Source organism: Vibrio fluvialis, from assembly GCF_900460245.1.
Taxonomy (GTDB): domain Bacteria; phylum Pseudomonadota; class Gammaproteobacteria; order Enterobacterales; family Vibrionaceae; genus Vibrio; species Vibrio fluvialis.
Genome location: NZ_UHIP01000002.1, coordinates 1,554,840 through 1,606,761, shown reverse-complemented (window position 1 = coordinate 1,606,761; position 51,922 = coordinate 1,554,840). Strand labels below are relative to the sequence as shown.

78 protein-coding genes (2 of these 78 only partly in view) are annotated in these 51,922 nt (G+C 48.3%); 62 read left to right on the top strand and 16 right to left on the bottom strand.

Annotation, left to right across the window (positions count from 1 at the left end; genetic code table 11):
* On the bottom strand, window positions 1-1,950 hold the 5' portion of the coding sequence (rnb, locus tag DYA43_RS22510) for an exoribonuclease II (RefSeq protein ID WP_061055748.1). The gene continues 57 nt to the left of window position 1, outside the view; 1,950 of the gene's 2,007 nt are visible here — the first part of the coding sequence; it begins with the start codon at window positions 1,948-1,950; the stop codon falls past the left edge of the window.
* Between the two features lie 376 nt (window positions 1,951-2,326).
* On the opposite strand from rnb, the gene DYA43_RS22505 reads away from it, so the two are divergent.
* From DYA43_RS22505 to rplT, 5 genes are all read left to right on the top strand, one after another.
* A complete protein-coding gene (locus DYA43_RS22505; RefSeq protein ID WP_061055747.1) occupies window positions 2,327-4,243 on the top strand; it encodes a DEAD/DEAH box helicase in 1,917 nt (638 codons plus the stop codon).
* Between the two features lie 216 nt (window positions 4,244-4,459).
* A complete protein-coding gene (gene thrS / locus DYA43_RS22500; RefSeq protein ID WP_024375595.1) occupies window positions 4,460-6,388 on the top strand; it encodes a threonine--tRNA ligase in 1,929 nt (642 codons plus the stop codon).
* 3 nt (window positions 6,389-6,391) lie between these two features.
* Window positions 6,392-6,943, top strand: a complete 552-nt coding sequence (gene infC / locus DYA43_RS22495; RefSeq protein ID WP_075989580.1) for a translation initiation factor IF-3 — start codon at window positions 6,392-6,394, stop codon at window positions 6,941-6,943.
* 112 nt (window positions 6,944-7,055) lie between these two features.
* A complete protein-coding gene (gene rpmI / locus DYA43_RS22490) occupies window positions 7,056-7,250 on the top strand; it encodes a 50S ribosomal protein L35 (RefSeq protein WP_004727973.1) in 195 nt (64 codons plus the stop codon).
* A gap of 42 nt (window positions 7,251-7,292) precedes the next feature.
* Window positions 7,293-7,646, top strand: a complete 354-nt coding sequence (gene rplT, locus DYA43_RS22485; protein ID WP_004727974.1) for a 50S ribosomal protein L20 — start codon at window positions 7,293-7,295, stop codon at window positions 7,644-7,646.
* Between the two features lie 263 nt (window positions 7,647-7,909).
* Here rplT and DYA43_RS22480 read toward each other — a convergent pair whose 3' ends face one another.
* Both DYA43_RS22480 and DYA43_RS22475 read right to left on the bottom strand, forming a co-directional pair.
* Window positions 7,910-8,737: an FTR1 family iron permease gene (locus DYA43_RS22480; protein ID WP_061055746.1), complete on the bottom strand. Its 828-nt coding sequence runs from the start codon at window positions 8,735-8,737 to the stop codon at window positions 7,910-7,912.
* Window positions 8,738-8,750: 13 nt separating this feature from the next.
* Window positions 8,751-9,074 carry a cupredoxin domain-containing protein gene (locus DYA43_RS22475; protein WP_020328377.1) on the bottom strand — a complete coding sequence of 108 codons (324 nt, stop codon included), beginning with the start codon at window positions 9,072-9,074 and terminating at the stop codon, window positions 8,751-8,753.
* 228 nt (window positions 9,075-9,302) lie between these two features.
* Between DYA43_RS22475 and DYA43_RS22470 the strand changes: the two genes are divergently transcribed.
* The 13 genes from DYA43_RS22470 (at window position 9,303) to DYA43_RS22415 (ending at window position 15,843) form a co-directional block, all read left to right on the top strand.
* Window positions 9,303-9,869 carry a pyridoxamine 5'-phosphate oxidase family protein gene (locus DYA43_RS22470; protein ID WP_061055745.1) on the top strand — a complete coding sequence of 189 codons (567 nt, stop codon included), beginning with the start codon at window positions 9,303-9,305 and terminating at the stop codon, window positions 9,867-9,869.
* 200 nt (window positions 9,870-10,069) lie between these two features.
* The gene (locus DYA43_RS22465; RefSeq protein WP_061055744.1) at window positions 10,070-10,306 is read left to right on the top strand and encodes a hypothetical protein; all 237 of its coding nucleotides are present in this window, start codon (window positions 10,070-10,072) and stop codon (window positions 10,304-10,306) included.
* Between the two features lie 173 nt (window positions 10,307-10,479).
* Window positions 10,480-10,698 (top strand): VF530 family protein, encoded by a 219-nt coding sequence (locus DYA43_RS22460; RefSeq protein WP_081094705.1) that lies wholly within the window; start codon window positions 10,480-10,482, stop codon window positions 10,696-10,698.
* A 151-nt stretch (window positions 10,699-10,849) separates the two neighbouring features.
* Window positions 10,850-11,242 carry a DUF4260 domain-containing protein gene (locus DYA43_RS22455; RefSeq protein WP_061055743.1) on the top strand — a complete coding sequence of 131 codons (393 nt, stop codon included), beginning with the start codon at window positions 10,850-10,852 and terminating at the stop codon, window positions 11,240-11,242.
* Between the two features lie 38 nt (window positions 11,243-11,280).
* On the top strand, window positions 11,281-12,018 hold the full coding sequence (locus DYA43_RS22450; RefSeq protein WP_061055742.1) for an SDR family NAD(P)-dependent oxidoreductase: 738 nt from the start codon (window positions 11,281-11,283) through the stop codon (window positions 12,016-12,018).
* Between the two features lie 58 nt (window positions 12,019-12,076).
* A complete protein-coding gene (locus DYA43_RS22445; protein ID WP_061056085.1) occupies window positions 12,077-12,787 on the top strand; it encodes a 2'-5' RNA ligase family protein in 711 nt (236 codons plus the stop codon).
* A gap of 84 nt (window positions 12,788-12,871) precedes the next feature.
* Entirely contained in the window at window positions 12,872-13,348 is a 477-nt protein-coding gene (locus tag DYA43_RS22440; protein WP_061055741.1) for a pyrimidine dimer DNA glycosylase/endonuclease V, read from the top strand.
* A gap of 87 nt (window positions 13,349-13,435) precedes the next feature.
* A complete protein-coding gene (locus tag DYA43_RS22435; RefSeq protein WP_061055740.1) occupies window positions 13,436-13,906 on the top strand; it encodes an ASCH domain-containing protein in 471 nt (156 codons plus the stop codon).
* A 40-nt stretch (window positions 13,907-13,946) separates the two neighbouring features.
* Window positions 13,947-14,483, top strand: coding sequence for a P-loop NTPase family protein (locus DYA43_RS22430; RefSeq protein WP_020328386.1), 537 nt, complete (start codon window positions 13,947-13,949; stop codon window positions 14,481-14,483).
* 76 nt (window positions 14,484-14,559) lie between these two features.
* On the top strand, window positions 14,560-14,733 hold the full coding sequence (locus DYA43_RS23015) for a hypothetical protein (RefSeq protein ID WP_020328387.1): 174 nt from the start codon (window positions 14,560-14,562) through the stop codon (window positions 14,731-14,733).
* 114 nt (window positions 14,734-14,847) lie between these two features.
* Entirely contained in the window at window positions 14,848-15,264 is a 417-nt protein-coding gene (locus tag DYA43_RS22425) for a GNAT family N-acetyltransferase (RefSeq protein ID WP_024374542.1), read from the top strand.
* 5 nt (window positions 15,265-15,269) lie between these two features.
* Window positions 15,270-15,467 carry a DUF1289 domain-containing protein gene (locus DYA43_RS22420; protein WP_020328389.1) on the top strand — a complete coding sequence of 66 codons (198 nt, stop codon included), beginning with the start codon at window positions 15,270-15,272 and terminating at the stop codon, window positions 15,465-15,467.
* A gap of 100 nt (window positions 15,468-15,567) precedes the next feature.
* Window positions 15,568-15,843: a DUF4242 domain-containing protein gene (locus DYA43_RS22415; RefSeq protein WP_020328390.1), complete on the top strand. Its 276-nt coding sequence runs from the start codon at window positions 15,568-15,570 to the stop codon at window positions 15,841-15,843.
* Window positions 15,844-16,042: 199 nt separating this feature from the next.
* On the opposite strand, the gene DYA43_RS22410 is transcribed toward DYA43_RS22415, so the two are convergent.
* Entirely contained in the window at window positions 16,043-16,225 is a 183-nt protein-coding gene (locus DYA43_RS22410; protein WP_020328392.1) for a hypothetical protein, read from the bottom strand.
* 216 nt (window positions 16,226-16,441) lie between these two features.
* Between DYA43_RS22410 and DYA43_RS22405 the strand changes: the two genes are divergently transcribed.
* The 6 genes from DYA43_RS22405 to DYA43_RS22380 are packed head-to-tail and all read left to right on the top strand — an operon-like array spanning window position 16,442 to window position 19,664.
* Window positions 16,442-16,855: a GFA family protein gene (locus tag DYA43_RS22405; RefSeq protein ID WP_024374543.1), complete on the top strand. Its 414-nt coding sequence runs from the start codon at window positions 16,442-16,444 to the stop codon at window positions 16,853-16,855.
* Between the two features lie 3 nt (window positions 16,856-16,858).
* Window positions 16,859-17,455 carry a GNAT family N-acetyltransferase gene (locus tag DYA43_RS22400; protein ID WP_061055739.1) on the top strand — a complete coding sequence of 199 codons (597 nt, stop codon included), beginning with the start codon at window positions 16,859-16,861 and terminating at the stop codon, window positions 17,453-17,455.
* Window positions 17,456-17,475: 20 nt separating this feature from the next.
* Window positions 17,476-17,832, top strand: a complete 357-nt coding sequence (locus DYA43_RS22395) for a MerR family transcriptional regulator (protein WP_020328396.1) — start codon at window positions 17,476-17,478, stop codon at window positions 17,830-17,832.
* A gap of 56 nt (window positions 17,833-17,888) precedes the next feature.
* Entirely contained in the window at window positions 17,889-18,260 is a 372-nt protein-coding gene (locus DYA43_RS22390; RefSeq protein WP_024374545.1) for a carboxymuconolactone decarboxylase family protein, read from the top strand.
* 46 nt (window positions 18,261-18,306) lie between these two features.
* Window positions 18,307-18,702 carry a GFA family protein gene (locus DYA43_RS22385; protein ID WP_020328398.1) on the top strand — a complete coding sequence of 132 codons (396 nt, stop codon included), beginning with the start codon at window positions 18,307-18,309 and terminating at the stop codon, window positions 18,700-18,702.
* 56 nt (window positions 18,703-18,758) lie between these two features.
* Complete coding sequence (locus DYA43_RS22380) at window positions 18,759-19,664, top strand: EamA family transporter (protein ID WP_061055738.1); 906 nt, start codon at window positions 18,759-18,761, stop codon at window positions 19,662-19,664.
* Window positions 19,665-19,716: 52 nt separating this feature from the next.
* On the opposite strand, the gene DYA43_RS22375 is transcribed toward DYA43_RS22380, so the two are convergent.
* The gene (locus tag DYA43_RS22375) at window positions 19,717-20,190 is read right to left on the bottom strand and encodes a peroxiredoxin (protein WP_020328400.1); all 474 of its coding nucleotides are present in this window, start codon (window positions 20,188-20,190) and stop codon (window positions 19,717-19,719) included.
* A 192-nt stretch (window positions 20,191-20,382) separates the two neighbouring features.
* On the opposite strand from DYA43_RS22375, the gene DYA43_RS22370 reads away from it, so the two are divergent.
* The 11 genes from DYA43_RS22370 (at window position 20,383) to DYA43_RS22320 (ending at window position 26,729) form a co-directional block, all read left to right on the top strand.
* Window positions 20,383-20,796: a GNAT family N-acetyltransferase gene (locus tag DYA43_RS22370; protein WP_061055737.1), complete on the top strand. Its 414-nt coding sequence runs from the start codon at window positions 20,383-20,385 to the stop codon at window positions 20,794-20,796.
* Window positions 20,797-20,808: 12 nt separating this feature from the next.
* Window positions 20,809-21,423 (top strand): class I SAM-dependent methyltransferase, encoded by a 615-nt coding sequence (locus DYA43_RS22365; RefSeq protein ID WP_061055736.1) that lies wholly within the window; start codon window positions 20,809-20,811, stop codon window positions 21,421-21,423.
* Window positions 21,424-21,581: 158 nt separating this feature from the next.
* Window positions 21,582-21,956, top strand: a complete 375-nt coding sequence (locus DYA43_RS22360) for a hypothetical protein (protein ID WP_020328403.1) — start codon at window positions 21,582-21,584, stop codon at window positions 21,954-21,956.
* Window positions 21,957-22,064: 108 nt separating this feature from the next.
* Window positions 22,065-22,535 (top strand): GNAT family N-acetyltransferase, encoded by a 471-nt coding sequence (locus DYA43_RS22355; RefSeq protein WP_024374548.1) that lies wholly within the window; start codon window positions 22,065-22,067, stop codon window positions 22,533-22,535.
* Window positions 22,536-22,617: 82 nt separating this feature from the next.
* On the top strand, window positions 22,618-23,154 hold the full coding sequence (locus tag DYA43_RS22350; RefSeq protein ID WP_024374549.1) for a DUF924 family protein: 537 nt from the start codon (window positions 22,618-22,620) through the stop codon (window positions 23,152-23,154).
* 48 nt (window positions 23,155-23,202) lie between these two features.
* Complete coding sequence (locus DYA43_RS22345) at window positions 23,203-23,652, top strand: hypothetical protein (RefSeq protein WP_038127497.1); 450 nt, start codon at window positions 23,203-23,205, stop codon at window positions 23,650-23,652.
* A 42-nt stretch (window positions 23,653-23,694) separates the two neighbouring features.
* The gene (locus DYA43_RS22340; protein WP_020328407.1) at window positions 23,695-24,171 is read left to right on the top strand and encodes an HAD family hydrolase; all 477 of its coding nucleotides are present in this window, start codon (window positions 23,695-23,697) and stop codon (window positions 24,169-24,171) included.
* Between the two features lie 9 nt (window positions 24,172-24,180).
* Window positions 24,181-24,723, top strand: a complete 543-nt coding sequence (locus DYA43_RS22335) for an isochorismatase family protein (protein WP_061055735.1) — start codon at window positions 24,181-24,183, stop codon at window positions 24,721-24,723.
* A gap of 80 nt (window positions 24,724-24,803) precedes the next feature.
* Window positions 24,804-25,268: a GNAT family N-acetyltransferase gene (locus tag DYA43_RS22330; protein WP_061055734.1), complete on the top strand. Its 465-nt coding sequence runs from the start codon at window positions 24,804-24,806 to the stop codon at window positions 25,266-25,268.
* Window positions 25,269-25,400: 132 nt separating this feature from the next.
* Complete coding sequence (cyaB, locus tag DYA43_RS22325; protein WP_061055733.1) at window positions 25,401-25,964, top strand: class IV adenylate cyclase; 564 nt, start codon at window positions 25,401-25,403, stop codon at window positions 25,962-25,964.
* Window positions 25,965-25,997: 33 nt separating this feature from the next.
* Window positions 25,998-26,729: a glucose 1-dehydrogenase gene (locus tag DYA43_RS22320; RefSeq protein ID WP_061055732.1), complete on the top strand. Its 732-nt coding sequence runs from the start codon at window positions 25,998-26,000 to the stop codon at window positions 26,727-26,729.
* Here the strand turns inward: DYA43_RS22320 and DYA43_RS22315 are convergent.
* Entirely contained in the window at window positions 26,726-27,412 is a 687-nt protein-coding gene (locus DYA43_RS22315) for a tRNA (adenine(22)-N(1))-methyltransferase (RefSeq protein ID WP_061055731.1), read from the bottom strand. The genes DYA43_RS22320 and DYA43_RS22315 overlap by 4 nt on opposite strands.
* A 126-nt stretch (window positions 27,413-27,538) precedes the next feature.
* Here DYA43_RS22315 and DYA43_RS22310 point away from each other — a divergent pair, with 126 nt between their 5' ends.
* The 22 genes from DYA43_RS22310 to DYA43_RS22205 all read left to right on the top strand — a co-directional run bounded on the left by DYA43_RS22310 (window position 27,539) and on the right by DYA43_RS22205 (window position 40,089).
* On the top strand, window positions 27,539-28,018 hold the full coding sequence (locus DYA43_RS22310) for a GNAT family N-acetyltransferase (protein WP_061055730.1): 480 nt from the start codon (window positions 27,539-27,541) through the stop codon (window positions 28,016-28,018).
* A gap of 29 nt (window positions 28,019-28,047) precedes the next feature.
* A complete protein-coding gene (locus DYA43_RS22305; RefSeq protein WP_020328415.1) occupies window positions 28,048-28,452 on the top strand; it encodes a VOC family protein in 405 nt (134 codons plus the stop codon).
* Between the two features lie 36 nt (window positions 28,453-28,488).
* Window positions 28,489-29,142, top strand: a complete 654-nt coding sequence (locus DYA43_RS22300; RefSeq protein WP_061055729.1) for an HAD family hydrolase — start codon at window positions 28,489-28,491, stop codon at window positions 29,140-29,142.
* Between the two features lie 83 nt (window positions 29,143-29,225).
* A complete protein-coding gene (locus tag DYA43_RS22295) occupies window positions 29,226-29,708 on the top strand; it encodes a YbaK/EbsC family protein (protein WP_061055728.1) in 483 nt (160 codons plus the stop codon).
* 26 nt (window positions 29,709-29,734) lie between these two features.
* Entirely contained in the window at window positions 29,735-30,112 is a 378-nt protein-coding gene (locus DYA43_RS22290) for a SpoIIAA family protein (RefSeq protein WP_020328418.1), read from the top strand.
* 3 nt (window positions 30,113-30,115) lie between these two features.
* Window positions 30,116-30,511 carry a VOC family protein gene (locus DYA43_RS22285; RefSeq protein ID WP_061055727.1) on the top strand — a complete coding sequence of 132 codons (396 nt, stop codon included), beginning with the start codon at window positions 30,116-30,118 and terminating at the stop codon, window positions 30,509-30,511.
* A 7-nt stretch (window positions 30,512-30,518) separates the two neighbouring features.
* Window positions 30,519-30,875 (top strand): hypothetical protein, encoded by a 357-nt coding sequence (locus tag DYA43_RS22280; protein WP_061056084.1) that lies wholly within the window; start codon window positions 30,519-30,521, stop codon window positions 30,873-30,875.
* Entirely contained in the window at window positions 30,863-31,282 is a 420-nt protein-coding gene (locus DYA43_RS22275) for a MazG nucleotide pyrophosphohydrolase domain-containing protein (protein WP_061055726.1), read from the top strand. Before DYA43_RS22280 ends, DYA43_RS22275 begins: the two co-directional genes overlap by 13 nt.
* A gap of 36 nt (window positions 31,283-31,318) precedes the next feature.
* Window positions 31,319-31,957: an alanine--tRNA ligase-related protein gene (locus DYA43_RS22270; protein WP_061055725.1), complete on the top strand. Its 639-nt coding sequence runs from the start codon at window positions 31,319-31,321 to the stop codon at window positions 31,955-31,957.
* Between the two features lie 175 nt (window positions 31,958-32,132).
* Complete coding sequence (locus DYA43_RS22265; RefSeq protein WP_020432717.1) at window positions 32,133-32,483, top strand: GlpM family protein; 351 nt, start codon at window positions 32,133-32,135, stop codon at window positions 32,481-32,483.
* A 35-nt stretch (window positions 32,484-32,518) separates the two neighbouring features.
* Window positions 32,519-32,920 carry an NUDIX hydrolase gene (locus tag DYA43_RS22260; RefSeq protein WP_020432716.1) on the top strand — a complete coding sequence of 134 codons (402 nt, stop codon included), beginning with the start codon at window positions 32,519-32,521 and terminating at the stop codon, window positions 32,918-32,920.
* Window positions 32,921-33,082: 162 nt separating this feature from the next.
* Complete coding sequence (locus tag DYA43_RS22255) at window positions 33,083-33,712, top strand: LysE family translocator (RefSeq protein WP_061055724.1); 630 nt, start codon at window positions 33,083-33,085, stop codon at window positions 33,710-33,712.
* Window positions 33,713-33,728: 16 nt separating this feature from the next.
* Window positions 33,729-34,196 (top strand): OsmC family protein, encoded by a 468-nt coding sequence (locus tag DYA43_RS22250; protein WP_024375194.1) that lies wholly within the window; start codon window positions 33,729-33,731, stop codon window positions 34,194-34,196.
* Window positions 34,197-34,212: 16 nt separating this feature from the next.
* Complete coding sequence (locus DYA43_RS22245; RefSeq protein ID WP_024375193.1) at window positions 34,213-34,656, top strand: GNAT family N-acetyltransferase; 444 nt, start codon at window positions 34,213-34,215, stop codon at window positions 34,654-34,656.
* A gap of 21 nt (window positions 34,657-34,677) precedes the next feature.
* Window positions 34,678-35,259 (top strand): DJ-1/PfpI family protein, encoded by a 582-nt coding sequence (locus tag DYA43_RS22240; protein WP_061055723.1) that lies wholly within the window; start codon window positions 34,678-34,680, stop codon window positions 35,257-35,259.
* 95 nt (window positions 35,260-35,354) lie between these two features.
* Window positions 35,355-35,903: a cysteine hydrolase family protein gene (locus tag DYA43_RS22235; protein WP_020328431.1), complete on the top strand. Its 549-nt coding sequence runs from the start codon at window positions 35,355-35,357 to the stop codon at window positions 35,901-35,903.
* Window positions 35,904-36,058: 155 nt separating this feature from the next.
* Window positions 36,059-36,493 carry a hypothetical protein gene (locus DYA43_RS22230; protein WP_061055722.1) on the top strand — a complete coding sequence of 145 codons (435 nt, stop codon included), beginning with the start codon at window positions 36,059-36,061 and terminating at the stop codon, window positions 36,491-36,493.
* 61 nt (window positions 36,494-36,554) lie between these two features.
* Window positions 36,555-37,085 carry a GNAT family N-acetyltransferase gene (locus tag DYA43_RS22225; RefSeq protein WP_061055721.1) on the top strand — a complete coding sequence of 177 codons (531 nt, stop codon included), beginning with the start codon at window positions 36,555-36,557 and terminating at the stop codon, window positions 37,083-37,085.
* 24 nt (window positions 37,086-37,109) lie between these two features.
* The gene (locus DYA43_RS22220; protein WP_020328434.1) at window positions 37,110-37,724 is read left to right on the top strand and encodes a LysE family translocator; all 615 of its coding nucleotides are present in this window, start codon (window positions 37,110-37,112) and stop codon (window positions 37,722-37,724) included.
* A 22-nt stretch (window positions 37,725-37,746) separates the two neighbouring features.
* Window positions 37,747-38,433 carry a DUF4336 domain-containing protein gene (locus DYA43_RS22215; protein ID WP_061055720.1) on the top strand — a complete coding sequence of 229 codons (687 nt, stop codon included), beginning with the start codon at window positions 37,747-37,749 and terminating at the stop codon, window positions 38,431-38,433.
* A gap of 33 nt (window positions 38,434-38,466) precedes the next feature.
* The gene (locus tag DYA43_RS22210; protein WP_061055719.1) at window positions 38,467-39,060 is read left to right on the top strand and encodes an O-methyltransferase; all 594 of its coding nucleotides are present in this window, start codon (window positions 38,467-38,469) and stop codon (window positions 39,058-39,060) included.
* 60 nt (window positions 39,061-39,120) lie between these two features.
* Window positions 39,121-40,089, top strand: a complete 969-nt coding sequence (locus tag DYA43_RS22205; protein ID WP_061055718.1) for a D-2-hydroxyacid dehydrogenase family protein — start codon at window positions 39,121-39,123, stop codon at window positions 40,087-40,089.
* Here DYA43_RS22205 and DYA43_RS22200 read toward each other — a convergent pair whose 3' ends face one another.
* Window positions 40,090-40,647: a TetR/AcrR family transcriptional regulator gene (locus DYA43_RS22200; RefSeq protein WP_061055717.1), complete on the bottom strand. Its 558-nt coding sequence runs from the start codon at window positions 40,645-40,647 to the stop codon at window positions 40,090-40,092. It lies immediately after the preceding gene.
* 100 nt (window positions 40,648-40,747) lie between these two features.
* On the opposite strand from DYA43_RS22200, the gene DYA43_RS22195 reads away from it, so the two are divergent.
* A complete protein-coding gene (locus DYA43_RS22195; protein WP_061055716.1) occupies window positions 40,748-41,215 on the top strand; it encodes an HPP family protein in 468 nt (155 codons plus the stop codon).
* Between the two features lie 47 nt (window positions 41,216-41,262).
* Here the strand turns inward: DYA43_RS22195 and DYA43_RS22190 are convergent, their stop codons facing one another.
* Window positions 41,263-41,766: a lactoylglutathione lyase family protein gene (locus tag DYA43_RS22190; protein ID WP_020328440.1), complete on the bottom strand. Its 504-nt coding sequence runs from the start codon at window positions 41,764-41,766 to the stop codon at window positions 41,263-41,265.
* Between the two features lie 116 nt (window positions 41,767-41,882).
* Here DYA43_RS22190 and DYA43_RS22185 point away from each other — a divergent pair, with 116 nt between their 5' ends.
* Together DYA43_RS22185 and DYA43_RS22180 are read left to right on the top strand one after the other, a co-directional pair.
* Window positions 41,883-42,791 carry a LysR family transcriptional regulator gene (locus DYA43_RS22185; protein ID WP_061055715.1) on the top strand — a complete coding sequence of 303 codons (909 nt, stop codon included), beginning with the start codon at window positions 41,883-41,885 and terminating at the stop codon, window positions 42,789-42,791.
* A 225-nt stretch (window positions 42,792-43,016) separates the two neighbouring features.
* Entirely contained in the window at window positions 43,017-44,063 is a 1,047-nt protein-coding gene (locus DYA43_RS22180; protein WP_024375183.1) for an AbrB family transcriptional regulator, read from the top strand.
* 60 nt (window positions 44,064-44,123) lie between these two features.
* On the opposite strand, the gene glpD is transcribed toward DYA43_RS22180, so the two are convergent.
* Window positions 44,124-45,674 carry a glycerol-3-phosphate dehydrogenase gene (glpD, locus tag DYA43_RS22175; protein ID WP_020432708.1) on the bottom strand — a complete coding sequence of 517 codons (1,551 nt, stop codon included), beginning with the start codon at window positions 45,672-45,674 and terminating at the stop codon, window positions 44,124-44,126.
* Window positions 45,675-45,977: 303 nt separating this feature from the next.
* Window positions 45,978-46,415, bottom strand: a complete 438-nt coding sequence (locus DYA43_RS22170) for a DUF3069 domain-containing protein (RefSeq protein WP_020328445.1) — start codon at window positions 46,413-46,415, stop codon at window positions 45,978-45,980.
* A 138-nt stretch (window positions 46,416-46,553) separates the two neighbouring features.
* Here DYA43_RS22170 and DYA43_RS22165 point away from each other — a divergent pair, with 138 nt between their 5' ends.
* Window positions 46,554-47,522, top strand: coding sequence for a GGDEF domain-containing response regulator (locus DYA43_RS22165; RefSeq protein WP_020328447.1), 969 nt, complete (start codon window positions 46,554-46,556; stop codon window positions 47,520-47,522).
* Window positions 47,523-47,526: 4 nt separating this feature from the next.
* On the opposite strand, the gene DYA43_RS22160 is transcribed toward DYA43_RS22165, so the two are convergent.
* Window positions 47,527-48,138 carry a LysE family translocator gene (locus tag DYA43_RS22160; protein WP_020432704.1) on the bottom strand — a complete coding sequence of 204 codons (612 nt, stop codon included), beginning with the start codon at window positions 48,136-48,138 and terminating at the stop codon, window positions 47,527-47,529.
* A 101-nt stretch (window positions 48,139-48,239) separates the two neighbouring features.
* On the opposite strand from DYA43_RS22160, the gene DYA43_RS22155 reads away from it, so the two are divergent.
* Window positions 48,240-49,109: a LysR family transcriptional regulator gene (locus DYA43_RS22155; protein WP_061055714.1), complete on the top strand. Its 870-nt coding sequence runs from the start codon at window positions 48,240-48,242 to the stop codon at window positions 49,107-49,109.
* A gap of 51 nt (window positions 49,110-49,160) precedes the next feature.
* On the opposite strand, the gene DYA43_RS22150 is transcribed toward DYA43_RS22155, so the two are convergent.
* From DYA43_RS22150 to DYA43_RS22135, 5 genes are all read right to left on the bottom strand, one after another.
* The gene (locus DYA43_RS22150; RefSeq protein WP_225869371.1) at window positions 49,161-49,388 is read right to left on the bottom strand and encodes a DHCW motif cupin fold protein; all 228 of its coding nucleotides are present in this window, start codon (window positions 49,386-49,388) and stop codon (window positions 49,161-49,163) included.
* A complete protein-coding gene (locus tag DYA43_RS23200; protein WP_225869370.1) occupies window positions 49,348-49,491 on the bottom strand; it encodes a hypothetical protein in 144 nt (47 codons plus the stop codon). Before DYA43_RS23200 ends, DYA43_RS22150 begins: the two co-directional genes overlap by 41 nt.
* 1 nt (window position 49,492) lies before the next feature.
* Window positions 49,493-49,996: a GNAT family N-acetyltransferase gene (locus DYA43_RS22145; protein WP_081094704.1), complete on the bottom strand. Its 504-nt coding sequence runs from the start codon at window positions 49,994-49,996 to the stop codon at window positions 49,493-49,495.
* 101 nt (window positions 49,997-50,097) lie between these two features.
* Window positions 50,098-50,451 carry a hypothetical protein gene (locus DYA43_RS22140; protein WP_061055713.1) on the bottom strand — a complete coding sequence of 118 codons (354 nt, stop codon included), beginning with the start codon at window positions 50,449-50,451 and terminating at the stop codon, window positions 50,098-50,100.
* Between the two features lie 576 nt (window positions 50,452-51,027).
* On the bottom strand, window positions 51,028-51,922 hold the 3' portion of the coding sequence (locus DYA43_RS22135; RefSeq protein WP_061055712.1) for an FAD-dependent oxidoreductase. Its footprint extends 809 nt past the window's final position; only the last 895 of its 1,704 coding nucleotides appear in the window; the start codon falls outside the window, past its right edge; its stop codon occupies window positions 51,028-51,030.

Here is a 51,922-nt window from a genome sequence, read left to right as displayed (position 1 = left end):
CTGAGTTGGCTTAGCCACTACGCTGCGGTTTTCTTGATTTACTTCAGTCAGAACCACTTCCAGCGTATCGCCCAGTTTGTACACGACTTCTTTATCGATGGATACTGTACCTTCTTCGCCGTTACACTCGATACGCTCTTTATTATCAACAATCAGCGCACCAGGGATGAAAGCCATTGCGCCGTTTTCTAGTAAGCGAACACGCATGCCAGGACGGTTGATATCGAAGATTTCAGCGGTGAAGCGAGTCTCTTTTGCTGGTTCTTCTGCCAGAGTGCGGGCATACAACCAGTCAGCCACGTTGCGTTCTGCAATCTTATGGTGTTTGCGGTGCAGAGCCAGTTCTTCGCCAACTGTTTCATCCGGCTTTTGCACAGATTCTTTACCTAGAATATGTGCTTTCAGCATGCGATGGTTGATCATGTCGCCGTACTTACGAATCGGTGATGTCCAGGTCGCATAAACGTCCAGGCCCATCGCAAAATGAGGCAGTGGTTGGTTACCAATTTCACTGTAGCTCTGGCTCTTACGGATACGGTTATCCAGATAAGAAGTCTCTTGGGTAGACAGCCAGCGACGCAAAGCGGCAAAACCTTCAACCGTGTTTACGCTCTCTTCGCTGCATTGTGCACCGTGCGAGTTCATCAGCTCAACGATATCCGCGACTTTCTCCGGCTTAAAGCCAGCGTGTGTGTTGAACACACCAGTACCAAATGCGGCCTGTAGTGTTTTACCTGCACAGATATTCGCGGTAATCATCGATTCTTCAACCAGACGGTTTGCCGTGCGACGAGAATCGGCGTGAATGGCGACGACATCGTTGTCTTCACTCAGTTCGAAACGATAGTCAGGGCGATCAGGGAAAACAACCGCGTGTGTCTCACGCCAGTTTGCACGTGCCTGAGAAAACTCGTAAAGGTCACGGACAACCTGAGCAATCTCTTCACTTGGTTGCCAGGCGTCGCTTGAGCCTGTTTCGAGCCAGTCTGAAACGTGATCGTAGACCAGACGGGCATGCGACTTAATGTTGGCTGCAAAGAAGCGAATGTCATCACCAATCACACCATCTTTATCGACGGTTACCGTGCAGCACAGGGCAGGGCGCACTTCATTTTCGATCAATGAACACAATTCATCTGCCAGATCGCGTGGCAACATTGGAATGTTGCGGCCTGGTAGATAGATAGTGAAGCCACGTTCGCGCGCCACTTTATCCATATCATCTTCAGGTGTGATGTAGGCGGTCGGATCGGCGATAGCAATAGTCAGGGCGAAACTACCGTTTTCCAGTTTCTTCGCATACAGCGCATCGTCCATATCTTTGGTTGACTCACCATCAATGGTGACGAATGGAATAGTCGTCAGATCCGTACGCTCAAGATCGGCGTCGTCCTTAAGTTCCCAGTTTTCGATACCCGCAGGTTCGCAGTTTGGCAGATCGTTTTCGGCCAACGTCACCCACCAAGGTGCAATCTTGTCATCGGCGTCAGTGATTTTTTCTGAAATCTCGGCAAAGAAACCATTGTCGTCTTTCAGCGGATGTCGAGTCAGATGGGCGACAACCCAATCGCCCTCTTTAAAATCTTCAGGGTTCAGACCTTTCTTGGTCTTTGCCTTGAGCGGCATTTTTTTCAGTTGCGGGTGATCCGGAGCAACGTTCAGTTTGCCTTTGTGGAGTTTAACCCGGCCGATAAAGCGGTTCAGCGATTGTTCGATCAGTTCTTGCGGCTCAGCGAATTCGCGCTCTTTCTCCGTACGGATGATGGCCACCACTTTGTCGCCATGCATACATTTCTTCATGTATGGTGGCGGAATAAAGAAGCTGGTTTTACTGTCGACTTCGAGAAAACCAAAACCTTTGTCGGTCGCTTTAATTTGACCTTCTTTTTTTGGCAGGTTTTCTTGAATCTGTTGCTTTAATTGGGCAAGTAGCGGGTTATCTTGAAACATCTTTTTTATTTCTGACTCGGTTAATTGGGCACACTATAATCATTGACTATGATTATTACTACCGAAAACGTGATTTTCAGCGCTGGTTGAACCTAGTTTAATTGCTGAAATTATCAGCTAATTTCTTGGAATTAAGGCTGTTAGCACGTTACTGAGGCTGCATTTTATCACTACTGAGAAAAAATTGTGATGAATTTCAATTTTTTCTAGCTTTTTTTATGCGTTTAGGGAATAATCCGCCTCCCTTAGATGTCCCTAGTGGCTTGATGCTTTTTGATACTCGTCCGCATCTGAACGGATTCAGCAACTTTCTTGGATTAGTTGGAATGGTAAAGCACGTGGGACCTTGGTTATTCATTATTTTAGTGGGATCCCCATGCAAGAATCTGTCATTCAATTCAGTGACTTAGCACTAAACAGTGCAATCCTTTCTGCCCTTAACGAAATGGGCTTCGTTTCTCCAACTCCAATTCAGGCTGCTGCAATTCCTCTTCTTCTGGAAGGCCGCGACGCACTAGGTAAAGCACAAACAGGTACAGGCAAAACCGCAGCATTCTCGCTGCCACTACTGAACAAATTGGATTTGTCTCAGTACAAGCCACAAGCAATCGTAATGGCTCCAACCCGCGAACTGGCTATCCAGGTAGCGGCAGAAATTAAAAATCTGGGCCAGAACATCAAGGGTTTGAAAGTTCTAGAAATCTACGGTGGTGCTTCTATCGTAGATCAAATGCGCGCTCTTAAATCTGGCGCACATATCGTTGTCGGTACTCCAGGCCGCGTTAAAGACCTGATCAGCCGTGAACGTCTGCACCTGGACGAATGTCATACATTCGTTCTGGATGAAGCGGATGAAATGCTGAAAATGGGCTTCGTTGACGACGTAACTTGGATCATGGAACAAGCACCAGAAACAGCACAGCGTGTTCTGTTCTCTGCAACCATGCCTCCAATGGTAAAAGACATCGTTGATCGCTTCCTACGTGAACCTGCTCGTGTTGACGTTGCCGGTTCTAACCAAACTGTTGCTAAAGTAGAGCAGCAATTCTGGGTTGTAAAAGGCGTAGAGAAAGATGAAGCGATGGCTCGTCTTCTTGAAACTGAAGAAACTGACGCGTCTATCGTATTCGTACGTACTCGCCAAGACACTGAGCGTCTGGCTGATTGGCTATGTGCACGTGGCTTCAAAGCTGCGGCACTGCACGGTGACATTCCTCAGTCTCTGCGTGAGCGTACTGTTGATCACATCAAACAAGGCGTGATCGATATTCTGGTAGCAACTGACGTTGTTGCTCGTGGTCTTGATGTGCCACGTATCACTCACGTATTTAACTACGACATTCCGTTCGATGTGGAATCATACATCCACCGTATCGGCCGTACTGGTCGTGCTGGACGTAAAGGTAAAGCGATCCTGCTGGTTCGTACTAACCAAATCCGCATGCTACGTACTATCGAACGTGTTACTCGTTCTTCTATGGAAGAGATCCAACTTCCACACCGCGATAAAGTGGCTGAAGCACGTCTGAGCCAACTGGCTGTTGAGCTGGAAGCAGAGAAAGAGCACACTTCTCTGGAGAAATTCTCTGAGCTGGTTGAGAAACTGCAAGCTTCTCTGGAACTGGATGCAACGACTCTGGCTGCAATCCTGCTGAAACGTCAGCAAGGTAAACGTCCTCTGTTCTACGTTGGTGAAGACCCAATGCTAGAAGCAATGGAACGTGACAAAGCACGTCGCCGCGAGCGTCGTGAAGGTGGTGACCGTCGTGAAGGTCGTCGTGAGTTTGGTGGCCGTGGTGAGTTCGCTACAAACACTGACTGGGAAACATACCAGCTGCAAGTGGGCCGCGATCAAGGCGTTCAAGTAAAAGACATCGTTGGTGCACTGGCTAACGAACTGGGTCTGACTAAAGGCTCTATCGGTGCCATCAAACTGGCTCAAGGTCACACATTTGTTCAGCTGCCGAAAGAAATGTCTGCTGATGTAACGGGTAAACTGCGTAAGCTGCGTATTCGTCAGAAAGAAGTTGGCGCTGTTGTATGTGACTTCGATGACTTCCGTGAGTCTCGTGGTCGTCGCGAAGGCGGTAACAGCCGTCGTGAAGGTGGTTTCCGTGGTAACCGTGAAGGTGGCAGCCGCGAAGGTGCTCGTCGTGAAGGTGGCTTCCGTGGTAACCGCGAAGGCGGCAGCCGTGAAGGTGGTGAGCGTCGTTTCGATCGCAACCGTGGTGGCGATCACCGTGGTAACCATCGTGGTGAACGCGGTCACAGCCGTCGTCGCACTGAAGCGTAATAGTTCACGCTGCTATATATAAAGAGAGCCCGCGGATAATCTGCGGGCTTTTTCTTTTCCCTGAAATATTCTTACTTTACATTCGTTATGTGAGCTAGGTACAATTCGGTTTCCGTTGATAATCCGGTATTCGTGTTACCGAGTGATCATCGATGGCTCACTTAATCAAACTGAACATGTGTTGCTTAGTGTGCAACACCACTGTAAGGATATCTCATGCCTATTATTACTCTTCCTGACGGCAGTCAGCGTCAATTTGACAACCCGGTTTCTACTCTAGAAGTTGCACAATCTATCGGTCCTGGTCTGGCGAAAGCGACCATTGCAGGCCGTGTTGATGGTGTTCGTGTTGATGCGTGCGATTTGATCGAAAACGACGCAAGCCTTGAAATCATCACCACGAAAGATGAAGTCGATGGTCTGGAAATTGTTCGTCACTCTTGTGCCCACTTGCTTGGCCATGCGCTGAAGCAACTTTACCCACAAGCAAAAATGGCGATCGGTCCAACTATCGATAGCGGCTTCTACTACGATATCGATCTAGAAGAATCTCTGTCGCAAGACGACATCGAGAAGATCGAAGCTCGCATGAAAGAGCTGGCGAAAACCAAATATCAGGTTGTTAAAAAGAAAGTCAGCTGGCAGGAAGCGCGTGACACATTTGAAGCGCGTCAAGAACCATACAAGATGGAAATCTTGGACCAAAACGTTGCTCGCGATGATCGTCCTGGTCTTTATCACCATGAAGAATACATCGACATGTGTCGCGGTCCGCATGTGCCAAACATGGGCTTCTGCCAACACTTCAAACTGTTGAACGTGGCAGGTGCCTACTGGCGCGGCGACAGCAATAACAAAATGCTACAACGTATCTACGGTACTGCGTTCCACGATAAAAAAGCGCTGCAAGCTCACCTGACTCGTCTGGAAGAAGCGGCGAAACGTGACCACCGTAAGATCGGTAAGCAGCTTGACCTGTTCCATATGCAGCAAGAAGCACCAGGTATGGTGTTCTGGCATCACAATGGCTGGTCTATTTTCCGTGATCTGGAAGTCTTTATTCGTCACAAGCTGACAGAATACGGTTACCAGGAAGTAAAAGGTCCTTTGATGATGGACCGCGTTCTTTGGGAACGTTCAGGTCACTGGGACAAATACGCAGATGCGATGTTTACAACGTCATCTGAGAACCGTGATTACGCAATCAAGCCAATGAACTGTCCGGGTCACGTGCAGATCTTTAACCAAGGTCTGAAATCGTACCGTGATCTGCCACTGCGTATGGCAGAGTTTGGTTCATGTCACCGTAACGAGCCATCGGGTTCGCTGCACGGTATCATGCGCGTTCGTGGCTTTACTCAGGACGATGCTCATATCTTCTGTACTGAAGACCAAATTCAGGAAGAAGTGACATCGTGCATTAAGATGGTGTACGACACATACACCACTTTCGGTTTCGAAAACATTGCCGTGAAACTGTCTACTCGCCCAGAAAAACGCGTAGGTAGTGATGAGATTTGGGACAAATCAGAAGAAGCACTGAAATACTCTCTGGAAGCGATGGGTATCGCTTACGAAATTCAAGAGGGTGAGGGTGCATTCTACGGTCCTAAGATCGAATTCACGCTATACGACTGTCTGGACCGTGCGTGGCAGTGTGGTACTGTGCAGCTCGACTTCAACCTGCCTTCGCGTCTAGGCGCAACATACGTAGGTGAGAACAACGAGCGTTTGGTACCTGTAATGATTCACCGCGCGATTTTAGGCTCATTAGAGCGTTTTATCGGTATTCTTATCGAAGAATACGCAGGTTTCTTCCCAACTTGGTTGGCGCCAGAGCAAGCAGTTGTCGTAAATATTACAGACAAACAAGCTGATTACGCTCAGGAAGTGGCTCAAAAGCTACAAAAATGTGGTATTCGAGCAAAAGCGGACTTGAGAAATGAGAAGATAGGCTTTAAAATCCGCGAACACACTTTAAAGCGTGTCCCGTACATGTTGGTTTGTGGCGACCAAGAAATGGAAGCCGGAGAAATTGCAGTACGTACACGTAAAGGTAAAGATCTTGGTAAGTTTAAACTGGATGACTTTATTTCACATATCCAGACCGAGATTGCTGCCCGTAAGTTAAATCTGGAGGAATAAACTATTAAAGGCGGAAGACGTGGCCAAGTACCGGCCAAACAAAACCAGCACCGTTTAAACGGTGAAATTCGTGGCGTTCGTGAAGTTCGTTTAACAGGCGCTGACGGTGAGTCTGTTGGTATCGTTTCGATCCAAGAAGCACTAGCAGCAGCCGAAGAAGCTGGTATGGATCTTGTAGAGATCAGCCCTAACGCCGAGCCACCAGTCTGTCGTGTAATGGACTATGGCAAATTCCTCTTCGAAAAGAGCAAAGCTGCTAAAGAGCAGAAGAAGAAGCAAAAACAGATCCAGATTAAGGAAGTTAAATTCCGTCCTGGGACTGATATTGGAGACTATCAGGTAAAACTACGCAACCTGACCGGTTTCCTTGAAGAAGGCAACAAAGTGAAAGTAACAATTCGCTTCCGTGGCCGAGAGATGGCTCACCAAGACATCGGTGTTGACGTTCTGAATCGTTTGAAAGAAGACACTGCAGAATTTGCTGTTGTGGAATCTTTCCCAACGAAGATTGAAGGTCGTCAGATGATCATGGTTCTAGCCCCTAAGAAGAAGTAATTAACGGCTTGCAAGTAATAAACCTGGCCGAGTTGCTTAAGGTAACGAGGTTGGGTTTTATTCGCCCTAATTACGTTGTTTATTAAACTACTACAATGCGGAGTTATTCATCATGCCTAAGATGAAAAACAACAAAGGTGCTGCTAAGCGTTTCAAGAAAACTGCTGGTGGTTTTAAGTTCAAACACGCTACCAAACGTCACATCCTGACTAAGCGTACAACTAAGAACAAACGTCAACTACGTCCAAACTCAATTCTTCCTAAATGTGAAGTTGCGGGTATCGTTCGTTGTCTGCCATACGCTTAATTTGTTTTTAGTTTTTAATTCGTTTAGTTTAGGAGAAGCATAATGCCTCGCGTAAAACGTGGTGTACAAGCTCGTGCACGTCATAAGAAAGTTCTGAAACAAGCTAAAGGTTACTACGGTGCACGTTCACGTGTTTACCGCGTAGCTTTCCAAGCAGTTACTAAAGCTGGTCAATACGCTTACCGTGACCGTCGCGCTAAGAAACGTCAATTCCGTCAACTGTGGATTGCACGTATCAACGCGGCTTCTCGTCAAAATGGTCTATCTTACAGCCGTTTCATCAACGGTCTTAAGAAAGCATCAATCGAGATCGACCGTAAGATCCTGGCTGATATCGCAGTATTCGACAAAGCAGCGTTTGCTGTTCTTGTAGAAAAAGCGAAAGCTGCTCTGTAATTAGCAGAACCGGTTTAAGAGAAGGAGAGCATTTGCTCTCCTTTTTTCTTTTCTGGAATTCTTCGTCTCTTAGTTCAAATACCTTCTAGAGCTCTCGGTCCCTCACTTTCATACGAAGTTACTTGTCAGCGAACTCGCGCAGATGTGTTCGGCCATTTAACGATTTCGTCGTTAGTATTCCTGTTCTGGAGGTGGTTTTTTTGACAAAGGAGGCAGAGGATTTGGCAGGGAAAAATACGGCCCCGAAGGAGCCGTAGAGAGATTTAGATTTTGGAAACTTTGCGTGATGCGGACTCAGAACGACTCGCCCAACGCATGCCAACAGAGATGAGCACAAGGGTAGCGAGGTAAAAAGTGAGCTGAATCGCAGTTGGCCGAGCTTGATAGCCAACCAAAATATGCAATAGCTGACCAGCGATTGAACGTTCAGACAAGATAGAACTGGAGTTCCATAATGGTGCCTGAGCGGTCAGAATGCCCGCTTGCATCAGATAACCAGCCGCTGACGCCGCGAGGCCTGCAGCTAAGAACAGAATCATCCAGCCCGTCACTTTGAACAGCAGATGAGTCGGAATGCGTAATAGGCCGAAGTAGAGCAGAGCACCTGCAATGATGCCCGAAACGACGCCAAAGATTCCGCCTGTCAGCAGCGATATACCCGAATCACCGCCCGCCGCGACACCATACAGGAACAGAACCACTTCCGAACCTTCGCGCAGTACCGCAAGGCCAGTGGCGACAGATAGGAAGTAAAGTGGCAATGAGCCTTCGTTCACTTTGGAGCTGACCTGCTTTAAGTGAGCGACTAGTTCGCGGGCATGCTTTGACATCCAGATGTTGTGCCATGCAAGCATCAATACTGCCGTCAACAAGATACCAGCATTAAGCAGTTCTTGCCCCATACCTTCAAAAGTTGACGCAATGGCACCTGCGGAGAAGGCGACGGCTAAAGCGCCAAAGAGACCAGCGGTGGCACCTCCGAAAATCCAGCGAGTTCGGCCAGGTAAGCCTTTAGTGGCGGCCATCAGAATCGTGACAATAAGCGCGGCTTCCAGCACCTCTCGAAAGACAATAATTGCGGAACTCAGCATGAGTATTCCTCACTTACTTAACGATCAAAGCACCTTTAGCGGTGTCTTCATGGAATTCACCGATAAACTCAAATTCGCCCGGGCCGAAAGGACCAACCAAAATGGTTGCTTCACCGTGGCCTGCGATCACTTTTTCAGCATGGAAATCTTCACCTTCAAATTCTTCAGCCGTGTCATCAAGGTTTTTCACAATCAGTTTTACCTGTTGATGTGCCGGAATCTCGAGTTGTGCTGGGTGGAATTGGTGATCCTTAATTTCAATCTCGAAAGTAGGAGTGTCAGCCAGTGCCGGCAGGCTCGCGCTCAGAAGGAGTGGCAGCAGAAGGAATTTTTTCATCTATGAATATCTCAGTTAAACCAAATAAGAATGGTTATTATATTTATTGTTAGTAAATGTAACAAACTATTTAATTTAATGAGTGGACCGACAAGTCGGGTTCTGACCCAACCGATACCGAAAAGATGACTCAATAATGCTATCCAATGCATAACAAGAGCCGTTAGTATGGCTTGGTCGTCAACTTCTTCTTCATGGAAATCAGTATCACGTCAGGGAGGCATCCGTATGGGCAAGCAATTTTCTTCATTATCGGATCAACATATCGAGTTTATCGCACAGCAGAAGATCTACTTTGTGGGAACGGCGGCAGAGAGTGGGCGGGTCAATATCTCTCCTAAAGGCAGTGATTCACTAAGAGTGATCAGTCCAACGCAAATTGCTTGGTTGAATTTGACCGGGAGTGGAAACGAGTCTGCGGCACACGTGCTTAGAAATACGCGAATGACGGTGATGTTCTGTGCTTTCGATGGTGCTCCTTTGATTCTGCGTGCCTACGGTGAAGCTAAAGTACTGCACACCAAGGATAGTGAATGGTCTCAGTATGTCGGGCTCTTTCCGGCCAGTGTCGCATCGCGCCAAATCTTTCTTTTGGATATTGATATGGTGCAGTCATCGTGCGGAATGTCAGTACCTTATTTCAATTATGAGGGCGACCGCGATGAGTTGGCTAAATGGTCAGATCGCCAAGGCGTGGAAGGTATTGAACAATACTGGCTGAAGAAAAACCAAAACAGTATTGATGGTTTTGATACGGAGATCGCGCATCGCGCGGACATTAAACTAACTTCTTGATTGTCGTTTAATTTATAGAAAACTCGTTATGCAGGAGAATAACTGTAGCTGATCGCTTGTTTCAAAGTTCACTCTTTCCAATCCTGATGTCGTCTATGTTAGCGTATGTCTACATCGACAATGTGTATGAATCCATAGCTCTCAACGTGGAGTGAACAGTCTGAATGCGTCGTTTTATGTGTCACGGAAAAGGAGCCTTGATGGTCACCGTACAATTTTTGCAAAAAGAAACCACACTCACCTATATTGATGTTCATGCTGCGACATATCGTGAAGAGCTGGTACAACTTACCGAGCAAGGATTCGTTGTCAGCGGTAAACCAGTGACGGCAGAAACGATCAAAGAGTGCTTGGCTGAGTATAAAAACAGAGATGAGGTAACAGTTCAAGAGTATGCAATACTGTCAGTAGTCTGCGCGCTTTTCAGTGTTGCTTAACGTCAATCGTTCAATCTAATGCCCAATGAATGGTTCGTTGCCTTTACAGGCAAATGATTAAGGCTCGCCAGCCTTGAACAAAGGAATAGGGTGGAATGCTTCGAATCTGTTAGACTGCCCGCTTGCGCCGCTGGTATTCAGCGGCGAATTACTTCGATATTGGAATAGAATTGATGAGCCAACCACAACCTAATAATCCGTTGCATGGATTAACCCTTGAGAAAATCCTGACTCGTTTAGTTGAATACTATGGTTGGAATGGTTTGTATCGCGAAGTCCGAGTGAACTGTTTTGAGAATGATCCGTCGATCAAATCGTCACTCAAGTTTTTAAGAAAGACACAGTGGGCAAGAGATAAGGTTGAAGCGCTGTATATCAATACGTTTACCTGATAATCCTTTCTTTGGCCTGCAATATTGAGCAGGCCAAGCCCCTTCAAATCTCTCACTATCACCGTTTTCTATGGCGCTTCACGGGCATCGTGGTACTAATTAAAAGTCGTTCCGGTGCTCTTTCAGGCATTGAGTGTTGCAAGGAATCAACATGTCATTTGTTACTGGTCAGCCTAAAATTGTACTGCGTTTGGAAGGGCTTTGTATCCTTCTGATTTCTTTGCTTTTCTACTCTACCTCCGGATTTAGCTGGAGCTCGTTTGGCTGGCTGTTTCTTGTGCCTGATATCGCGCTGCTAGGTTACATGTTCAACCCTGTAGTAGGCGCAGTCGCTTATAACATCACACATTCTCTACTTATCCCACTGGGATTGGCCGCTGTTGGCGTAATTCTTGGGGGATCTCTAGCTTTGTCGTTAGCCACAATCTGGATCGCGCATATCGGGTTTGATAGAGCACTGGGCTATGGGTTGAAATACGGCAGTGGCTTTACCCACACGCATCTTGGCCGAATCGGCAGGGATCGCTACAGCGAAGAGATGTAATTCGCTCAGGCATGAAAAGGAATATAAAGGAGAAGTCGATGAAAGCTGCTCTAGTGACTGGAGGCTCGAAAGGCATCGGCCTTGAAATGGTTTTGCGTTTGTTGGCCCTTGGCTATCAGGTTATCACTTGCTCGCGAAACCCAACGATCTGGCAACAGGCTGTGGCGCATTATCCCCAATTGGAATCCGTCGATTACCATGCCTTGGATATTGCTGATGAACAGGCGGTCATTCGCTTCTTCGGCACTATCGACGCGCGGTATGGGAAACTGGATGTCGCGGTGAATAATGCTTCACCAGCATTGGCATCGCGCGGTGCGTATGAGACTGTCGCCGACTACCTGCTCAAAGATACGCTCAATCAGGATTTTTGGGCACAAGCGTTATGCCTGAAGTATGAACTTGGCTTGATGTCTTCCGGTGCCTCGATTGTGAATATCAGCTCAGTCAATGGCCTGAGACCAACGCCAAATGCAGCCATGTACAGTGCCGCCAAGCATGCTCTGGAAGGGCTGACTCGTTCGTTGGCTCTGGAAAATATTGCCCAAGGCATCCGTATCAACGCCGTTGCACCAGGTGTTACCTGGACGCCAAGATGGGATGAACGCCAGTTAGAAGTCCCCTCAATACGTGACGATGTATCTGCAGTGGTACCGATGGAACGTTTTGCCCGACCTGATGAAATCGTCGACGCCGTTGAGTTTTTAATTTCAGCAAAAGCGAGTTATATCGTCGGGCATACTTTGGTGGTCGATGGTGGTTTGTCGCTCGCTTAACAAAGGCCATCGTGTTGCTGGGTATCATAGTGGCCTATACATCAGCCAATTGCTTGCAATGATAGAATCCATTTACCAAAACATGTGGGATAACTTCAGTGAAGCCGTTCGTGATGAGCGGTATGTTCAGGATCCTTATCTCAAAGACAAAGCCGATACACGTCGGGGTATCACTGCGCTCGCCTATTTGCAGCCCAACAGCCCGTTAGTGACAGCAAATATCGACGAGTTTTTGCATCAGGTCCGAAAGCTGGAACCAGAGCAATATTTCTATCCGCAAAACGAACTTCATTTAACCCTGCTGTCGGTCATCTCTTGTGAAGCGGGTTTTCAGTTGTCGGATATCGACATTGACCACTATGCGGATGTGTTTCTGCAAGCTTTAAGTCACGTTGAGCCGATAGAAATTGAATTTCGCGGAGTCGGTGCTTCGCCGGAATGTATCGTGATTCAGGGGTACCCCATCGGACATGGGTTGAGTCAATTGCGCGATCAATTGAGGAGTGGTTTTAAAAAATCAGGACTAAGAACGAGCGTCGATAGCCGCTATAAGTTGGTCACCGCACATGCCAGCGCAGTACGCTTCCGTTCGCCTATGAATGATGCTAAAGCGCTGCGTAAACTGTGTCAGCAGTTTCGCCAACATTCATTTGGCAGATTGAACGTATCGGCCTGTGAGCTGGTGTTTAATAATTGGTATCAACAGCGGGCCGTCACCCAATTATTGGCGCAATGTTCGCTGTCTTATCCAGTTAGTGTCGAAAAATAGCTCAATCAACCTATTTGATCGATCCTGCGCGCCACTTTTGCGTAAGAAGAAGGTTTATGGAAATCGCAGCGTGGGAGTTCGGGCGTGAATATTTTTATTCTGGATGACGATATTAAGTTATGTGCGCAATATCATTGCGATCAACACGTCGTCAAAATGATTCTGGAAAGCGTACAATTGCTATGTACAGCTTTGAATAAAAAGGGTTTTGAGACACCTTACAAGTCAACTCACGTGAAACATCCTTGTGTTTTGTGGGTTGAAGAATCTTACGATAATTTTCTCTGGTTGACCGAGCTAGTACGTGAATTGAATACAGAGTATAAGTTTCGTTACGATAAATCGGTAGACCACAAATCTATGGCAGTATTGGAGCTGATTCAGCAGCACACGTATCCATTGATTGGGCTGACCGAGTTTGCTCAAGCGATGCCGGATGAATACAAAATCCGTGGCGATGCGGTCAGTGCCTACCGACGTTTTTATCTCGCTGAGAAAATGGGTTTTGCCCGCTGGACAAAACGCGAGGTACCAGCGTGGTTGACGGCTCAAACGGTTTAATCTGCCTCTAGCGCGAACTAAGCGGCCAAGTTGGCCGTTTCTTGTGCATGGAACGGTAAACGCATTTAACACAATGAAGGAGCATTTATGACCCCCGATCAACAGGCATTGCTGGATGAATACTTTGCGACATTGTCGTCATCACAAAAAGAAGCCATTCCACAGGTCTCGGCGGAATATTTCTGCGCGGATGAATACAACGCGAACGAGTGCGCTCGCCTAATAAATGACGATGTTAAACGCGCTTCATGTAGCCTGAAAGCGGGCTATGATGCCGACAGTGAACCATTGCCAGAAGTTGGACGCATAACGGTTGTTCTCAATTGGCAGCAGGAGCCCGTGTGTATTATTCGCCTCAACAAAGTCGAAGTGATGCCCTTCAATCAAATCAGTGCGGAATTCGCTGCGCTTGAAGGTGAGGGAGATGGTACGTACGCGTGGTGGCGTGCAGTTCACATCGATTTCTTTACGCAGTACGCTCAGGAAGTTGGCGTGGCGTTCAACGAAGAGTCTGATATCGTTCTCGAGTACTTTGAGAAAGTGTTTCCACTTAAATAGTCTGAATCAAGGTTTTCATCAGTGATGGGAGAGATCCAGCATGAAACGAATTAATGTCGTTGGGACCAGCGGAAGTGGCAAATCGACGTTTGGCCGTCAACTTAGCCAGCAGATCTGCGCGCCTTACATCGAGATGGATGCCTTATTCTGGCAACCCAACTGGGAAGAAACACCGGATGCAGAGTTCTTCGTTCGCGTTGAACAGGCGTTAAGTGGCGATGCATGGGTGCTGGATGGTAATTACAATCGCACTGTACCAGTCAAGTGGCAGCGGGTGGATACCGTCATCTGGCTGGATTACTCATTTACGCGCACCACTTGCCAGGCGATAAAGCGGGCCGTATCACGTAGCTTGTCTGGCCGTGAATTGTGGCCCGGGACAGGGAACCGGGAGTCGCTGCGTAAAAGTTTCTTCAGCCGTGATTCCATCGTGTGGTGGACGCTAAAGACTTACTACAAAAATCGTCAGCGTTATTTGACGATGATGCAAGACGCTGACTTTAGTCACATACGCTTTATTCATCTACGCAATCCCCGTCAAGCGGCGCAATTATTGAAAAGCTCTGACGTACGCTGAACATTCATCGGACTTTGGTTGGTTAAAGTTTTCAATATCAAATATCGATATAAAACTCACTAATGAGTAAGGTCCGATGAAAAACTATCTTTTGATTGCCGCAGTGTCGTTTACCTTGTTTGGCTGCCAGCTTACCCGTGTGGAAGGTCGTGTTGATGATGTTGACGTGAAAGTCAGATCAAGCGATTCACACGATGGTGATTATGGCCGTTTCTGTCCTCCGGGGCAGGCCAAAAAGGGCAACTGCTAACATGCCCGATTAAACTGAAAAAGCCAGCGTTTATCGTCTGGCTTTTTTTCTATTCTGGTGGCATGGTGTAGGCATTATAACGAAACGTTAATGCTGGATTATCAGGAAGTTAATATGTCAGTGACCATCACCACCACACCAACGGAAGCCGAAATAGAGATCATCCGAAATGGCTTACGCGAACACAATTTTCCGCATTTAGGTCATGTGTACCGTACCGATATTGCCTGTTTCACGGAAGATGAACACGGTGTCAAAACGGGAGGGCTTTATGGTGAAATTTTTGGCCATTGGCTCATGGTTAAGTTTCTTTGGGTCGATAAAAACCGCAAAGGTCGTGGACTGGGCAGTGATCTGCTGCTGCAGGCTGAGGCGTTTGCCCGTGAGAAAGGATGCCAGGCTTGTCTGCTTGATACGTTCAGTTTTCAAGCCAAACCGTTTTATGAAAAACTGGGTTACGAAGTGCAGATGATCCTGCACGATCATCCGGTGTCCACTGAACGCTATTATCTGACCAAATCGCTGGTTTAATCGCTATGGCAAGCACTGAATCCGAATCGGCTGTTCCGTCTCCCTGTATCCGTAACTGCTGCCTGGACGACAACGATGTGTGTCTGGGCTGTTTTCGTACGCTAGAAGAAATTCTTGCCTGGACACGATCAAGCGAGCCTGAAAAGGCGGAGATTCTATTGCGCTGTGCTGCCAGAAAACGCGCCAAATTCAACCGCCGTTGAAATATGCCACTATGCGCTCAAGCCTTGCAGTGACTGGTCTGTCAACTTATGAACGAGGGATCGCTGGTCTATACTTACCGGGTACAAACAGGAGGTAAGTATGCCTAAATATGTTATTGAACGGGATCTTGCGGGGGCGGGTAGCCTGACGCAGGACGATCTCAGAGCGATTTCACAGAAATCATGTAACGTGTTGGAAGTTTTAGGCCCGAAAATTCAGTGGGTTGAGAGCTACGTGACGCCGGATAAAGTGTATTGTGTGTACATTGCGCCTGATGAAGCGCTGATTCGCAAGCATGCGGAGATGGGAGAGTTTCCGGTCAGTGCAATCTACCCGGTGAATGCGGTGATTGACCCTACCAGTGCGGAAGCCTGAAAAAACAGCGACTCATGTTGTGTAATGAGTCGCTGCTATTGAATCATCCATGAAAACCTTACTCCTGTTGGTGTGTTCCGGTTTAGCGCCGATACCATGGACTCCCTGAGAGAGTACCAAGCTCGTTGAGCGTAGAACTGTGTACTCTGTTAATCGTTATTTACAATCATTCCCCAAAGGCAACAAACCCACTTCATCATTATGAGTTGATGACGAGATTGTTGTTCTCATCCGTGTACAGGCACGCCTGATTACGTTGGATAAGCTGAACGGCATACGAAGGCGACACAGCGTGCAGCTGGCCTTTAATATGAAGTGCTGGTGATTCCCAGGCTTCATCTTTGTACATGCCGGTTTGAGTATACTGAATCATTACTTTCATGGAACTTCCTCACATAATTATCATTATTTGCTTTTTTAAAATATGGCGAGAAATTGAGTTGTGCATCTGTTAAAAATGAAACATTATTTTTACCAATTAGCCGTCGCTCATTTATCCGGAGTGGGTGATGATGACGTGCTACTCACTTTCTTTGGTGCTTGGGCGGCATGCCCGATGACCGATACCGCGCTTTACTCTTACCTATAGGAAATATGTATGGACTACCCAATAGAAGCGTCATGTCAGTGTGGCCAAGTGAGCTACAAACTTCACGCCGCGCCGAAAAAAGTGATTGCCTGCCATTGTCAGGAGTGCCAGAAGCTTTCGACGGCACCGTTTAGTGTGACTGCTATGATTCCCGCCGATGCGATTGAATTCAGCGGCGAAATGATCAAATGGGGACGTATTGCCGCCAGCGGTAATTTGAATGACGGTTATTCCTGCAGCACCTGTGGCAACCGTATTTACCAGTTCAACCCTGCGCAACCAGAGATCATCAAGCTCAAACTTAAACCTGTAGGCTTAAAAGACGACACGCTGTTTGAACCTTCGGCGCACGTCTGGATAAGTGAAAAACTGAGTTGGGTGGTGTTACCGGAAGGTGTGCCAACGTTTGACAAACAAGCTTGAGTCATGCCTCCTGATCCCCAGTTAACATACGAGGCGGGCCGAATAGCCTGCCTCGAAACGGAACGCCTTATTCTTCGTCAATGGCGTGACAGTGATTTCCCTGCCTTCGCTAAGATCAACGCTGATGTCCTGGTAATGAAACATTTCCCTGCCGTTTTGAGTCAGGCTGAGAGTGATGCTCTGGCGAAGCGAATTCAATCTTTGATTGCCGAAAATGGTTGGGGATTCTGGGCAGTCGAGTACAAAGAAACGGGCGATTTTCTCGGCTTTGTCGGTTTGCATCGGCAAGCAGAAACCAGCGCTCTGCCATTTGCGCCTTGTGTCGAAATTGGCTGGCGTCTGGCCTCACCTTGCTGGGGGCAGGGCATCGCAACCGAAGCCGCGAGGGCTGCACTCCACTTTGCCTTTGCTGTGCTTGACCTGAGGCAAGTGTTGGCATTCACTGCTTTAACTAATCAGCCATCGCAACGAGTGATGAGCAAATTGGGTATGCAAAACTGTCACGCAGATTTCCTTCATCCCGCCTTACCCGAAGGCCATCCGCTACAGTGCCATTGCCTTTACCACATTACCCGCGAACAATGGCTCACGGCCAGTTAGATCGATTCAGCGAGGTTTCAATGAATATCAAAGCATTTTCCGAACTCACCGGGTTGAGTACCTATACACTGCGCTATTACGAAAAAATAGGCCTGCTGAAAAATGTCCAGCGGACACCGAGCGGACGCCGTGTTTACACCAGTAAAGAAGTCGACTGGGTACGGTTTATTGTCCGTTTAAAAGAGACCGGAATGCCACTGGGTGACATTTTGCAGTATGCAGAGCTACGAGCTTGTGGCACAGTAAGTCATTCGGAACGTCAGCAACTGCTTGAAGAACATCGAAAACAACTCAAAGCCCATCTGGACACTCAACTGAGCCATCTCCAAGCGCTGGACAGAAAAATCGAATGGTATAAAGCGCAGGAAATCCATTGACTTAGAGTGCACTCTAACTTGTAAGGTTCTTTTGTTCATTTAACAGGAGAATCGAAATGACACACTCTCGTTTTACGGCCGGCCTGGCCAAACTCAATGAAATCGATGGTGACGCGGGTCAGAAAGTGATGGAAAGCCTGCAGGGTATCTGTCCTGATTTGGCGCGCTTTACGGTGGAATACCCGTTTGGCGACATCTACAGCCGGGAAGGGCTGGATCTTAAGTCGCGTGAAATTGCCACCGTCGCGGCGCTGACTGCTTTGGGCAATTGCACACCACAGTTAAAAGTGCATCTTAACGCCGCACTCAATGTCGGTTGCACTGAAGATGAACTTAAGGAAGTGATACTGCAAATGTCGGTTTATGCCGGGTTTCCCGCAGCATTGAACGGGATGTTTGCCTTTAAAGAGGTGCTGGCGGAACGATAACCCATGTACACGCGAGCAGCACAGCCATCATTCAAAGGAAGGAAATATGATCAAACAAGTCGGCCCAACGGTTATTCGGGAAAAACATCGTGCAACCTGCCATTGCGGCGCTGTCGAGTTGGAACTCAGCTTGCCTGATGGCATTGTGGATCCACGCCGTTGCGATTGTTCTATTTGTCGCCGTAAAGGGGCCATTGTGGCATCGGTGACACTGGATGCGATACGCATTGTGAAAGGGCAGGAAGCGCTGCGTCTCTATCAGTTCAATACTCAAACCGCGAAGCACTATTTTTGTTCGGTTTGTGGTATTTACACGCATCATCAGCGTCGCTCCAATCCCCATCAGTATGGTTACAACGTTGGTTGTCTGGAAGGGGTTAATCCTTTTGATTTGGGTGACGTTGTCACGAATGATGGTGTCAATCATCCTGCCGATCGTTAAAATATTTGTCAGCAAAACAGTAATCGCCATCGTCAGTGGCAAAGGAACAGACAGAAATGGATATTCGAAGTGTATTGGGATCATTGCTGGTGGTGTTGATTTGGGGACTGAATTTCTCGGTCATCAAATTTGGCCTTGAAGAATTACCGCCCATCATGTTTTCAGGATTGCGATTCTTGATTGTCGCGATTCCGGCCGTGTTTTTTATTCCCTTCCCGAAAACGTCGATATGGAATGTCATTGGTGTAGGGGTGTTCCTCGGCGTGTTGAAATTCAGCTTCCTGTTCGTCGCGATGAAAAGTGATGCCTCAGCGGGTATCTCATCGCTGCTGCTTCAAGCGCAGGTGATTTTCACTGTGCTTCTCAGTGTGCTGTTACTTAAAGAAAAGATCACCAAAGCACAGTTTTTCGGGATTGCGATCGCGGCGATCGGTTTTAGCCTGTTTTTCTTTACCGCTAACGGCAACGTAACACTGACTGGCGTGACACTGATTTTATGCGCGGCCTTGTTCTGGTCGATTTCCAACCTGATCATGAAACGGATTAAAAACGTCAATCTGCTGCATTTCATGGTTTGGGCGAGTTTGGTTCCGCCACTACCGCTGTTTGCTATCTCGTATCTGGTCGAAACTCGTGACCCGCTGGCAGTACTGGCTGCGACCAGTGTGCAGGCCTGGTGGTCAGTGATTTACGTTGGTTACATTTCTACTTTGGTGGCGTTCGCCATCTGGGGTTGGCTGTTGAATCATTACCCGTCCGCATCGGTGACACCTTTTGCGCTGTTGATCCCGGTGGTGGGGATGGTAAGTTCCAGCTTGTTGCTGGATGAAACCATGAGTCACTTGGAAGTGATGGGAGCGGTTCTGATTTTATGCGGATTATCGGTATCGGTACTCGGCGGCATGGTGATAAAAATGCTTGCCCGGCGTGCTCCGAAGGCTGCGCTCAGTAAGTCGGAATAACACAAACAAAAAAACGGAAGGCCAAGCCTTCCGTTTTTCTTATCTGCAATGATTATAGCGCTTCTAGAATCGCTTCAACTTTGCTCACTTCAAACGATTTTGGCGCTTCTACGTTCAGAGTCGTCACAACGCCGTCTTCAATGATCATCGCGTAACGTTGTGAGCGTACGCCGCCAAAGCCAGCGGTGTCCATTTCCAGACCCAGTGCTTTCGTGAAACTTGCATCGCCGTCTGCCAGCATCATCAGTTCAGATGCGTTTTGCGCTTCGCCCCAAGCTTTCATGACGAATGCATCGTTTACCGCAACACAGGCGATGATGTCGACGCCTTTTTCTTTCAGTTTGTCTGCTTGAACGACGTAACCTGGTAGGTGTGCTTCTGAACAGGTTGGCGTGAAGGCACCTGGTACAGCAAACAGTACCACTTTTTTGCCGGCAAACAGTTCTTTAACGTTGTGGTTAACCATACCGTCTTTCGTTAGCTGGCTCAGTGTACCTTCTGGCAGGTGTTGTCCTTGTTCGATCATGATGATTCCTTAATTTGGATAGGAGTGAATGGGATAAGACTCTATCCACAGTCTAGTCCCAAATGGGCGATCTAAAAACAGAGAAACCTTGGGGATATTGAGATATTTCTGCTTTCGCAGGTTGTACGCTGCTTAAAGCAGCGTTATGTTGGTAACCGTCTGACATTAAACAGTTATCACAGGGAGTGACGCATGCAGGTGGAATACTTTTCCGAACGTCAAATCAGCGTTGATCAATTCATCACGCTGCTGAATGAAACATCGTTGGGCCCTCGCCGGCCAATGGAAGATCGCGAGTGTATTGAAGGTATGCTGAACCACTGTGATTTACTCGTGACCGCCTGGATGGGTGACAGGTTGGTGGGCGTTGCTCGTTCGGTAACAGATTTCTGTTATTGCTGCTATCTGTCTGACCTGGCAGTTTCTGAACAGGTTCAGGCTCAGGGTATTGGCAAAGGGCTCATTCGACATACTTTCGCTGCGCTTAAACCTGGTTGCCGAGTCATTCTGCTGGCTGCGCCGCAAGCGGTGGATTATTACCCGAAGATTGGCTTCACCCAACATGGCAGCGCGTGGACGATGCTGTCGGCCGAGGAACTCAAATAATCCGGAGGAGCCATGAAAACGGACTATGATGCCATTGCCGAGGATTGGAATCGGCTTCGCACGCATTTACCTGCGCCTGACCTTGCGCTGTTTGAACTGTTTCGCTGTTACATCCCGCCCCAAGGCCGAGTATTAGACTTGGGGTGTGGTCATGGTATTCCCATTGCGGCAATGATGACTGAGCGCAGCTTTACCCTGACGGGCGTTGATCGTTCTGAGCGGCTGTTAAGCCTTGCTCGAAGAGCTATGCCACAACAGGAATGGATTCAGAGTGAACTCGAATCGTTTGAGCCCGCAGGTCATTATCACGGCGTCATTATCTGGGACAGTATGTTCCACCTGCCACGCCATGAACATCTGACCTTGCTGGGTAAAGTCTTTGAAGCCTTGGAACCCGAAGGTGTGGTGATTTTGTCGAGCGGTGGTAGCGATACGGATCTGCCGCCTTTTACCGATATCATGTTAGGGCATGAATTCTTCTATGATGCTTTCCCGGTTCCGGTGTTGCTGCGCCATTGCCGGGAAATGGGTTTTCGGATTCTGCGCCATGAACTGGTCAACGAACCGGATGGCGGCAGAGACAAAGGAAGATTGGGTGTTGTGTTGCAAAAATCGGCAACTCGCTGATTTTTAAATATGCACATCACTGCTTAAAGCGTATGCAGTTTGGTAATCTGACGGTGTAAGGTCTAGTGTTATCGAGGTGGGTGCGAACCGAAAAACAAAATCATCGTCGTCATGCGAGCTTCGCACCTGAGTCTTTTGTCTCGGTGGGGAGATCGAGCATGGATAAGAAATTCGTTACAAGCAGTTTGGGTTACGCGATTTTGGGGATGCTGTTGGGTATTTACATGGCTGCTTCGCACAATCACGGTCAGTTAGTCACTCATGCTCACATTATGCTGGCAGGGTTTGTGGTGTCGTTCATTTATGGCTTATGCCACAAGTTGTGGCTAACCAACGGCGACACTTCGCTGGCAAAAGTGCAGTTTTGGATCCATCAAGTAGGTGTCTTGATCATGGTTGTTGGCTTATTCCTGCTTTACGGCCAGTTTATTGCCATGGAAGTGTTGGACCCGATTCTGGCACTTTCTTCCATTCTGGTGCTGGTGGGAATGGTTCTGATGAAAGTCCTGTTTATTCGTTCAAAATCAGCCTGATGTGGCTTTCTCCCCGGTCACTTGCGTGAACCGTGAGCCACCGGGGTTATTTTAACTTTCTGTTTACGTTAGAGTATTCATTGTGATTCATAGTGAAAGGACTCTAACGTGCTGACTCTTCAACCGATGCAACCGCAACATCTCACTCAGGTTGCAGAACTTCATGTGGCCGATGAACAAGTGAAGTTTGTCGGTACGATTGACGAAATTCTGGTCAACATCGATGACAAAATTCATCCGCACCTGATGTTGGCGGATGGCCAAGTGGTGGGCTTTTTTCTCATCGATACCCTCTATAGTCAACAATACGATTTTGCTGGTAGCCATCATCTCGGTTTGCGAGCTTTCTTTGTCTCTCAACAAGCGCAGGGGAATGGATATGGTAAACAGGCGGCCCGGTTACTGAAAGAGTATTTGCAGCGCCTTTATCCTCAGTTTCATCGCATTTATCTCACGGTGAATTGTAAAAACCCCGGTGCGCGCCACTGCTATCTTGGCGGCGGATTCGAAGACACTGGTGAGTTGTATCTCGGTGGTGCAGCAGGGCCGCAACACATTATGCAGCTTGACCTGTCGTGACAACGGCAGGTCACTCTCTTTTTCTTCAGTAGTAATAAGTTGTCAGCGTATATACTTTTAATTCAACCTTGAGGAGCGTGGCATGTATCAAAGTGTTCTGACTTTCTGGTTCAACGAGCTGACCCCTGAGATGTGGTGGAAAAAGGATGTTTCGCTCGACGATCAAATTCGTGACCGTTTTACACCGTTGCATGAGCAAGCGGTAAAAGGCGAGCTGTTTCATTGGCGACAATGCCCGCAAGGTGCGTTGGCTGAAGTCATCGTGCTCGATCAGTTCTCGCGTAATATTTTTCGCGATACGCCCAAAGCGTTTGCACAGGATCCGCAGGCGCTGACGCTTGCGCAGTTTGCGATTGAAAAGGGCTTTCACAAGCAACTGACTAAAAGTGAGCAGGTGTTCCTTTACCTGCCATTCATGCACAGCGAATCGCGTTTGATTCATGCCGCCGCCATGGATCTCTATAGCGAGCTTGGCGAGCAAGTGAATCTTGATTTTGAAATGCAACATAAAGCGATCATTGAACGCTTTGGTCGCTATCCGCATCGCAATGCGATTTTAGGCCGGCAATCGACCGCAGAGGAGCTGGAATTTCTCAAGCTGCCAAACTCTGCGTTCTAGTCAACCAGTTCACAACGACAAGTTTCTTAAACAAGTAAGGTCAGGATGATGAAAAAGTCAGTAACGCTAGGTTTGATTACGTTAATGAGCATGAATGCGCTGCCTGCATTCGCTCAGGAGAGCAATTCGGTGGGTAAGCTACAAAGCTGTTTGACCGATTCAATGAATGGGCGTGAGCGTAAAGAATTGGCGAAATGGGTGTTCTTCGCCATGGCATCTCATTATGAGATCAAATCCTACGCTAATGTCACTGCGGGCGATAAAGATCAGTCGAGCCAGTATATGGGCAAACTGGTGACCCGCTTGCTGGCGCAAGATTGTTATGAACAGACTAAGCTTGCCTACAGCGAATATGGTCCGGCAGCGATTCAACAGGCGTTCAGTGTGGTTGGCGAGGTCGCATTCTCTGAACTGATGGGCGATCAGAACGTACAAAGCTACATGGGTGCGTTCGAGAAATATCTCGATCAGGAAAAACTGCACACGCTGAGTGAGTAAAAACATGAGCGTGATGAATGCTCGAGTGAGGAGGGGGGAATCATGACGTCTATTTACTTGTTCGACTGGGGAGATACCCTCATGGTCGATAATCCATCTCAGACGGGAAAAATGTGTGACTGGCCAAGTGTTGAAGCTACTCCTCAAGCGCTGGAAGCGCTGCGAATGCTCAGCCTGCATGCCGAAATTTACATTGCTACCAATGCGGATGATTCAAGTGAAGAAGACATTCAAAGAGCGTTTGCGCGTGTCGGGCTGGATGAATTCATTCAGGGCTATTTTTGCAAACAGACGCTTGGCATTGCCAAAGGTACGCCAGAATTTTTTGAACGGATTTTGGACCGCTTGGATGCCATTGCAGCTGACGTCACCATGGTGGGTGATACCCTAGATAAAGATGTGTTCCCCGCACTCGATGCTGGCATGCAGGCCATCTGGTATAACCCTTCTCATCAGATGGCGGACAAGCCGTACTCTGGTGCGATGATCCATTCGTTGGCAGAACTGATAGAAGAGTAGGAACTCGCTATGCTCGGTAAACACAATACTGGCCTTATCGTGGTCGACATTCAGGGCCGATTAGCGCAAATCGTTCAACACAGTGATGCTCTGATTCACAACGTGAAAGCGCTGATACAGGGCGCACAGATTCTGGAATTGCCAATCATCTGGCTGGAGCAAAATCCGCACAAGCTCGGAGAAACGCATCCGGAATTGTGTGAACTGTTGTTGCGTAGTTCACAACCCATTGAAAAATTTCACTTTGGTGCAGGAAAAGAAACGGCTTTTGTGGACGCGATCAACCGCACCGGGGCCACAAACTGGCTGGTGTGTGGTATCGAAGCGCACATTTGTGTTTACCAGACCGTTTGCGGATTGCTCGCGGATGGCTTGCACGTTGAAGTGGTGCAGGACTGCGTCTCCTCACGTGCTGAAGCCAACTTAGCGCTGGGGCTGCACAAAATGGCCCAACTCGGTGCGCACCTTACTTCAGTGGAAATGTGTCTTTATGAGCTGGTGGAAGATTGTCGCGCTGCGGAGTTTAAACCTATATTGCAGCTGATTAAGTAAACCGAGATTCGCATTGACGTCACGTGGATTGCCATGAAGAATGTGGCCTTCATATCGTAAAAGCAAGGACACAGCAGGCAATGGAGATTGCAGTCGATAATTTACAAGGTTCAGGCGTTGTTCGTCTGTTGGAAGAACATCTGGCGGACATGTACGCCACATCACCACCAGAAAGTGTACACGCTCTGGATGTCGAAGCGCTCAAACACCCTTCAATTACCTTTTGGGCAGCGAAAGATGACGGTGAAGTGCTCGGCTGTGTTGCGCTGAAAGAGTTGGACGCGCAGCATGGGGAAATCAAATCGATGCGAACCTCATCGGTGGCCCGTAATCGCGGTGTGGCATCGCAGCTTTTATCACATTTGATCAACGAAGCTAAGGTTCGTGGTTATCAAAAATTGAGCCTGGAAACCGGGTCTGAAACGTTTTTTATTCCGGCGCGTACGCTGTATGAGAAAAACGGCTTTCGCTACTGCGAGCCTTTTGCCAATTACCAACCAGACCCAAACAGCAAGTTCATGACGCGTGATCTGGTCGATAAATAAGGGTGAGAAGGCTGCAACTACTGCAGCCTTTTTGTTAAGGTGCCTTATTGCTAGGAAGCGCGTTTCCTGAACTATCCCGTTGTACACACTGAGCAGCGTTTGATCGCCTTGGTGTGATAGGAGCCTTCATTCATGAGTCAATCTCATTTTTCGGGTCGTTATGAAGTGGAGTTGAAATATCGCATCGCTTCTAAAGCCCAGTTTCTTAAACGGTTAAGCCAGATCCCGCATGACATTATGCTGGAAGACAATTACGAGCGTGATGACTATTTCGATACGCCGCAACGTACTTTGCGTGAGCAGAGTAAAGCGCTGTGCATTCGTGACATGCAGCCATCCGGTAACCGCTTGTGGATTGTAAAAGGGCCGGGTGATGACCGCTGTCAGGCAACCAATATTACTGATGTCGAAGCCGCGAAAAGCATGCTCGTCACCTTGGGTTATGAATGTGTGTTAACGATGCAAAAGACTCGCAGTATCTATTTTGTCGGCGATTTTCACATTACGGTCGATGTCCTGCCGGGAATCGGAGAATTTGCCGAGTTCGCCATTATGACGGATGACGACAGCGCGCTTGAACAATACCGTGCGCAGCTCCTCGAACTGGCTGCGACGTTTGGATTAACGGAGCAGCAGCGCGAGCATCATTCCTACCGTACGCTGTTTGAGCTCCATCATAATACCAAGGCATCCTAATTCAGTTGGAAGGATGCCGTATCAGGGAAGAGTATGAATAAAGTTGTGATTGTGACTGGCGGAAGCCGGGGTATTGGAGCGGCAACGTCTAAGTTGCTCGCAAAACAAGGGTATGCGGTGTGTGTCAACTACCGTGCGAATCAGGCCAGTGCCGATCAAGTGGTGGGTGCCATTACCGACATGGGCGGTCGCGCGTTTGCCATGCAGGCCGATGTAGCCAATGAGCAGGAGGTCGAAGCGCTTTTCGCTGCTACTGAGCAACGTTTTGGCGTGGTGACGCATCTGGTCAATAATGCGGGCATATTGGATAAGCAGAGCCGATTGGCAGACATGAGCCTCGAACGGTTTAACCATGTGATGAACACGAATGTGACCAGCTGCTTTTTATGTTGCCGGGAAGCTCTTAAACAGATGCCTTCTGGTGGCGCGATTGTGAACGTCTCTTCTGCGGCTTCACGCAGCGGCGCACCATTCGAATATGTTGACTATGCTGCATCGAAAGGCGCGATGGACTCATTGACCAAAGGGTTGTCGCTGGAAGTGGCCGAACAGGGCATCCGCGTGAATGGCGTCCGTCCGGGCTTTATCTATACGGAGATGCATGCCGACGGCGGCGAACCGGGACGCGTGGATCGGCTGGCGCCTAACATTCCATTGAAACGGGGCGGTACTTCGGAAGAAGTCGCGAATGCTATCGCGTGGTTGCTGTCAGAGGAAGCCTCGTATGTGACCGGATCGTTTATTGATCTTGCCGGTGGGCGTTAATCGTCAAATGTGATTGCCTGATAGGCCTTCAGAATGGGCGCGACTTTGTCGGGCGTACTCTGTTGCATGCGGGCATAGTGTGCCAGCAACTTGGCATGATAGCGTTTGGCTAGCTCGCGCTGCTGATCGGATTGCTGCCAGATCTGTTCTCCGACCTTGCTCAAGCTACGATGTTGATGCGTTTGAGAACGAGTCACTACGTGCAGCACTTCGTAATAACGGCCGTTCTCTTCCAGCAAGGTTTCGCTGATGCACTGCGCGCCTAATTCCTGTAACAGAGAGCGCAAGGTGTATGTGTGATGGACCGGACACAGCAGAAACTCGATCGTCGTATTCGGATGAGCATGAATAATCGCTTTAACCAACTCTGACATTAAATCTCCGCCAACGCCGGCGATGATCACCAGATGCTTTCCCTCATGTTGAGCAAGAGGCAAAGTGCCGACATCCTGGCAATGTATCTGCCAGTCAAACCCGGCTTGACGCGGAAAATAGCGCTCCAGACGCTGGTGCAGTAAATCCATCAAGTCCGGCACTATATCGACGAAATGCACTTGCGTGGCCGCCTGACGTTTTAGCAACGTCATGCCCAAAAATCCGTGGTCACAACAGCAGTCCCAGATGTGGTCATAGTGTTGTGTGACGAGGCTATCAAGGGTTTGCAGGCGTTTACTCAGTTTCATTCGTTTACAGCAAAGTCGTTAAAGAGGCGCTATTGTAGAGACTAAGCGCAGCTTGGCGAAGCATTTTCAGCAAAAGGGCCATTCTCAAGTACGGATACATGGCCGAAGAAAAGGACGATTTATCACGTGAACATTCTCCCGATCACTTCGCATCAAGCTCACTTGCTGGTGCCCATTTTTTCAGAGCTCGAACGTTACTATTTTGGTCAGGATGCGGCGAGCGAATGCGATATTCTTGATTATCTGCAACACGGTCTGTTCGCTGATCATTCCGGAGTCCGCTTGGTTGCGGCCAGTGTAAATGATCAGATAGTTGGTTTTGCCACGTACACCATTATGTATCCCGCGCCGCGTTTGTCCGGGCAGATGTATATGAAAGATTTGTTTGTATCGCAGCAGGCGCGAGGGCTCGGTGTGGGCGAGCAGTTGATGAAATACCTTGCCAGAGAAGCGCTGGATAAACAGTGTTTGCGCCTCGACTGGACCGCGGAAACCACCAACCCGGGTGCGGCGGCGTTTTATCAGAAAATTCATGCCGCCCAAGTGGCGGAAAAACAGTATTTTCGCTTTGAAGGTGATGCGCTCAAGGCGTTTGCCAAGGCATAAACACGCGGGGTGAGTTAAGGAGAACAACCATGATCAAGATACACGGGCTGGACCACATAGTGCTGCGCACTACCAAACTGGATCAGATGCTGCATTTTTATCAAACCATACTGGGCTGTCAGCTTGAACGGGAATTGCCGCAGGGGCTCACACAGCTTCGTGCGGGCAATGCGCTGATCGATATCGTGACCGTAGATAGCGAGCTCGGGCAACTGGGCGGTAAAGCGCCTGAGCAGGACGGACGCAATGTCGATCATTTTTGCTTGCAGATTACGCCAGTCGATGAAGGGGAACTGACGGCCTTTCTCGATGGTCACAATATTCCGCATTCGGATTTCGCCAAGCGTTATGGCGCGCAAGGTTTTGGGCGCTCAGTATACCTTGATGATCCCGAAGGCAATGTCGTGGAGCTGAAGCCCTACGTAGACAATTAAACAAAAACCATTCTGCCAACGTCAAAGGAGTTCCCATTGAAGGATTATCAGGCTTATCTGTTCGATATGGATGGCACATTAGTGAATTCAGAACCGTTGAAAGGTCAGGCGCTAGCACTGGCTTGCCAGGAGTACGGACAGACTGTCGACCATAATATTTACAAGCAGGTAATGGGAGAAAACTGGCCAACGGTGACCGGACACTTTTTTCGCCATACCGGTATTTCTCCCGATTTAGCCGAATTCAACCGTCATTTTCGAACTCACTACGAGCGCCTGCTTAATGGAGCGTTAACCCTGACTCCGGGCGCGAAGAACTACATAGCCGAACTGAAACGACAGCATAAACGCTGCGCAGTGGTCAGTTCTGCGGCGACATGGATGGTGGAGCGTATTCTGTCATCGCTGGATTTAGCCGATGCGTTTGATTTGGTCATTACTCAGGAGCATGTCACCCAACACAAGCCGCATCCTGAAGCTTACCTGCTGGCATTAAAAAGGCTCAATGTTGCAGCAAAAGACGCGCTGGTATTCGAAGATTCTACAGCAGGCATTGAGGCTGGCTGCGCAAGCGGCTGCGACGTGATTGCAATTCAACACGAGTTTAACCGCCACAACGATCTGAGTCGTGCGCTCATGTCTATCCGCGATTTTGCTGCTTTGTTACCACAACCCGTGGAGCAGAGATAAGCCGAGCGCTGGTCAAACGGGTTGCGGCCACATAGGTGGCGCGTTATGTTTGTAGTCAAATCATCAACAAGGAAGTCAACGTCATGAGCCAGGATCTCAAAGCCTCATCGCAACGCGTGCAGGATTTTCTTTCCCGCCATGGGCAGCAATTTGTGGTCAGGCAAATGCCTGCCTCAACCCGTACGGCGGCGGAAGCAGCAGAAACGGTCGGTTGCACGATTGGTCAAATCGCAAAGTCGCTGATCTTCAAAAACAAAGCGACAGGTGAACCGGTACTGATCGTTGCGTCTGGTGCGAACATGGTGTGTACACGCAAAGTGGAGCAAGCCACGGGCATTAAGTTGAGCAAAGCGGACGCTGATTTTGTGCGTGAGAAAGTCGGCTATGCGATCGGTGGCGTTCCGCCAGTTGCCCATCATGCGCAAGTGACCACCATACTTGACCCGGCGCTCAAACTTTATGACGCCATTTGGGCGGCGGCTGGCACGCCGAACTCCTTGTTTGAACTACACTCAAGCGAACTGGAACAGTTGACTCAGGGCACCTGGGTTGAACTGGCAAAGTAATCCAAAACACAGTGTAAGGAGGCGTTATGAGTTTTCAACGACACGGCATTTCCATTGGGTTAGATAGGGTAGATGAGCAGTTTTTCGTGGTCATCAAGGCCGTAGGAACCCTGACTCATCAAGACTATGAAATTATGACACCCATGCTTGATGCGGCGCTGGTAAAAGTGAATGAACCGAAAGTCAAAGTGTTGTTTGATGCTACTGAGCTGGAAGGCTGGGAGCTGCGTGCCGCGTGGGACGATTTTAAGCTGGGTCTCAAGCACGGCTCTGACTTCGATAAGATCGCGCTGTATGGTAAGCCCGGTTGGCAAGAGTTAGCGGCCAAGATTGGCAGTTGGTTTATCTCCGGTGAAATTCGCTTTTTTGATGATTATGCTCAAGCGTTGGAATGGCTGGAATAATATATGCAGATCAGCCATTTAGATCATTGGGTGCTGACGGTCGCGGACATTGAGGCGACCGTTGCATTCTACAGTGAGATTCTGGGTATGACGCCGGTCACTTTTGGTGAAGGACGTCGCGCACTCAGTTTTGGTAATCAGAAAATTAATCTCCATCTGTTGGGGGCGGAATTTGAACCCAAAGCTCGCACAGTTCAGGCCGGAAGCGCAGACCTGTGCTTTATCACTCACACGCCGCTTGATATGGTTATTGTCACCTTGCAAGAGCATGCTATTGAGATTGAAGAAGGTCCGGTCACCCGTACTGGTGCTGTCGGGCCTATTCGCTCGGTGTATGTGCGCGATCCGGATGGAAACCTGATTGAGCTGTCTAATTATCCGTTTGTCACTAGTGAGTAAAAGTGTTTTGAAATTTCGACCTCGTCTGTGGTGTTTAGTTCTGGCTTTCATGACGATGCCAGTGTTGAGTGCCACATTGGAAACGCCGCATTATGTGGTGGAAGTGACTTCGCAGTGTGAAGAAGGCAATGTTTCCTGTGACAATGTCACGTATGTAGGCCAAGCCAAAGAAAGCGGAAAGCTAATCGCGCTTAAAGGCGAAACGCTGCACATGATGTGTAAGGATGGTAAAACACCTTGTCGCTTTCTGGGGTATCACTTCTTCAACGGTAATACCGAATACCAAGTACTGGAAAATGGCATCTTGCGCGTCGTGCAGGATTCAAAAGTTATTCTCGAAGAGAGAGGTCAATGGAGACACTAACTCAGGCGCTGGGCTCAAACGTAGAAGCGTTGCTGGCGATTGCGCAGCGCAAAAGCGATATCGACCAATCCAGTGATTGGTTTCAGGGCGCTCAGACCTATCTGCATGAAATTCAATCCGAGCTGCAGGAAGTTGAAGAAGAGATCCCTCACGAGCGACGCTGCTATCTGGAAGAAGAACTCGGAGATGTTCTTTGGGATTACCTCAATTTGCTGCTGGCGCTGGAAAAAGAGAGTGAGATCAAACTGGAAAGTGTGATTGCCCGTGCATGCAAAAAATATGAGCAGCGCATCAGCGCGATTGAACAGGGCATCCGTTGGGACGAAGTCAAAGCACAGCAGAAAGTGGCATTGCAGACAGAGCAGCAGGCGTGGAATGCACATAAAGCCCGCGTACAAAATAGTTAAGCGTCAGCACTGCATATTATGAGAGAGACACAAGGAATGTGTAAAAAGCAATTTTGGGCTAATCCCTATCAAACCGAACATTTAACCAGAGTCAGCTGGGTCGAAGGCTCACAGGTTGAACTGGAAGAAACCATTTTCTATGCAGAATCTGGTGGTCAGGAAAGCGACAGCGGCACCATTGCTGGCATTGCGGTGACAAAGGCTGAAAAACAGGGGCGAACCATTCGTTATACCCTGGATCAAGATGCCGCGTTTGGTGTGGGCGAAGAGGTGTGGGTTCAAATCGACTGGCCGCGTCGTTATCAACTAATGAAGTTACATTTCGCCGCTGAAGTGGTGTTGGAATTGTTCTACCAGAAATTTTCAGAAGTTGAGAAAATCGGCGCGCACATCTCACAGGATAAGAGTCGCATCGATTTCTATTGGCCAGAGAGCATCGCGCCTTTGCTGCCAGAACTTACAGAGCAAGCGAACAAGATCATCGCGCAAGATTCACCGATCATCAGTGCGTTTTCCGATGAAACCGAAGAGCGCCGTTACTGGCAAGTTGAGGGGTTTGCTAAAGTGCCGTGTGGCGGTACCCATCTGAAAAGCACGGGCGAAGTCGGCGGCATTCGTCTCAAGCGGAAGAATATTGGCGGAGGTAAAGAGCGAGTAGAAATTTACCTTGCATAGCCTTTGAATTCTCACAGAGTGATAATTTGGTTTTTACATCCGGTTGCATAATCCTATATTGACCCTTTGTACATGCGATACGCGTTTTCTGTGTCACCGTGTTGTCGGGCTTGCCCCGCTGGCATGATAGAAAACAACGCGTATGGGATGAAAGATCAGTTGTAAGGGATTATCCATGGTCGCTCTGTTTTTCAAATGCTTACTTGGCGCGTTTGCGGTTTTGCTGATTGCGCTGCTGTCTAAAAGTAAAAGCTTTTTCATTTCCGGTTTAGTGCCACTGTTTCCTACTTTTGCGTTGATTGCGCATTATATTGTCGGCAGCGAACGGACGATGGAGGAGCTGCGCGTTACGGCACTGTTTGGCCTTTATTCGCTGATTCCATATGCTGCCTATCTGCTCTCCGTGTACTATTTCAGTTACAAATATAATCTGGTGTGGACGCTGAGTTTGGCGACACTGGTTTGGGTGGCATTCGCCGCTGTGCTCTTGTTGAGCTGGAGTCGTTTTCATCCGAGTATGGCGTAAAGTCAGCCCAGGCATCATCGAAGAAGGAAGTCAAAATGGAAGTGTTTGAATGTGTGTCGTTTTTGCTGGTTAAGAATGGTCAGATGCTGCTGGAAAAGCGCTCTGCCGCGAAAACGCATGATCCAAACATCGTCGCGATTCCGGGCGGGCATATTGAACTGGGGGAAAACCAGACCGATGCGCTGCTTCGCGAGCTTGATGAAGAACTGGCCGTTTCCCCACAAAAATCGGTATACCTCTGTTCTCTGTATCACCCGACCGGAGAGTTACAGCTTCTGCATTATTACGTGATTCCGCAATGGAGCGGCGATATAGCCTGTCATGAGGCGGATGAAGTCTTCTGGGCGAATATTGATCCAAATGCGGTGGAAACTGACGCCGACAAGCTGGCGGTTATGGAATATCAGCGCTTGTATGCCAGTGGCGTGCTTGGCTAAGCCTGGTGCACGGCATAGCATAAAAATTGGTTAACATTTCATCGTTTTATGCGTATGGTTGAATTTCTGCGCGGTCAGGATAAACCGCATAAGATGGCATCGTTAGTTGTACTGGCATGATGCAGCAACCCTAATTTATTAACTCAGGAAAAGGAGTTTCCTATGTCGATTGAAACCTGGATGGTTTACGCCCTGGCTGTGCTGATTTTAACTGCATCTCCTGGGCCGAGTTCTCTGTTGTGCATGACTAAAGGTGTGGTCTCTGGTTGGCGTCGTGCATTCGCGACCGCATTAGGCAGCCTGACGGCCATTACGGGAATCATGACTCTGTCGTTTACTGGTCTTGGCGTCCTTATCGCTTCATCAGAAATCATCTTTAATGTGGTGAAATGGCTGGGCGCGGCTTATCTGGCATACCTTGGTTTAAAAGCACTGACCTCAAAACAAGATCACTATGAAATGACCAATGGCGAGAGCAGTCAGGTTGCGGGCTATCGTTCCCATTACGTGAGTGGTTTTATCGTCGGAGCCAGCAACCCCAAAGCCATTCTGTTTTTCACCGCCTTGTTCCCTCAATTTATTGACACGCAAGCAGAGCTGTTTTCCCAGTATGCCATTTTTGCCTCGACTTTCATGATCATGGAGCTGTCGTGGTTGTGCTTTTATGCCTATCTGGGCGCGAAATCTTCCACCTGGATTCTGGCCAAAGGACGCGCCAAGCTGTTTAACCGCCTGACTGGCGGCGTATTTGTAGGCGCTGGCGCGTGGCTATCTACCGTATCGAGAACTTAAGCAACAGGAGAAATGCATGTCGCAGTATGGCGCAACCGTCAAATGGCAACGTCAGCCGGACGAAGTGTTCAGTGATAATCAGTACAGTCGTGGTCACGAATGGCAATTTGATGGTGGCGTTACCGTCCCGGCTTCGGCATCTCCTCACATTGTGCCGCTACCACTCTCAGTGGAAGCCAACGTCGATCCGGAAGAAGCGATGGTTGCGGCATTGTCGAGTTGCCATATGTTGGTGTTTTTGTCGATTGCAGCCAAGAAACGTTATGTGATCGAATCCTACGAAGATAATGCAGTCGGAACACTTGAACCGAATGAACAGGGTAAAGTGGCATTGACCAAAGTGGTGTTAAAGCCAAAAGTGGTCTTCTCTGGCGACAAGCAACCTAATCTTGAAATGCTGGAAAAAATGCATCATCAGTCGCATGAAAACTGCTTTATTGCGAATTCCGTCAAAACTGAAGTCACGACGCAAATCGTACTGTAACTGCAAGGAAGTAAGGATGCAGGTTGTACAAGCTACATCTTCGGATTTAAGCGCGGTGGCGGAACTGTTTGATGCTTACCGCCAGTTCTACAATCAACCCGCCAACCTCAGCGCCGCGCGCGATTTTATCGCGCAGCGGTTAGATGCGCGGGACTCGGTGATTTTCGTGGTGCAACACGACAGCAAGCTGCTCGGATTTGCCCAGTTGTATCCATCCTTTTCATCGGTGGCGATGAAAAGGATGTGGTATCTGAACGATCTGTTTGTTTCCTCTGCGGCGCGTCGTCAGGGTGTTGCTGGATTATTGCTCACACATATTCGTCACTATGCCAAAGAGACGCAGGCGCTCACAGTAAAACTGGCGACTGCGGTCGATAATGAACAGGCGAAAGCGCTGTATGAATCCCACGGCTATGTGAAGGTGACAGCATTCGACCACTACACACAACGTGTCGAATAGATAACAAATAAGGGTTCAGGGATGAATATCGCGATTTATATTTATGATGACGCTGAAGTGCTCGATTTTTCCGGGCCGTTTGAGGTGCTCAGTACAGCAAAACGTTTAGCAGGCAATGATTGGAATGTCTTTTTCGTGGCGCAACATGACACCTTGGTCAAGGCGCGCGGTGGGTATTTGGTGAATCCCCATTATTGCTTCCAGAATCATCCACCGATTGATGTTTTGATTGTGGTTGGTGGTGTACACACCGCAGAACTGGAAAAGACTGAGGTGCTCGATTGGATTCGCGGCGCTGCAAGAGAGACCAAAGAAGTGGCTTCTGTGTGCACCGGGGCCTTTTTGCTCGCGCAGGCTGGTGTTTTAACTGACCAGCCAGTGACCACGCACTGGGAAGACATCGCTGATTTTAGAGCGATGTTTCCGGCGCTTGATGTGCAGGAAAAGGTGCGTTGGGTTCGCAGCGGCAATATTACGACGTCGGCCGGGATTTCTGCCGGCATTGATATGAGTTTGTATCTGGTGTCAGTACTTGACTCAATGTCTTTGGCAGAACGTACCGCAAGACAAATGGAATACGATTGGAATAAAACTCAACAATGAAGGATCGCCTAAGGTGAATTATGCTTGTTGAGAGAAGGTTAAAGTCATTTGAAAGTACATTCAGATGATTGCACAAAGATTCAGAGAGATGTGGTATGAAAAATAAAGCGTTACTGATTATCGATGTTCAGGAATCCCTTTTCGAACCTGTCCCCAAGCCTTACGCGGCTAAAGATGTGATTCGCAATATCAATACCCTGAGCAAATGGGCCCGAGAGCAAGGCTATCCCGTTATCTTCATTCAGCATGAAGAGCCGGAATACCCTGAACTCAAGTATGAGAGTGAAGGCTGGCAACTGCAGCACGATTTGAATACCGAAGAAGGTGATCTGTTCGTTCGCAAAACCACGCCGGATTCGTTCCATCACACGGATCTGCGTTCGTTGTTGGAAGAGCAGGATATCGATGAGCTGATCATTTGCGGGTATGCCTCGGATTTCTGCGTTGATACTACCACTCGTCGTGCGGCAGCATTGGGGTACGCCATCAAACTGGCAACCGATGCCCATACTACGCACGATAAACCGCATGCTTCAGCGGAACTGATTCGTCATCACCACTCTTTTGTGTTGTCACATATCTCCAGTTTTCGAGTCCCGATTAAAGCCATGACCACCACCGAAATCTGCCAATGTGCGGATTAGGTGACTCTTTCCGGTTGCGAAACTGAGAACTACAGCCTGTAAATGATTTGCTGCATCAATAAGTTGTTTACAGGCGGCTTGGTAAACCGATATGGTATGAGTTTCTTAACAAGGCAAATCAATTGCCGCAGTTCCACCATTTTCAGGATAAAACAATGAAAAAGATCCTTACTGCGATCCTTTCCGCTTTAGTGCTTTGCTCTGCTTCGGCTTATGCCCGTGATGATATTGGTAATTACTCGATTAAAGATGCGTTAAGCCAAGAAGCCGCCAAGGCTAAATTGGGCGACGACATTCGCTTTTTCTTTGGTGATCAAAAACACCCAAAAGTGGTGAAAGCGATGGGTGAGTTTAAAACCAACAAAAAAACCAACTCGTTCAACAAAACGGATGAAGAAGCGTGCCAGTGGGTATTTCTTTCTGCGATGTTGGCTCTGAAAGATCGCGCCGTTAAGGAAGGCGGAAACGCGGTGATCAATATCAAATCGAACTACAAAAACAACCTGACTTCGAATAAAGAGACATTCCAATGCGGCGCTGGTGCGGTAATCGCGGGTGTTGCGCTGACGGGTGAAGTCGTTAAGCTTTAATGGATCGTTTGATGTTTAAAGAGCCCGAAATCGGGCTCTTTTTGTCTGAAGGGAATAAGTATTGAAACTAGTCTCTCCTCATCTCAATTATCAGCGTGCATTTGCGAATTTTTATCAGGATTTTGTTACCCATGATCCTGACAATGCCGCTTATTACGAGCCCAGCCAGCATGATTTCGGACAATATGTGCTGCAACTTAATGATCAAGCTCGGGGCATTGGTTTACCACCGGGCTATGTGCCTTGCAACCATTTCTGGCTGGTGGATGATGAAGAGCGAGTGATTGGCGCCATCCGTATCAGGCACCATATTGAGAATGACTTTTTGCGTCTGGAATGTGGTCATATCGGTTACGACGTTGCGCCATCACATCGTAGAAAAGGGGCCGGGTGCCAGATGCTGTCTCTCGCTCTGCAACACGCACACGATTTAGGCATTGAACGTGCACTGCTGGTCGCGGACTCGAACAACTGGGCGTCGAGAGGGGTAATCGAACGCAATGGTGGCGTGTTTGAAAGCCTGATCTGGGGAGATGTATTTGGGTGTGAACTGGCGCGTTACTGGATTGAAACGGACCGCTCGGTGAGCTGATCCCTTAACTAAGGAGAGCGGAATATGGAATATTTGTGGGCGACGATTCTGTTTGCGATCTCCTCATCGGTTACGCCCGGCCCCAATAACATTATGGTGATGACGTCGGGGCTTAACTTTGGCGTAAAGAAGAGTTTGCCTCTGCTGACCGGGATTTGTGTCGGATTTACGGTGATGTTGCTGTTGGTCGGGCTTGGATTTGGCCAGCTGTTTGATCTCTTTCCCATGTTGCACCTGCTCATTAAATGCATCGGTACGGCCTATTTACTTTATCTTGCCTGGTTGATTGCCCGCTCATCGGATGCCATTCAGACGGCGGCACAAACTCAACCGTTTGGTTTTATGAAAGGGGCGCTTTTTCAGTGGGTGAATGCCAAAGCCTGGGTGGTGGCAACCGGAGCGATTGCGGCTTTCACCACGGTAGGAGCAAACTTTGTCACTCAGAATCTGACCATCGCGGCGACCTTTTTTGTTGTCTCTTTTCCTTGTGTCGGCGTATGGCTGATGTTTGGGTCGTTACTCAAAAAATGGCTTCAGTCTCCAAAGCAACGACAATGGTTTAACTGGGTGATGGCGGCCTTATTAGTGGTATCGGTCATTCCTGTCGTACGAGAAATTGTGTATCAACTGAACGTGTGAAACTCCAACCGAGAGGTGCAACATGCATGCAATTGGCGAAAATATCTGGATTGTAGATGGAGAGGCGGTGCCTTTCTTTACTTTGCCTTATACCACTCGAATGGCTGTGGTCAGGCAAGCTAACTATAAACTCTGGATTCATAGTCCGATTCGTTTGACACCTGAACTGCAACAAGAGATTGATGCGTTGGGGGAGGTGGAATACTTGATCGCGCCCAATCATCTGCACCATCTGTTCGTCCATGACTGGCAACAAGCCTATCCTAATGCTCGTACCTACGGTACACAGCAGGTCATCGATAAACGGCCGGATCTCCGCTTTGATGGCGTGTTGAATGCAGAGTTCGTTAGCCCTTGGCATGAAGAGATCGCTTATCTGCTCTTTACCGGTTCTAAGGTGATGCAGGAGGCGGTCTTTTTTCATCGCGCTAGTGCGACGCTGATTGTGACTGACCTGATTGAAAACTTCTCACCCAAAGCGTTTGGCGGCTGGAAAATGTCCCTAGCCAAAGCAGCCGGTGTGGTGGCACCTCACGGAAAAATGCCACTGGATTGGCGTCTCAGCTTTATCTTCCATAAACGTGAGGCGAAGCAGCATCTCGATACCATGTTGACCTGGCAACCCCATCAAATCGTGATGGCGCACGGTGAACGCATTACCGAAAACGGCACCGCATTTTTGCGACGCTCATTTAGCTGGTTGCAATAAAGCGGTAAACGGTGTTGAAGAAGGAGGAGCAACATGCAAAACAAACTCAGCCCGGAGATGCAGACTCTGTTGAATGCACTGGAACAGCAGGGAATCAACAATGACGCTCAGCAGCAGGATAGAAATTTCAAGTACCTTAACATCACCCGTGATACCGGAGAGTTTCTCTATTGGTTAGTCAAAAGCTGTCAGGTTGAACGCATACTGGAACTGGGTACATCAAATGGCTATTCGACGCTATGGTTCGCGGCTGCACTGCCTGAAGACGGGCAAATCTTTACGATCGAGCGCAGCGAACATAAAGTGGCAGAGGCCATGGCCAACTTTAAGCGGGTTGGGGTTGAACATTCGATCGATATATTAGTCGGCGATGTGCTTGAACAGATACACCATGCACCCCAAGAGATTGATTTGGTGTTTATGGATACTCAGCGCAGTGTATATCCTCAATTGATTGAACCTGTGTTAGCGCGCTTAAAACCTGGTGGCGTGATTGTGGTCGACAACGCCATTTCGCACGCAAACGAGATACAAACTTTTGTCGACTACTTTGAGCGGCGTGACGAATTTACCACCAGTCTTCTCACGGTCGGCAAAGGGGAATACCTGATCTATAAGTCCGTGTGACGCATCAGACAATAAAATCAAAAATCCAATTAACTACGTGAAACAAACGGACTAATGACAATGAAGATCGCAATTCTGGATGACTATCAGGATGTAGTACGCGGGTTGAAAGTCTTTCAACTGTTGGATGGCTATGACGTGACGGTGTTTAACCACACGTTTGAGACGGACGAAGCGTTGGCGCTTGCTTTAGCGCCTTTTGATGCCTTGGTGCTGATCCGCGAGCGCACCGTGATCACCGAATCATTGCTGGCCCGCTGTCCCAACCTGAAGCTCATCAGCCAAACGGGTAAAGTCAGTAATCATATTGATGTCGATCTGTGTCATCGCTATGACGTTGAGATCGCAGAGGGGATTGGCTCACCGACTGCTCCTGCAGAGTTGTGTTGGGCACTGATTATGTCCGCCTCTCGCCATATTCCGCAGTATATAACGCAGTTTCAACAAGGGTATTGGCAGCAAAATGACGGACTAGGGCTAGGGCGAGTGCTCGCCGGACAAACTCTCGGTATCTGGGGTTATGGCAAAATTGGCCAGAAAATCGCGCAGTATGCCAAGGTGTTTGGTATGCCAGTGTTAGTGTGGGGCAGTGAGGCATCACGCCAACTTGCTGATGAGCACGGTTTCAGCGCTGCGGAAAGTCAGGCCGAATTCTTCGCCAGCGCAGATATTATCTCGTTGCACCTGAGACTGAATGAGGCCACGCGCGGCATTGTGACGTATCAGGATCTTGCCGCGATGAAATCGGATGCGTTGTTTGTGAACACGAGTCGAGCAGAGCTGGTGGAACCTAATGCGTTGTATCGTGCAATGACAGAATTCCCAACCCGCCTTGCAGCGGTTGATGTGTATGAGCAAGAACCTTGTGAAGCAGGCACGCAGCCGTTACTAAACCTTACCAATGTGCTGTGCACGCCGCATCTGGGCTACGTCGAGCGGCAAAGCTACGAGCTCTATTTCAAGCATGCCTTTGACAACGTTGTCGCGTTTGCCAAAGGGCAACCAACTAATCTGGTTGCGCGCAAATAATTAAGCCAACAAACGTGGCAGCAAACTCAAAATGGGCCGGGCGGCATTCATGTCGCCGTTGACCTGCGCTGTCACGATGGCTCCTTCTTTCAGCACACACAACGTGTCCAGCAACTCTGCCTGCTGGGCTTGTCCGTCGGTCAGGCATTGACGCACTAAGTCGCGGACTTTGGCTTTGTGCGCTCGACAGTACTCGGCCAACTGCGGATTATCTTCCCGATACTCAACGGCGGTGTTGATAAAAAAGCAGCCGCGAAACGGATTCAGTTCTGGTACGTCGTTGTGAAACCAGCGATCCAGTGCGGTAAATAATCCTTGCATGGCCTCTAAGCCTGGATGAAAGGATTTAACTTCTCCGCGTAACCAATCAAGAAAGATGGCATCACGATATTGCAATGCTGCCAGCACCAAATCTTCTTTGCTGCTGAAGTGGTGATAGAGCGTTTTCTTAGCAATGCCCGATTGTTTGAGCACCTCGTTAATCCCAATTGCCCGAATACCATATTGATAAAACAGCAGCAGTGCGGTTTGGATCAACTGCTCGCGCTTGTCACTCATACGTTTCTCCTGTGTCGATAAAATTGATGTTGACATAGGTAGACAGACTTGTCTATTTTAAATTAGTAGACAGATTGGTCTACTAATGAGGAGAAACAGAATGAATCATTTGAAGTCCGCTTTGCTCGCCGGATTCGCGGCAACCTGTGCGATTGGTTTACTTTCTTACGCAGATGCCTGGAGCAGTGCGGGGCTATGGTTAATGGCGCCATTTGGGGCAACAGCAGTTTTGGTTTTTGGTGTGCCGGACAGTCCCTTGGCGCAACCAAAGAACGTGATTTTCGGTCACCTGATTACTGCGTCAGTGGGGCTTGCATTTGTGCATTGGCTGCCCGTGGAGCCATGGAGCTTGGCGATTGCCACAGGGCTTGCGATCAGTTTGATGTTAGTGACCAAAACTACGCATCCGCCGGCAGGCGCTAATCCGTTACTGATCATGTTAACCGGGCAAAGTTGGTTATTTCTGGTAACACCGGTTTTGATTGGTGCGTTGGTGATTGTATTGTGTGGCCAGCTAAATCAGCTCTGGAGCAGAAAGTGGCTGTCTGCTCGTCAAAGCAGAGCTTGAACAACATCAGCCACCTGCGTTAATCAAGCAGGTGGCTGACACTTTGATCAGTTGTAGGCGCCAGCAGAGTAGTGAAGTTCGTAGCTGTGGCTATAAAGCTCAAGAATGTTACCGAATGGGTCTTCCATGTAAATCATGCGATAAGGCTTTTCACCCGGGTAATAGAATCGTGGTGCGGCCATGCGTTTTTTACCGCCAGCGGCGACGATTTTTTCAGCAAGCGCTTCAATGTCTGGATCTTGCACCGCAAAGTGGAAGATACCTGTTTTCCAGTATTCGAAGTTGTCTTCCGGGTTTTGTTGGTTCTTGAATTCAAACAGCTCAATACCAATCCGATCGCCAGTTGACAGATGAGCGATACGAAAACGTTCCCAGCCTGAGCCAAACACGTCGGTACACATTTCGCCGATCGCTGAATCATCTTCAATAATTTCAGTAGGCTGCATAATGACGTACCAGCCCAGCACTTCAGTATAAAATTTTACGGCGGCATCCAGATCGGGCACTGAGATGCCAATGTGAGAGAAAACGCGTGGATAAGTATTAGACATAATGACCTCGTTTGTTTTGATTTGTGTTTTGGAACAGGCACAGATTAATCAAAACGTAGATGCGATAAAAATTATCATATATTCTTATTTTGATAATTTATTATTATGGTTAAGCTATGTTGAATCCGAACTGGTTGGCAACCTTCAAAACTCTGATTGAAACGGGTCACTTTACCCAGACCGCCGAGAAGCTGTTTATGACCCAGCCAGGGGTGAGTCAGCATGTCAGGAAACTTGAAGAAGCGTGTGGTCATACCCTGATTAAGCGCATCAATAAAACATTTGAGATCACTGAGCAGGGCAAAATGATGTATGACTACGCCTGCCAACAAGAACAAAATGAACGTAACCTACTGATTAAACTCGGTGAGGATGATCCTTTTTCTGGCCGCTATAAGTTGGCGTGTTCGGGAGCGATGGCGTTGACGTTATATCCGCAGCTTTTGGATATTCAGCATCAACATCCTGGGTTATCGATTGAAGTGGAAGCAGCGCCTAATCTGCGCATCATGCGTCAAATCGAGGATGGAGACGCGGATGTGGGCATTGTGACTTACGTGCCTAATCAAAGCATGTTGCAAGTAGAAGAAATCGGGCAGGAGCCGTTGTTTATTGTGGTGCCCAAAGGGTATGAGCAGCGCTGCCATCGACCAGAAACGCTGTTGGAACTGGGATTAGTCAGTCACCCTGATGCGGAGCATTACTTGTCACTTTACTTGTCACGCTGTGGTGATGAAGCGCTTCGCAATCTGGATACCGCCCGTCTCAAAGTGAAAAGTTATGTTAATCAAATCAATCAGATACTGATACCTGTTGCGAAAGGGTTGGGGTTTACTTTGTTACCGAAGTCGGCGATCAGTAGCTTTGTTGATCAGAGCAACATTGCAGTATGGCAGAGCGAAACCCAAGTGTATGAAACCTTATATCTGATACACAAACGTCACCGCGTATTACCTCAGCGCATGGCGTATCTTAATCAGGCATTAAAAACGATGCTATCCCCCTGTTTACGCGCAGTGACCTGAGTGTGTCGATGCAATTGATCTTGGGTAGAGGTAGAATGGCACGACGCTGCTATCTGTTCGTTCTCTGCCCGTTTTTCTTAGCCTTTTTGTGCAGATGGCTGCGCATTGAGAGCGTTTAGGACTCAGGTGACGGCTTTCATTGTATTCAGCACAACAATTTCAACTCTCATCATCTTATGAGCGGCGACCTTGATGGTTGTCCTTGTGGTATTAAAAGAGCGAAACATGTTCGAACGAGCTTCTATCACTAATCTGGCGCAAATTCTGGCAATTGCGGCAGTCGGTTCTCTGGCTGCACAGATTGTTACCTTGCCGCTGACCGGGCTGTTTTTGTCGGCATTTGCGGTGATCCTTCTGCGTAAGCGCTTTCACCATGCGTTGCGTATCCCTAAAACGTTACTGATGTTTATTCAGGTCGTGCTGGGTATCAGCGTTGGCGCGACGATATCAATCGCTGAATTGGCGCATACCATCAGTGTGCCCGTGATTGTTGGCTTGGTGATTTGCTTGATGTTGCAAACGGGATGCAGCTTCTGGTGGCTGCATAAACGTGAAGGCTGGAATCCGTTCGAATCGTTATTGGCAGCAGTGCCGGGCGCGATGGCCGCGATACTGGTGATCAGTGAATCAGAAAGCAAGCCGTCACCGAAAGTCGTTTATGCCCACTCAGTGCGCTTAATCATCCTGATTATTCTGGCTGGTATTGTCTCCAGTAATGCTGCGGAAGTGGTGAAAGAGAGTATCACGCTGGATCTAGAGCAGTGGAGTGTGCTGGCTGGAATCGTCGCCATCAGTATGGTGAGCGGCAAGCTATCGGTACGATTCGGTATCCCGGCGCCTTACATGATCGCTTCGTTAGTCATTGCCGCTGCGTGTAACGGGATTATGGCGCCAGTTTCCATTGCGGTGCCCGTATGGTTGGTGCTCTTTTCCACCTCTTTATTGGGCGTATTGATTGGTGCCAGATTGGCCGAGACTACACTGCGTGAAGCCGTTTCCTATTCAAAAGCGGGGGTGATGGTCACCATCATTGGGATGTCGGTTGCGATTGTAACTTCCTATATCGCCTCTCTTTTACTCGGAATGCCTTGGATGGTCATGCTGCTGTCTTGGGTTCCGGGCAGTGTCGAAGCGATGACCGCGGTAGCCCTGCTGCTGGGTTTAGAACCCGCGTTTGTGATGGTTAACCACGCTATTCGCTTGCTGTTGCTTTATACGTTGCCCGCATTGTTGAAAAACAAGCTGGAAGCGCTGCGTCACAGTGAAAGCTGAGAGAAAAGCAAAAGCCACCCGAAGGTGGCTTTTTTAATCAAGGCTTGAACAGAGCGAAAGTTAAATCACGGCTTTGAGGGCAGGCTCAACGTGTGAGGAGTGACACTTTGCAAGGTATTGAGCAACCTGTTCAATCGTGGCACTGTCGTGATCGATACCCAATTTGCTGCGACGCCAGAAAATATCATCCACTTTGTAGGCATATTCGTTTTCAATCAGGTAGTCCACTTCACGTTGGAACAGCGTATCGCTGAACTGGGTACCCAGATCTTCAATGGATGCGACATCGGCCAGCAGTTTTCGGGTACGGCTGCCGTAACAAGTTAGCCAGCGATCCAGCGTGGCATCGTTGACGAACGGGTACTGACGTTTCAGTTCGTTACGGATGTTACCGTACACATAATCTTCGCCGCCTGGCAGTGTAGATTCGTTGGTCCAGTTTGTTTTCATGTTCGGGAAGAATGGCGACAAATGCTTCATCGCGGACTCAGCCAGTTTACGGTATGTGGTCAGTTTACCGCCAAAGATAGACAGTAGTGGTGCTTCTTCACCTTGTTGATCCAACGACAGCGTGTAGTCACGCGTGATCGCTTGTGGTGAGTTGGATTCATCATCACACAAAGGACGCACACCGCTGAATTCAGATACGATGTCTGATGTGCTGATTTCGCGTACAAAGTGTTTATTGACGATATCGACCAGATACTGGCGCTCCTCCTGCGAAATTGCCACTTTGCGCGGGTCGCCTTTGTATTCCACGTCAGTGGTACCGATCATCGAGTATTTACCCAGGTACGGAATCACGAATACGATACGCTGGTCTTCATTCTGCAGAATGTACGCCTGTTCTTCGTTATGAATCTTCGGCACGATAATGTGTGAGCCTTTGATCAGGCGAATGCCGTAAGGGGAGCGAACATGGATGCTTTCGTCCAAAAACTGCTTAACCCAAGGCCCCGTTGCGTTAACCAGAGCGTGACTCTTACGCACGAAACGTTGTTGTGTACGCTCATCAAACAGTGTCACTGTCCAGATATCGCCGTCGCGGCTTGCGTGTTCGACGCGGCAGTAGTTCATCACTTCTGAACCCAGCTCTTGAGCTTGAATCGCGTTCAGAATCACCAAACGAGCGTCATCGACCCAGCAATCTGAATATTCAAAGCCAATTTTCATTTCCGGTTTCATTACTTCGCCTGCCTTTAGCGCGACTTTCTTACTCGCTGGCAAAGAAGTACGTTTACCCAAGTTGTCGTACAGGAACAGACCAATACGAATCATCCAGGCTGGACGCAGGAACGGGCGATGCGGCAAACGAAAACGCATCGGCTTTACAATGTGAGGCGCTTTTTTCAACAGAACTTCACGCTCGGCAAGTGCTTCACTCACTAAACGAAACTCATAATGCTCAAGATAGCGCAGACCACCATGGATAAGCTTAGAGCTGGCAGAAGAGGTTGCGCCGGCAAAATCCTGCGCTTCATACATACCCACTTTCAGTCCACGACCCGCAGCGTCGGCTGCGATACCTGCGCCATTGATACCACCACCAACAATGATGATGTCGAGCACTTCATTTTCAGTAAAACGTGTTGAGCTTAAGTTCTGTTTCATTTTATTGGCCTTGATTTTCGTTTTTGTATCTTAATGCTCGTATGAAAACACTAAACCGCACAAAAGCGGAGTTTTCCCTGAAGCAATTTTGATCTTGATCATAATAAATGAGCGTTCGAGCGTCAAGGCGTGCTTTTATTGTGCAAAAAGTCCAAAATGGAGCGCAATTTTGCACTCGAAAGGTGACAACTTGATGAATAGGGAGTGAGAAGGAACAAAAACGCAGGCAGGGAATGGTATGTATCCAACAACAAAAAAGCCCGTCACCAAAGGCAACGGGCTTTCATTCATCGGAAATGTTGATTACTTCTGAAACACTTCTTTGAAATCACGCTTAAGAATCGCATCACGACGCGCTTTCTTAATTTGCTTAACCATGTCTTTCACACAGCTGTGCAGTACCTGATCCAGCAGCTGAGCACGGTATTCTTCTTTATCTTGCTCAGTCATCTCTTTTGGAAGATTCAGGGTTGGGAACTCTTCCATCACGTTTAGGCCAGCAAATGCTTGGCTTACTGAAATCAGCGCGTGGAACTGTTCAAAGTTGTCCAGTACGTTTTGTGCGCTAGCTGGCAGGCTATCCCAAGCTTCACGGACCGCTTCTTCAGAGACTTCGTGAATAGAGGTGACCATCAGGAACATCTCTTCGGGTACCTGATCGAATTCAAGCACCTGGCGTAGTTCTGGAGAAATGGCTTCTAAGTCCACTTTCGGAGCTTCAGTTTGTGTAGTTTCTGACATGAAAAAGTTTCCATTAATGAAAAAGGCAATGCTAAAAACTTCCGCTGAAAAGTCAATACAACAGGCCAAATAAAGCAGTGAAAGCGTGAGAAAGTTATGCTATAGGTAAGCATATGATTGTATTGCAAAGAGGTGTCGATGTTAGGTTCCGGCTCATCCATGAGGATATTACTGGTTGATGACATTCAACTGGAGCGGATGCAACTCGCGATTCGCCTCAAGCAATTAGGCCATTCTGTCGAGGTCGCGTCGAGTGGACGGGATGCATTGGATATTTATCCGCGTTTTGAACCTGAACTGATCCTGCTCGATGTTTCGATGCCAGATATGGACGGTTTTGAAGTCTCTCAGGAAATTCGTCGTCGTTATGATGAGGAGTGGATTCCCATCATTTTTCTCAGTAGCCACGATGAACCTTCGATGATCGCCCGCGCGATTGAATCAGGTGGCGATGACTATCTGATTAAACCCGTTGATAAAATGGTGCTCAACTCTAAGTTGCTGGCGATGCAACGCATTGCCAACATGCGTCGAGAACTGAAGCGCACCAGTGCGAAGCTCGAAGAACTCAATCGTATTTTGCAGCATCAGGCCAACGAAGATGGCCTGACTCAGGTCTTTAACCGCCGCTTTATGGATGAAAAACTGCGCGAAATGATTTCGTGGCATGGTCGTCACGAAATGTCCTTGAGCGTCATTCTGTTTGACGTCGATCACTTCAAACCCTTCAACGATAATTACGGCCACATCGAAGGGGACCGCTGCCTGCACACTATTGCGCAAGCGGCGAATAAACTGTTTTGTCGTAGTGGTGAATTTGTTGGTCGCTACGGTGGCGAAGAGTTCCTGATTCTGCTGACAAATACCGATGTTGAAGGCGCCCGCGCAGCGGCGGAGCGCATTCAAGATTCAATCGAACACATTCATTATCCGCATGCATTCAGTGCGATTGCGGATCACGTAACCATATCGCAAGGTGTGGTGACGGTAACACCAGATGGCCATGAAACGCTGGCGCAGGTGTATGAAAAAGCCGACAGCGCACTCTATCAGGCTAAAACGAATGGCCGCAATTGCTACGTTATTTCAGAAAGCAGTTTTGCTTAAAGCTTCAGGCTTTGAGTGCTAATGCAGCGCCAAACGACACTAATCCCACTCCACATGCTTTGTTGATCAGCGGTTTGATGCGTTGCAACTTTTGTTGCAGCGCGGCTGATGTCATCAACGTCGCCACCAATGCAAACCACAGTCCGTGCAGAATAATCATGTAAGCGCCATAAGTCAGCGCATACACAGACGATGAATCGTCAGCAGAAATCACTTGGCTGAAAATGCTGAGGAAAAAAAGCATGGTTTTCGGATTGAGAACATTGCACAAAAAGCCCTGAGCGAAATAACGATAGCCGGGTAAATGGCAGTCCTGCTCTGCGGTGATGACCGTATTGGTGTTTGCCGAGAATATGCCTTTGATTCCCAAGTAAACCAGGTAGACGGCACCTGAATATTTGATGAGATTAAAAAGTGTCTCATTGTGTGAAATTAGGTAACTGATTCCAAGCAGTGAATAACCAATGTGAACGGTAATCGCAAGGCTGATGCCCAGAGCGCTGAACATGCCTGCACGGCGACCATGTGATAGGCTGTTCTTCAATACTAAGACGAAGTCAGCACCTGGGCTGATAACAATAAGCAGACCCACAATAGCGAGTGTGAAAATATCCATCACAAATTTCCTTTGAGTTGAAGTGATGCGCCGATTGTATGTCGTGCTTGGGCTATCTATAATCGAAAAAAATGACTTTAATAGGTGAGTAAAATTCACAAATGAGGCATCTCAAGGCTTTTCACGTTTTTCATGTGGCAGCGCAAAGCGCGAGCTTTACTCAGGCGGCAGATACCCTGCACATTACTCACGGAGCCGTGAGTAAACAGATCAAAACTTTAGAAACCTATTTGGGTGTCCCCTTGTTTATCAAGCAGGGGCGTCATGTCGTGCTCACGCAAGAGGGCATGGAACTCAGAGCATTTACCAGCCAGGCATTCAGCTCTTTAGAGAAGGGTGTGGAACAGTTGCGCACAACACGTTTGCCGCATTTGGAAGTGTCTTGTGAACCGACTTTAACCATGCGCTGGCTGATGCCGCGTATGAGCCAATTCCATCAGCAAACGAGTGGCGATGTCAGGCTTTCGACCGCTGGCGGACCTGTGAATCTCGGTTCTCAAGGATATCATTTAGCGATTCGTCGCGATGATTTTGAGCTGACTCAGCCTTATCAGAAACAAACGCTGGTAGCCGAGTGGGTGGGGCCAGTGATGTCACCACAATATTGGCAAAGCGTTCAAACAAAACAGCAGGCGATGACTTTATTGCATAGTCAGACCCGCCCCTTAGCTTGGCAAGAGTGGTTAGAAGAGCGATCTTGTGAGTTTACCGACGCCGCAGAGCAAACCTTCGAACACTTCTACTTTTGTTTGCAAGCCGCACAAGATGGACTGGGCGCCGCCATCGGTTCCTATCCGTTGGTGATGGATGAAATTGAACGCGGCCGGTTAGTTGCACCGTTTGGTTTTCGCCTCTCTGGACACGACTATGTGTTGCTGCGTCAGCAGCGCGATGAAACGGCATTGGAACGGCAGTTTATCGAATGGCTCAAACAGACGATGGCGTTATCGGTGCCAAGGGAAAACGTTTAAAATAAGTTCGGATGCGCCGCTGACAAGTAATCAGAATGGTTGTATGAATAATCAATCGACGATAAACAATGTTGCCCCATGTTTGGTCGATGAACGATGAGCTTCCGCCTGATCAGCAACTTGATAACTCATTCCCGGCTTGAGGACATAAATACGTCCATCGTCGAGTTCGGTTGTGAGTTCTCCTGACAGACAAAGCAGAATATGTCCTTTCGCACACCAGTGATCGGCAAGATAGTTATTCAGAATACTCGACCATACGAACCCGAATAGGGCCAAAGTGTTTGGTGCGCCAATAGGCAATGCCCGTTTCGCCTAAATGCTCTGTTGCTTCAATGTCATTCCAATCAGTCACCCCGAATGGAATATTTTTTATATCCATATTATTTTCCCGCTCCGTGTTTGCTGGGCATGGGCCAACGAAAGTAGGGGCGCTGGCCATCCATTCGCTCAATGTCAGCGCCCAATCGTGTATAAAACTCATGCGCTTTTTGGTTGTGCGGGCTGGCGGTCCATGCAATGTGAGACGCCAGCGATGCCTGAGCTTCGCGCTTCAACGCCTGCATGAGTGCATGACCATATCCATGAGAGCGATGTTGCCCAAGGATCAACAGGTCATCAAGCCAAATCGATGGCTGGCCGCTAAACGAAGAATAGCGATAGTGATACAGCGCAAAACCCACTACCTCGCTCTCACGTTCTATCAATAAGACATGAGCAAACGGATAGTCGCCAAATAGCGTGCGTTCTATTTTCGCTATGCTGGTTGAGATTTTACCGTCAAATCCTTTCATACTGCGGTCGAATTCCGCTTTTTGCTCAATGAGTTTGAATATTTTGCCTGAGTCTTCTTTGGACGCTTTCCTGATTGTCACTCTGTTCTCCATTACGGCAATAGTTGCGAAATAACGCTTTGTTAAGCGGTGTGTTGAGCTGTCTAAATGTTGCCGAGAATTACCTTTAAAAGCCGTTCGTCTTGAACTGATCGTTAGGATGTTGAATCGCGCCATGCTTGATACCATTTACCCGTCAATACGAATCGGGGAAAAGTATAAAACTGTTCAAGCAAGATACGAACGACGGCATTTCTGAACCCTGTAAATGGCACTGCCGGATTGACTTCTTGACGGTGTCCTAAACCTTGTAGACCAAACGATAAGGCCATGATGACCAAAGAACTCGCCGCAGAAACGAGTTCCAATCCAAGTAGTGAGCGGGTGAAAGAGATAAAGCTGATGATAAACATCGGCACAAATACGATGTGAATGATCAGATTTTTCCGAGACTGATGGAACGACGCGTAACCGCTCCATTGCCATTCAATCATGTCGTTCAGTTTCATGTTCTATCCTTGAATCTTAATGATGCGTTAAAGTGAGATTAAAATCGAGCTTAGCAAAACTGACAAGTATTATGTCATTGTTCTGAACGATATTACTCTGCGAACTTTCCGAAGTTATCTGGTACCAGATATGATGATTATTGACACGATGAAGCTGAGCTACTAATCCTTAAGTTGGTCATTTTTCCAATAAAATCAGTTAGCTAAGTATAGAAATAATATGTCAGTAAAACATGCTCCTACAGGTGTAGTTCACCGTGGGGATAAAGGCGAAAAACTGGGTGTGGAACAGATACGAAGAAAAATGCCCATCATTGGGTTAATTCACATGAAAAGATCACGTGTGATAAAAATGGCTGTAAAAACTAGCGTATCAACAAACTAAAATAAGGGCACTAAGTTGTCCTTTCTTATCAGAATAACATCCGTTACGCGCGCCCTAATCTAATCGATTTTGAACATATCACTCACATTAATAAATAGTTTGTATGAAGCATTTCATAGGGCAGGTTGTTTTGAGTACAAAACAGCCAGCACGAGGTGCTGGCTGTTTATTAACAAGAAAACGCGACAACGTTAGGCTTTGGCAAACAGGTAGGTACGGTAACCACCGAGCAAGTTGCGTGCTTTAAAGCCGTTGTTGACGAGTTGGCGATAAGCGACGTTGCCGCGCAAACCGACCTGACAGTAGATGATGATTTCTTTGTCTTTTGGCAGTTCGTTCATGCGCTGACGCAGTTGGTCAACCGGAATGTTGATGGCGCCTGGCAGATAACCGACATTTTGCAGTTCGCCCGGATTACGCACATCGAGCAACACTTGTTCATCGGTGAGGCTGTCGATTTCATCAAAGTGAATCGCTTTTGCATCACCTTTCATGATGTTGGTGGCGACAAATGCTGCTTGGTTGATCACGTCTTTTGCACTGCCGTAAGGCGGCGCGTAAGTCAGCTCAAGATGTTGCAGCTGCTCAACAGTCATACCAGCACGCTGCGCAACCGCCATGACGTCGATGCGTTTGTCGATGCCATCTTTACCCACGGCCTGAGCGCCGAAAATCTTGCCTGATTTCGGGTCGAACAGCATTTTGAATGACACAATTTCAGCACCAGGATAGTAGCTTGCGTGGCTCGCAGTATGAACGTAGACTTTTTCGTATTCGATACCCGCACGCTTGAGTTGCTTCTCGTTTTTACCTGTTGAAGCAACAGCCAAGTCGAAGATCTTACAGATCGCGGTACCTTGAGTGCCTTGATAGGTTTCGCTGCGACCAAGCATGTTGTCTGCGGCCATACGACCTTGACGGTTGGCAGGGCCAGCCAGTGGCACTAAGGTCGATTGACCCGTCACAAAGTCTTTTTCTTCAATTGCGTCGCCAACGGCATAAATGTTTGGATCGCTGGTTTGCATGTGTTCGTTGGTATAAATACCCCCCAGCTCGCCAATTTGCAGGCCTGCTTCAGCGGCGAGT

Excerpts from the sequence above, each read along its gene's own strand:
- DYA43_RS22345 (WP_038127497.1), top strand. The coding sequence starts at position 23,203 with ATGAAAAAGTCAGTAACGCTAGGTTTGATTACGTTAATGAGCATGAAT.
- DYA43_RS22270 (WP_061055725.1), top strand. The coding sequence starts at position 31,319 with ATGTGTAAAAAGCAATTTTGGGCTAATCCCTATCAAACCGAACATTTA.
- DYA43_RS22480 (WP_061055746.1), bottom strand. The coding sequence starts at position 8,737 with ATGCTGAGTTCCGCAATTATTGTCTTTCGAGAGGTGCTGGAAGCCGCG.
- DYA43_RS22205 (WP_061055718.1), top strand. The coding sequence starts at position 39,121 with ATGAAGATCGCAATTCTGGATGACTATCAGGATGTAGTACGCGGGTTG.
- DYA43_RS22470 (WP_061055745.1), top strand. The coding sequence starts at position 9,303 with ATGGGCAAGCAATTTTCTTCATTATCGGATCAACATATCGAGTTTATC.
- DYA43_RS22330 (WP_061055734.1), top strand. The coding sequence starts at position 24,804 with ATGGAGATTGCAGTCGATAATTTACAAGGTTCAGGCGTTGTTCGTCTG.
- DYA43_RS22455 (WP_061055743.1), top strand. The coding sequence starts at position 10,850 with ATGTCATTTGTTACTGGTCAGCCTAAAATTGTACTGCGTTTGGAAGGG.
- rplT (WP_004727974.1), top strand. The coding sequence starts at position 7,293 with ATGCCTCGCGTAAAACGTGGTGTACAAGCTCGTGCACGTCATAAGAAA.
- thrS (WP_024375595.1), top strand. The coding sequence starts at position 4,460 with ATGCCTATTATTACTCTTCCTGACGGCAGTCAGCGTCAATTTGACAAC.
- DYA43_RS22385 (WP_020328398.1), top strand. The coding sequence starts at position 18,307 with ATGATCAAACAAGTCGGCCCAACGGTTATTCGGGAAAAACATCGTGCA.
- DYA43_RS22290 (WP_020328418.1), top strand. The coding sequence starts at position 29,735 with ATGAGTTTTCAACGACACGGCATTTCCATTGGGTTAGATAGGGTAGAT.
- DYA43_RS22295 (WP_061055728.1), top strand. The coding sequence starts at position 29,226 with ATGAGCCAGGATCTCAAAGCCTCATCGCAACGCGTGCAGGATTTTCTT.
- DYA43_RS22185 (WP_061055715.1), top strand. The coding sequence starts at position 41,883 with ATGTTGAATCCGAACTGGTTGGCAACCTTCAAAACTCTGATTGAAACG.
- DYA43_RS22400 (WP_061055739.1), top strand. The coding sequence starts at position 16,859 with ATGCCTCCTGATCCCCAGTTAACATACGAGGCGGGCCGAATAGCCTGC.
- DYA43_RS22390 (WP_024374545.1), top strand. The coding sequence starts at position 17,889 with ATGACACACTCTCGTTTTACGGCCGGCCTGGCCAAACTCAATGAAATC.
- DYA43_RS22245 (WP_024375193.1), top strand. The coding sequence starts at position 34,213 with ATGCAGGTTGTACAAGCTACATCTTCGGATTTAAGCGCGGTGGCGGAA.
- DYA43_RS22145 (WP_081094704.1), bottom strand. The coding sequence starts at position 49,996 with ATGGAGAACAGAGTGACAATCAGGAAAGCGTCCAAAGAAGACTCAGGC.
- DYA43_RS22365 (WP_061055736.1), top strand. The coding sequence starts at position 20,809 with ATGAAAACGGACTATGATGCCATTGCCGAGGATTGGAATCGGCTTCGC.
- DYA43_RS22220 (WP_020328434.1), top strand. The coding sequence starts at position 37,110 with ATGGAATATTTGTGGGCGACGATTCTGTTTGCGATCTCCTCATCGGTT.
- rpmI (WP_004727973.1), top strand. The coding sequence starts at position 7,056 with ATGCCTAAGATGAAAAACAACAAAGGTGCTGCTAAGCGTTTCAAGAAA.
- glpD (WP_020432708.1), bottom strand. The coding sequence starts at position 45,674 with ATGAAACAGAACTTAAGCTCAACACGTTTTACTGAAAATGAAGTGCTC.
- DYA43_RS22285 (WP_061055727.1), top strand. The coding sequence starts at position 30,116 with ATGCAGATCAGCCATTTAGATCATTGGGTGCTGACGGTCGCGGACATT.
- DYA43_RS23200 (WP_225869370.1), bottom strand. The coding sequence starts at position 49,491 with ATGGATATAAAAAATATTCCATTCGGGGTGACTGATTGGAATGACATT.
- DYA43_RS22405 (WP_024374543.1), top strand. The coding sequence starts at position 16,442 with ATGGACTACCCAATAGAAGCGTCATGTCAGTGTGGCCAAGTGAGCTAC.
- DYA43_RS22305 (WP_020328415.1), top strand. The coding sequence starts at position 28,048 with ATGATCAAGATACACGGGCTGGACCACATAGTGCTGCGCACTACCAAA.
- DYA43_RS22380 (WP_061055738.1), top strand. The coding sequence starts at position 18,759 with ATGGATATTCGAAGTGTATTGGGATCATTGCTGGTGGTGTTGATTTGG.
- DYA43_RS23015 (WP_020328387.1), top strand. The coding sequence starts at position 14,560 with ATGAAAAACTATCTTTTGATTGCCGCAGTGTCGTTTACCTTGTTTGGC.
- DYA43_RS22235 (WP_020328431.1), top strand. The coding sequence starts at position 35,355 with ATGAAAAATAAAGCGTTACTGATTATCGATGTTCAGGAATCCCTTTTC.
- DYA43_RS22190 (WP_020328440.1), bottom strand. The coding sequence starts at position 41,766 with ATGTCTAATACTTATCCACGCGTTTTCTCTCACATTGGCATCTCAGTG.
- DYA43_RS22180 (WP_024375183.1), top strand. The coding sequence starts at position 43,017 with ATGTTCGAACGAGCTTCTATCACTAATCTGGCGCAAATTCTGGCAATT.
- DYA43_RS22240 (WP_061055723.1), top strand. The coding sequence starts at position 34,678 with ATGAATATCGCGATTTATATTTATGATGACGCTGAAGTGCTCGATTTT.
- DYA43_RS22360 (WP_020328403.1), top strand. The coding sequence starts at position 21,582 with ATGGATAAGAAATTCGTTACAAGCAGTTTGGGTTACGCGATTTTGGGG.
- DYA43_RS22320 (WP_061055732.1), top strand. The coding sequence starts at position 25,998 with ATGAATAAAGTTGTGATTGTGACTGGCGGAAGCCGGGGTATTGGAGCG.
- DYA43_RS22450 (WP_061055742.1), top strand. The coding sequence starts at position 11,281 with ATGAAAGCTGCTCTAGTGACTGGAGGCTCGAAAGGCATCGGCCTTGAA.
- DYA43_RS22435 (WP_061055740.1), top strand. The coding sequence starts at position 13,436 with ATGACCCCCGATCAACAGGCATTGCTGGATGAATACTTTGCGACATTG.
- DYA43_RS22370 (WP_061055737.1), top strand. The coding sequence starts at position 20,383 with ATGCAGGTGGAATACTTTTCCGAACGTCAAATCAGCGTTGATCAATTC.
- DYA43_RS22430 (WP_020328386.1), top strand. The coding sequence starts at position 13,947 with ATGAAACGAATTAATGTCGTTGGGACCAGCGGAAGTGGCAAATCGACG.
- DYA43_RS22315 (WP_061055731.1), bottom strand. The coding sequence starts at position 27,412 with ATGAAACTGAGTAAACGCCTGCAAACCCTTGATAGCCTCGTCACACAA.
- DYA43_RS22255 (WP_061055724.1), top strand. The coding sequence starts at position 33,083 with ATGTCGATTGAAACCTGGATGGTTTACGCCCTGGCTGTGCTGATTTTA.
- DYA43_RS22445 (WP_061056085.1), top strand. The coding sequence starts at position 12,077 with ATGATAGAATCCATTTACCAAAACATGTGGGATAACTTCAGTGAAGCC.
- DYA43_RS22425 (WP_024374542.1), top strand. The coding sequence starts at position 14,848 with ATGTCAGTGACCATCACCACCACACCAACGGAAGCCGAAATAGAGATC.
- DYA43_RS22250 (WP_024375194.1), top strand. The coding sequence starts at position 33,729 with ATGTCGCAGTATGGCGCAACCGTCAAATGGCAACGTCAGCCGGACGAA.
- DYA43_RS22170 (WP_020328445.1), bottom strand. The coding sequence starts at position 46,415 with ATGTCAGAAACTACACAAACTGAAGCTCCGAAAGTGGACTTAGAAGCC.
- DYA43_RS22395 (WP_020328396.1), top strand. The coding sequence starts at position 17,476 with ATGAATATCAAAGCATTTTCCGAACTCACCGGGTTGAGTACCTATACA.
- DYA43_RS22465 (WP_061055744.1), top strand. The coding sequence starts at position 10,070 with ATGGTCACCGTACAATTTTTGCAAAAAGAAACCACACTCACCTATATT.
- DYA43_RS22420 (WP_020328389.1), top strand. The coding sequence starts at position 15,270 with ATGGCAAGCACTGAATCCGAATCGGCTGTTCCGTCTCCCTGTATCCGT.
- DYA43_RS22350 (WP_024374549.1), top strand. The coding sequence starts at position 22,618 with ATGTATCAAAGTGTTCTGACTTTCTGGTTCAACGAGCTGACCCCTGAG.
- DYA43_RS22335 (WP_061055735.1), top strand. The coding sequence starts at position 24,181 with ATGCTCGGTAAACACAATACTGGCCTTATCGTGGTCGACATTCAGGGC.
- DYA43_RS22340 (WP_020328407.1), top strand. The coding sequence starts at position 23,695 with ATGACGTCTATTTACTTGTTCGACTGGGGAGATACCCTCATGGTCGAT.
- DYA43_RS22160 (WP_020432704.1), bottom strand. The coding sequence starts at position 48,138 with ATGGATATTTTCACACTCGCTATTGTGGGTCTGCTTATTGTTATCAGC.
- DYA43_RS22415 (WP_020328390.1), top strand. The coding sequence starts at position 15,568 with ATGCCTAAATATGTTATTGAACGGGATCTTGCGGGGGCGGGTAGCCTG.
- DYA43_RS22475 (WP_020328377.1), bottom strand. The coding sequence starts at position 9,074 with ATGAAAAAATTCCTTCTGCTGCCACTCCTTCTGAGCGCGAGCCTGCCG.
- DYA43_RS22260 (WP_020432716.1), top strand. The coding sequence starts at position 32,519 with ATGGAAGTGTTTGAATGTGTGTCGTTTTTGCTGGTTAAGAATGGTCAG.
- DYA43_RS22375 (WP_020328400.1), bottom strand. The coding sequence starts at position 20,190 with ATGATCGAACAAGGACAACACCTGCCAGAAGGTACACTGAGCCAGCTA.
- DYA43_RS22200 (WP_061055717.1), bottom strand. The coding sequence starts at position 40,647 with ATGAGTGACAAGCGCGAGCAGTTGATCCAAACCGCACTGCTGCTGTTT.
- DYA43_RS22265 (WP_020432717.1), top strand. The coding sequence starts at position 32,133 with ATGGTCGCTCTGTTTTTCAAATGCTTACTTGGCGCGTTTGCGGTTTTG.
- DYA43_RS22275 (WP_061055726.1), top strand. The coding sequence starts at position 30,863 with ATGGAGACACTAACTCAGGCGCTGGGCTCAAACGTAGAAGCGTTGCTG.
- DYA43_RS22410 (WP_020328392.1), bottom strand. The coding sequence starts at position 16,225 with ATGAAAGTAATGATTCAGTATACTCAAACCGGCATGTACAAAGATGAA.
- DYA43_RS22230 (WP_061055722.1), top strand. The coding sequence starts at position 36,059 with ATGAAAAAGATCCTTACTGCGATCCTTTCCGCTTTAGTGCTTTGCTCT.
- DYA43_RS22165 (WP_020328447.1), top strand. The coding sequence starts at position 46,554 with ATGTTAGGTTCCGGCTCATCCATGAGGATATTACTGGTTGATGACATT.
- DYA43_RS22155 (WP_061055714.1), top strand. The coding sequence starts at position 48,240 with ATGAGGCATCTCAAGGCTTTTCACGTTTTTCATGTGGCAGCGCAAAGC.
- DYA43_RS22140 (WP_061055713.1), bottom strand. The coding sequence starts at position 50,451 with ATGAAACTGAACGACATGATTGAATGGCAATGGAGCGGTTACGCGTCG.
- DYA43_RS22215 (WP_061055720.1), top strand. The coding sequence starts at position 37,747 with ATGCATGCAATTGGCGAAAATATCTGGATTGTAGATGGAGAGGCGGTG.
- DYA43_RS22505 (WP_061055747.1), top strand. The coding sequence starts at position 2,327 with ATGCAAGAATCTGTCATTCAATTCAGTGACTTAGCACTAAACAGTGCA.
- DYA43_RS22210 (WP_061055719.1), top strand. The coding sequence starts at position 38,467 with ATGCAAAACAAACTCAGCCCGGAGATGCAGACTCTGTTGAATGCACTG.
- DYA43_RS22195 (WP_061055716.1), top strand. The coding sequence starts at position 40,748 with ATGAATCATTTGAAGTCCGCTTTGCTCGCCGGATTCGCGGCAACCTGT.
- DYA43_RS22460 (WP_081094705.1), top strand. The coding sequence starts at position 10,480 with ATGAGCCAACCACAACCTAATAATCCGTTGCATGGATTAACCCTTGAG.
- cyaB (WP_061055733.1), top strand. The coding sequence starts at position 25,401 with ATGAGTCAATCTCATTTTTCGGGTCGTTATGAAGTGGAGTTGAAATAT.